This is a genomic window from Mesorhizobium sp. B2-3-13 (assembly GCF_006442195.1).
Classification (GTDB): domain Bacteria; phylum Pseudomonadota; class Alphaproteobacteria; order Rhizobiales; family Rhizobiaceae; genus Mesorhizobium; species Mesorhizobium salmacidum.
In genome coordinates, this window is sequence record NZ_VFVQ01000018.1 from 51981 (window position 1) to 107534 (window position 55554).

54 protein-coding genes (2 of these 54 running past the window's edge) are annotated in these 55554 nt (G+C 64.2%); 27 read left to right on the forward strand and 27 right to left on the reverse strand.

The window, feature by feature from the left end; all coding sequences use genetic code 11:
• Both FJ941_RS20955 and FJ941_RS20960 read left to right on the forward strand, forming a co-directional pair.
• A protein-coding gene (locus FJ941_RS20955) for a helix-turn-helix domain-containing protein (RefSeq protein WP_210242226.1) crosses the window boundary here: on the forward strand, positions 1-851 show its 3' portion. Its footprint begins 40 nt before the window's first position; the window shows 851 of its 891 coding nt (coding positions 41-891); its start codon lies off the left edge, out of view; its stop codon occupies positions 849-851.
• A 12-nt stretch (positions 852-863) separates the two neighbouring features.
• Positions 864-1061 (forward strand): hypothetical protein, encoded by a 198-nt coding sequence (locus tag FJ941_RS20960; protein WP_140508547.1) that lies wholly within the window; start codon positions 864-866, stop codon positions 1059-1061.
• 326 nt (positions 1062-1387) lie between these two features.
• On the opposite strand, the gene FJ941_RS20965 is transcribed toward FJ941_RS20960, so the two are convergent.
• The 6 genes from FJ941_RS20965 to FJ941_RS20990 all read right to left on the reverse strand — a co-directional run bounded on the left by FJ941_RS20965 (position 1388) and on the right by FJ941_RS20990 (position 6833).
• On the reverse strand, positions 1388-1765 hold the full coding sequence (locus FJ941_RS20965) for a hypothetical protein (RefSeq protein ID WP_140508549.1): 378 nt from the start codon (positions 1763-1765) through the stop codon (positions 1388-1390).
• A gap of 197 nt (positions 1766-1962) precedes the next feature.
• Entirely contained in the window at positions 1963-2994 is a 1032-nt protein-coding gene (locus FJ941_RS20970; RefSeq protein ID WP_140508551.1) for a hydroxyacid dehydrogenase, read from the reverse strand.
• A gap of 344 nt (positions 2995-3338) precedes the next feature.
• On the reverse strand, positions 3339-3533 hold the full coding sequence (locus FJ941_RS20975) for a hypothetical protein (protein ID WP_140508676.1): 195 nt from the start codon (positions 3531-3533) through the stop codon (positions 3339-3341).
• 66 nt (positions 3534-3599) lie between these two features.
• Positions 3600-3803 (reverse strand): hypothetical protein, encoded by a 204-nt coding sequence (locus tag FJ941_RS20980; protein ID WP_140508552.1) that lies wholly within the window; start codon positions 3801-3803, stop codon positions 3600-3602.
• Between the two features lie 199 nt (positions 3804-4002).
• Complete coding sequence (locus tag FJ941_RS20985) at positions 4003-5211, reverse strand: NAD(P)/FAD-dependent oxidoreductase (RefSeq protein WP_181169900.1); 1209 nt, start codon at positions 5209-5211, stop codon at positions 4003-4005.
• A 98-nt stretch (positions 5212-5309) separates the two neighbouring features.
• Complete coding sequence (locus FJ941_RS20990) at positions 5310-6833, reverse strand: formyl transferase (RefSeq protein WP_140508554.1); 1524 nt, start codon at positions 6831-6833, stop codon at positions 5310-5312.
• A gap of 282 nt (positions 6834-7115) precedes the next feature.
• Here FJ941_RS20990 and FJ941_RS20995 point away from each other — a divergent pair, with 282 nt between their 5' ends.
• Positions 7116-9263, forward strand: coding sequence for a Wzz/FepE/Etk N-terminal domain-containing protein (locus tag FJ941_RS20995; RefSeq protein ID WP_246673910.1), 2148 nt, complete (start codon positions 7116-7118; stop codon positions 9261-9263).
• A 1-nt stretch (position 9264) separates the two neighbouring features.
• On the forward strand, positions 9265-10611 hold the full coding sequence (locus FJ941_RS21000) for a VpsF family polysaccharide biosynthesis protein (RefSeq protein WP_140508556.1): 1347 nt from the start codon (positions 9265-9267) through the stop codon (positions 10609-10611).
• 8 nt (positions 10612-10619) lie between these two features.
• Here the strand turns inward: FJ941_RS21000 and FJ941_RS21005 are convergent, their stop codons facing one another.
• Positions 10620-11888, reverse strand: coding sequence for a cellulase family glycosylhydrolase (locus tag FJ941_RS21005; protein ID WP_140508558.1), 1269 nt, complete (start codon positions 11886-11888; stop codon positions 10620-10622).
• Entirely contained in the window at positions 11885-13054 is a 1170-nt protein-coding gene (locus FJ941_RS21010) for a DUF1972 domain-containing protein (protein WP_140508560.1), read from the reverse strand. The genes FJ941_RS21005 and FJ941_RS21010 overlap by 4 nt, the downstream gene beginning before the upstream one ends.
• Positions 13055-13494: 440 nt before the next feature.
• Here FJ941_RS21010 and FJ941_RS21015 point away from each other — a divergent pair, with 440 nt between their 5' ends.
• The 10 genes from FJ941_RS21015 to xth all read left to right on the forward strand — a co-directional run bounded on the left by FJ941_RS21015 (position 13495) and on the right by xth (position 24571).
• Complete coding sequence (locus FJ941_RS21015) at positions 13495-14664, forward strand: glycosyltransferase family 4 protein (protein ID WP_140508562.1); 1170 nt, start codon at positions 13495-13497, stop codon at positions 14662-14664.
• Complete coding sequence (locus FJ941_RS21020; RefSeq protein WP_181169902.1) at positions 14661-15962, forward strand: hypothetical protein; 1302 nt, start codon at positions 14661-14663, stop codon at positions 15960-15962. Before FJ941_RS21015 ends, FJ941_RS21020 begins: the two co-directional genes overlap by 4 nt.
• 9 nt (positions 15963-15971) lie before the next feature.
• Positions 15972-17192: a GNAT family N-acetyltransferase gene (locus FJ941_RS21025; protein ID WP_140508564.1), complete on the forward strand. Its 1221-nt coding sequence runs from the start codon at positions 15972-15974 to the stop codon at positions 17190-17192.
• 109 nt (positions 17193-17301) lie between these two features.
• Positions 17302-17526: a hypothetical protein gene (locus FJ941_RS21030; protein WP_027144223.1), complete on the forward strand. Its 225-nt coding sequence runs from the start codon at positions 17302-17304 to the stop codon at positions 17524-17526.
• A gap of 250 nt (positions 17527-17776) precedes the next feature.
• Positions 17777-20284, forward strand: a complete 2508-nt coding sequence (gene ligD / locus FJ941_RS21035) for a DNA ligase D (protein ID WP_140508566.1) — start codon at positions 17777-17779, stop codon at positions 20282-20284.
• Positions 20285-20406: 122 nt separating this feature from the next.
• Positions 20407-20694 carry a GIY-YIG nuclease family protein gene (locus tag FJ941_RS21040; protein WP_140508568.1) on the forward strand — a complete coding sequence of 96 codons (288 nt, stop codon included), beginning with the start codon at positions 20407-20409 and terminating at the stop codon, positions 20692-20694.
• 316 nt (positions 20695-21010) lie between these two features.
• A complete protein-coding gene (locus tag FJ941_RS21045) occupies positions 21011-21916 on the forward strand; it encodes a Ku protein (protein ID WP_140508570.1) in 906 nt (301 codons plus the stop codon).
• The gene (locus tag FJ941_RS21050; RefSeq protein ID WP_140508572.1) at positions 21913-23061 is read left to right on the forward strand and encodes a tetratricopeptide repeat protein; all 1149 of its coding nucleotides are present in this window, start codon (positions 21913-21915) and stop codon (positions 23059-23061) included. Before FJ941_RS21045 ends, FJ941_RS21050 begins: the two co-directional genes overlap by 4 nt.
• 88 nt (positions 23062-23149) lie before the next feature.
• Complete coding sequence (locus tag FJ941_RS21055; RefSeq protein ID WP_140508573.1) at positions 23150-23794, forward strand: alpha/beta family hydrolase; 645 nt, start codon at positions 23150-23152, stop codon at positions 23792-23794.
• A 6-nt stretch (positions 23795-23800) separates the two neighbouring features.
• A complete protein-coding gene (gene xth, locus FJ941_RS21060) occupies positions 23801-24571 on the forward strand; it encodes an exodeoxyribonuclease III (RefSeq protein ID WP_140508575.1) in 771 nt (256 codons plus the stop codon).
• 739 nt (positions 24572-25310) lie between these two features.
• On the opposite strand, the gene FJ941_RS21065 is transcribed toward xth, so the two are convergent.
• A complete protein-coding gene (locus FJ941_RS21065) occupies positions 25311-26051 on the reverse strand; it encodes a sulfotransferase family protein (RefSeq protein ID WP_140508577.1) in 741 nt (246 codons plus the stop codon).
• 216 nt (positions 26052-26267) lie between these two features.
• Between FJ941_RS21065 and FJ941_RS21070 the strand changes: the two genes are divergently transcribed.
• Together FJ941_RS21070 and FJ941_RS21075 are read left to right on the forward strand one after the other, a co-directional pair.
• Positions 26268-26513, forward strand: a complete 246-nt coding sequence (locus tag FJ941_RS21070; RefSeq protein ID WP_140508579.1) for an exopolysaccharide production repressor protein — start codon at positions 26268-26270, stop codon at positions 26511-26513.
• 519 nt (positions 26514-27032) lie between these two features.
• A complete protein-coding gene (locus FJ941_RS21075; protein ID WP_140508581.1) occupies positions 27033-27332 on the forward strand; it encodes a DUF1236 domain-containing protein in 300 nt (99 codons plus the stop codon).
• Between the two features lie 77 nt (positions 27333-27409).
• Here FJ941_RS21075 and yghU read toward each other — a convergent pair whose 3' ends face one another.
• Positions 27410-28276, reverse strand: coding sequence for a glutathione-dependent disulfide-bond oxidoreductase (gene yghU, locus FJ941_RS21080; RefSeq protein ID WP_140508583.1), 867 nt, complete (start codon positions 28274-28276; stop codon positions 27410-27412).
• Between the two features lie 246 nt (positions 28277-28522).
• Between yghU and FJ941_RS21085 the strand changes: the two genes are divergently transcribed.
• Together FJ941_RS21085 and FJ941_RS21090 are read left to right on the forward strand one after the other, a co-directional pair.
• Entirely contained in the window at positions 28523-29428 is a 906-nt protein-coding gene (locus FJ941_RS21085; RefSeq protein ID WP_140508585.1) for a S1C family serine protease, read from the forward strand.
• 22 nt (positions 29429-29450) lie between these two features.
• Entirely contained in the window at positions 29451-30437 is a 987-nt protein-coding gene (locus FJ941_RS21090; RefSeq protein ID WP_140508587.1) for a LysR family transcriptional regulator, read from the forward strand.
• On the opposite strand, the gene FJ941_RS21095 is transcribed toward FJ941_RS21090, so the two are convergent.
• Together FJ941_RS21095 and FJ941_RS21100 are read right to left on the reverse strand one after the other, a co-directional pair.
• The gene (locus FJ941_RS21095; protein WP_140508589.1) at positions 30434-31162 is read right to left on the reverse strand and encodes an SDR family oxidoreductase; all 729 of its coding nucleotides are present in this window, start codon (positions 31160-31162) and stop codon (positions 30434-30436) included. The two genes, FJ941_RS21090 and FJ941_RS21095, sit on opposite strands and share 4 nt — an antisense overlap.
• Positions 31163-31291: 129 nt before the next feature.
• The gene (locus FJ941_RS21100; protein WP_027144235.1) at positions 31292-31747 is read right to left on the reverse strand and encodes a MarR family winged helix-turn-helix transcriptional regulator; all 456 of its coding nucleotides are present in this window, start codon (positions 31745-31747) and stop codon (positions 31292-31294) included.
• 65 nt (positions 31748-31812) lie between these two features.
• Here FJ941_RS21100 and FJ941_RS21105 point away from each other — a divergent pair, with 65 nt between their 5' ends.
• Entirely contained in the window at positions 31813-32286 is a 474-nt protein-coding gene (locus FJ941_RS21105) for a cupin domain-containing protein (RefSeq protein ID WP_140508591.1), read from the forward strand.
• Between the two features lie 26 nt (positions 32287-32312).
• On the opposite strand, the gene FJ941_RS21110 is transcribed toward FJ941_RS21105, so the two are convergent.
• On the reverse strand, positions 32313-32657 hold the full coding sequence (locus tag FJ941_RS21110; RefSeq protein WP_140508593.1) for a VOC family protein: 345 nt from the start codon (positions 32655-32657) through the stop codon (positions 32313-32315).
• A 197-nt stretch (positions 32658-32854) separates the two neighbouring features.
• On the opposite strand from FJ941_RS21110, the gene FJ941_RS21115 reads away from it, so the two are divergent.
• Entirely contained in the window at positions 32855-33454 is a 600-nt protein-coding gene (locus tag FJ941_RS21115) for a YdeI/OmpD-associated family protein (protein WP_140508595.1), read from the forward strand.
• 5 nt (positions 33455-33459) lie between these two features.
• Here FJ941_RS21115 and FJ941_RS21120 read toward each other — a convergent pair whose 3' ends face one another.
• Positions 33460-34089: a glutathione S-transferase family protein gene (locus FJ941_RS21120; RefSeq protein WP_140508597.1), complete on the reverse strand. Its 630-nt coding sequence runs from the start codon at positions 34087-34089 to the stop codon at positions 33460-33462.
• A 172-nt stretch (positions 34090-34261) separates the two neighbouring features.
• Between FJ941_RS21120 and FJ941_RS21125 the strand changes: the two genes are divergently transcribed.
• Positions 34262-34987 carry an SDR family NAD(P)-dependent oxidoreductase gene (locus FJ941_RS21125; protein ID WP_246673912.1) on the forward strand — a complete coding sequence of 242 codons (726 nt, stop codon included), beginning with the start codon at positions 34262-34264 and terminating at the stop codon, positions 34985-34987.
• A gap of 159 nt (positions 34988-35146) precedes the next feature.
• On the forward strand, positions 35147-36271 hold the full coding sequence (locus FJ941_RS21130; RefSeq protein ID WP_246673915.1) for a transporter substrate-binding domain-containing protein: 1125 nt from the start codon (positions 35147-35149) through the stop codon (positions 36269-36271).
• Positions 36272-36367: 96 nt separating this feature from the next.
• Here FJ941_RS21130 and FJ941_RS21135 read toward each other — a convergent pair whose 3' ends face one another.
• Positions 36368-36679 carry a hypothetical protein gene (locus tag FJ941_RS21135; RefSeq protein WP_181169904.1) on the reverse strand — a complete coding sequence of 104 codons (312 nt, stop codon included), beginning with the start codon at positions 36677-36679 and terminating at the stop codon, positions 36368-36370.
• A gap of 132 nt (positions 36680-36811) precedes the next feature.
• Positions 36812-37126: an EthD family reductase gene (locus FJ941_RS21140; protein ID WP_015316871.1), complete on the reverse strand. Its 315-nt coding sequence runs from the start codon at positions 37124-37126 to the stop codon at positions 36812-36814.
• Positions 37127-37398: 272 nt separating this feature from the next.
• Between FJ941_RS21140 and FJ941_RS21145 the strand changes: the two genes are divergently transcribed.
• The gene (locus tag FJ941_RS21145) at positions 37399-39021 is read left to right on the forward strand and encodes an ABC-F family ATP-binding cassette domain-containing protein (RefSeq protein ID WP_140508599.1); all 1623 of its coding nucleotides are present in this window, start codon (positions 37399-37401) and stop codon (positions 39019-39021) included.
• Positions 39022-39053: 32 nt separating this feature from the next.
• Here the strand turns inward: FJ941_RS21145 and FJ941_RS21150 are convergent, their stop codons facing one another.
• Positions 39054-39491, reverse strand: coding sequence for a nuclear transport factor 2 family protein (locus tag FJ941_RS21150; RefSeq protein ID WP_140508601.1), 438 nt, complete (start codon positions 39489-39491; stop codon positions 39054-39056).
• A 74-nt stretch (positions 39492-39565) separates the two neighbouring features.
• On the reverse strand, positions 39566-40006 hold the full coding sequence (locus FJ941_RS21155; protein WP_140508603.1) for a hypothetical protein: 441 nt from the start codon (positions 40004-40006) through the stop codon (positions 39566-39568).
• A gap of 217 nt (positions 40007-40223) precedes the next feature.
• On the opposite strand from FJ941_RS21155, the gene FJ941_RS21160 reads away from it, so the two are divergent.
• Entirely contained in the window at positions 40224-40589 is a 366-nt protein-coding gene (locus tag FJ941_RS21160; RefSeq protein WP_140508687.1) for a hypothetical protein, read from the forward strand.
• 64 nt (positions 40590-40653) lie between these two features.
• On the opposite strand, the gene FJ941_RS21165 is transcribed toward FJ941_RS21160, so the two are convergent.
• A complete protein-coding gene (locus tag FJ941_RS21165) occupies positions 40654-41358 on the reverse strand; it encodes a hypothetical protein (protein WP_140508605.1) in 705 nt (234 codons plus the stop codon).
• A gap of 500 nt (positions 41359-41858) precedes the next feature.
• Here FJ941_RS21165 and FJ941_RS21170 point away from each other — a divergent pair, with 500 nt between their 5' ends.
• The gene (locus FJ941_RS21170; RefSeq protein WP_140508607.1) at positions 41859-42839 is read left to right on the forward strand and encodes a GlxA family transcriptional regulator; all 981 of its coding nucleotides are present in this window, start codon (positions 41859-41861) and stop codon (positions 42837-42839) included.
• 19 nt (positions 42840-42858) lie between these two features.
• On the opposite strand, the gene FJ941_RS21175 is transcribed toward FJ941_RS21170, so the two are convergent.
• The 5 genes from FJ941_RS21175 to FJ941_RS21195 form a co-directional block, all read right to left on the reverse strand.
• Complete coding sequence (locus FJ941_RS21175) at positions 42859-44013, reverse strand: ABC transporter ATP-binding protein (RefSeq protein ID WP_140508609.1); 1155 nt, start codon at positions 44011-44013, stop codon at positions 42859-42861.
• A complete protein-coding gene (locus FJ941_RS21180) occupies positions 44006-45148 on the reverse strand; it encodes an ABC transporter substrate-binding protein (RefSeq protein WP_140508611.1) in 1143 nt (380 codons plus the stop codon). The genes FJ941_RS21175 and FJ941_RS21180 overlap by 8 nt, the downstream gene beginning before the upstream one ends.
• Positions 45145-45987, reverse strand: a complete 843-nt coding sequence (locus tag FJ941_RS21185) for an ABC transporter permease (RefSeq protein WP_140508613.1) — start codon at positions 45985-45987, stop codon at positions 45145-45147. Before FJ941_RS21185 ends, FJ941_RS21180 begins: the two co-directional genes overlap by 4 nt.
• Positions 45988-46000: 13 nt before the next feature.
• Entirely contained in the window at positions 46001-46837 is an 837-nt protein-coding gene (locus FJ941_RS21190; RefSeq protein ID WP_246673916.1) for an ABC transporter permease, read from the reverse strand.
• 239 nt (positions 46838-47076) lie between these two features.
• Complete coding sequence (locus FJ941_RS21195) at positions 47077-48627, reverse strand: winged helix-turn-helix domain-containing protein (protein WP_140508617.1); 1551 nt, start codon at positions 48625-48627, stop codon at positions 47077-47079.
• A gap of 186 nt (positions 48628-48813) precedes the next feature.
• Here FJ941_RS21195 and FJ941_RS21200 point away from each other — a divergent pair, with 186 nt between their 5' ends.
• Positions 48814-49515, forward strand: a complete 702-nt coding sequence (locus FJ941_RS21200) for an alpha/beta hydrolase (protein WP_140508619.1) — start codon at positions 48814-48816, stop codon at positions 49513-49515.
• A 102-nt stretch (positions 49516-49617) separates the two neighbouring features.
• Here the strand turns inward: FJ941_RS21200 and htpG are convergent, their stop codons facing one another.
• The gene (htpG, locus tag FJ941_RS21205; RefSeq protein WP_140508621.1) at positions 49618-51510 is read right to left on the reverse strand and encodes a molecular chaperone HtpG; all 1893 of its coding nucleotides are present in this window, start codon (positions 51508-51510) and stop codon (positions 49618-49620) included.
• A gap of 214 nt (positions 51511-51724) precedes the next feature.
• Complete coding sequence (locus FJ941_RS21210; protein ID WP_140508623.1) at positions 51725-52609, reverse strand: hypothetical protein; 885 nt, start codon at positions 52607-52609, stop codon at positions 51725-51727.
• Positions 52610-52783: 174 nt separating this feature from the next.
• On the opposite strand from FJ941_RS21210, the gene FJ941_RS21215 reads away from it, so the two are divergent.
• The gene (locus FJ941_RS21215) at positions 52784-54793 is read left to right on the forward strand and encodes an ABC transporter ATP-binding protein/permease (RefSeq protein WP_140508688.1); all 2010 of its coding nucleotides are present in this window, start codon (positions 52784-52786) and stop codon (positions 54791-54793) included.
• A gap of 52 nt (positions 54794-54845) precedes the next feature.
• On the opposite strand, the gene FJ941_RS21220 is transcribed toward FJ941_RS21215, so the two are convergent.
• Positions 54846-55554, reverse strand: partial view of a haloacid dehalogenase type II gene (locus tag FJ941_RS21220; RefSeq protein ID WP_140508625.1) — the 3' portion only. 14 nt of this gene lie beyond the right edge of the window; 709 of the gene's 723 nt are visible here — the last part of the coding sequence; its start codon lies beyond the right edge, outside the window — the gene reads right to left on this strand; it ends in the stop codon at positions 54846-54848.

Here is a 55554-nt window from a genome sequence, read left to right on the forward strand (position 1 = left end):
ACATGCTTTGTGAAGGCCACTCGATCCGCGCCATAACGCGCGTCATGGGGATGAGCAAGAATACCATCGCCAAGCTCCTTTCGGATGCTGGCGCTGTATGTGCCGAGTATCAGGACCAAGCCCTTCGCAATCTGACCAGCAAGCGTATCCAGGTCGATGAAATCTGGTCGTTCACCTACGCCAAGCAGAAGAACGTCAAGATGGCCAAGGCCGCCCCGGAAGGCGCGGGCGACACTTGGACGTGGACGGCCATCGACGCCGACACCAAGCTTGTCATGTCGTGGCTGGTCGGCGGGCGCGACAGTGAATACGCTATGGCCTTCATGGACGATCTATCGCGCCGCCTTGCCAACCGCGTCCAGCTGACCAGCGACGGCCACAGGGCCTACCTTGAAGCCGTCGAAGGCACTTTCGGCGCGGACATCGATTACGCGATGCTGATCAAGATTTACGGCACGTCGCCGAATAGCGCCAAGGGCCGGTACAGCCCCGCCGAATGCACCGGCGCAAGGAAAGGGCGGATTGAAGGAAACCCCGATATCAAGCATGTCAGCACGTCGTTTGCCGAGCGCCAGAACCTGACCATGCGGATGCATATGCGCCGCTTCACCCGCCTGACCAACGGCTTCTCAAAGAAGGTGGAAGCCCACGCCAATGCGGTTGCCCTGCATTTCATGTATTACAATTTCGTGCGCATTCATGCATCGCTGCGCATGACCCCGGCAATGGCCGCTGGCGTGACTGACAAGCTTTGGGAGATCGGGGACATTGTGGCATTGATCGAGGCGAAGGAAGCTGAGAAGCCTAGGGCGCGCGGCCCTTACACAAAGCGCGACATGCCGTCACATTAAGGAGGGGTTCCGATGGGCTTTTTAGCACTAGTGGCCATGATGTTTGGGCTGGTGGCGCTGATATTTCTCGCTATGCGGATTATCCCCGGTCATGGGCCGCACCAAGGCGAGTTCGCACCAAAGTCGAAGTCGGGTGTAATTGTATCGTTGATCGCCGTGGCGATCCTGTTCGTCTTGATCGTAGCTTCGCTGTTGCGCACATTTAGATAATTTCAAACTGACCCACTACCCCGTTTGTTCGCTGCTTGCGGGCCGACAGGGAAAGGCCCGCCACCGACGCGACTCGTGACGGGCCTTCTGGAGTACGCCGGGCTTCCCACCGCCCGGCAATTTGCAAAACCTGCCGGAGGCGCGATCGTTCCATCACAACAGGAAGCTTACCCCCGGGGAACGGGCCTTGCGGATCGTCTAATCTTCCCTGCACCAGGTCGCAGCATCTCGTCCATCAAGCTTCAGCGCTTGGACATGCTTTCGATTCAGACAAGGTGCAGGTACCCCTGACCGCCGACAATTTCTCACGCTTCGAAAACGTCGGCTTATTTGTGAATGAGCCATTCTATCAAGCCGGTCTCGACCCGCTCGCAGCCGGTAAACTCGGACACCAGGTTTTTGGCCAGATCGCGCCATTGACACTCGGGCAGGTTCGCTTCCCTGACCAAATCTCGAAATACAGCGCGGAGAATGTCGGCATCGAACGCGGAGACGGCAACGGGAGCCGCGTCTTCCCAGGCTTGGGCGGTGTCATCGCGATGGCGTCGGCGAAGCCGTTCCAGAAGCGCGCGTGATTGCGCGATCGCGCGCCGGGAATGGTCCAAATCGCGGCGAAAGGCGGCTTTTCCAGCAATGGAACGATGCCGCAACAGGAAGCTGGCTTCGATAGCTGCCTGCGCCATGTCTATATGGCTTTCAACCATCGCTACCTCCCTCAGGACTAACTTACTCCTCCGAAGGGGTATCTCAAAGGGGATTCAACGTACGATTTGGTACGAGAGGGAAGCTCGGCGGAGTATTGAACGGACCGGCCAGAACAGCGCAGGCGTGCGCAACGGCGACGCCCGCTTTGGTCGGGTGTAATGTCGCGACGACCATGTCAGCCCCTGGGCGACATGCGTCAGTTCCTGTCCGACGGCTTCGAGCGCATCCTCGACACTGTCTCGCGCTCGGCGCGTTTGGAGCGCAGCGGCGGCAGGCCGCGATCGATCAGGTCCATGTCTTCCAGCACCATGTCACCCATGCGCTTGAAGGCGATGTCGAGGGCGCCGGCGCGGTGGGCGGAGCGCAGGAAGCCGGGCAGCGTGCGCACGGGATGGTCGCTCGCCAGCGGCTCTTCGGGGAAGACGTCGCTGGCAGCGAGGATGTGGCCGCTCTTCACCGCCGTCATCAAGGCGGGGAAGTCGACCACGCCGGCACGGCTGAGCAGGATGAAGGCAGCGCCATTGCGCATGCTGGCGAAAGCATCGGCGCCCAGAAAGCCCTGGTTCTCCGAGGTCACCGAGGCGACGACGAAAACGAAGTCGCTTTGCGACAGCACCTCGTCCAGCGAGGCCGGCTCGACGCCATTTTCCCTCAGTATCGACGGCGGCAGCCAGGGGTCGAACACCTTCGTGCGGGTGCGGAAGCCCGACAGCAGGCGGTTGAGCGCGCGGCCGAGATCGCCGAAGCCGATGATGCCGACATCGGCGCCCGAAAGCAGCCGCGCCGTCTGGTTGCCGTCGCCCCCCCATAGTTCCTGCCCCTGGCGGAAAGCGAGGTCGGCATCGACGATGCCGCGGGCAAGGTTGAGCGCCATGGCCAGGCCGAGTTCGGCCACCGGCTCGGCGAAGACCAGGCCCGTCGTGACGACATGGATGCCGCGCGAAAACAGCGTTTCATACGGCATGTTGTCGAGGAGATTGCTCTCGACATTGAAGACGCAGCGCAGCGCCTTCATCGCTTCAAGCGTCTCCGGCGAGATCGGCGGTTGGCCGACGATGTAGCGGGCCTCGGCCAGCACCTCGGCCGGCAGTCGCGCCACGCCGTCCGGCGTCGTCTCGACGATGCGGTAACGCGCCTTGAGCCGCGCCAGCTGCGGCGGCGTGAAGATCAGCTCGAGCGTGCGCGGCTCGGGCGCGCTGATGACCAGCGGCAAGGCGGTCTCTGACATGGCAAGCTCCTCCCGAAACGGCTTGTGGCGCTTTCTCGGTCCTAAATCTATCCCGGACTAGCGGATTTAAAAGCACGGTAGACCGATTTACTCGGCGCAGGAGCGTTTCGCTCAAAATCAGAGAGCCGTCCCGGCACGATTGACATTGCGGCAAAGCAGGTCTTCTCTGCGGTGTCCAACAAGGGGGAATAGCTGATGAAGAAATACGAGAAGCCAAGCTGGCGGAAGCGCGAACGGCTTTCGGCCGTCACTGCCGCCGTTGTAGTTTCGGTAACGCTGACCTGAAGGCATTCGCTTGCCGTCACAAAGGCGCGACCCGTCGCGCCGTTTGCTTTGGCACGCCATCACCCCCGCGGCTTCGGCGGTGCGGGCTTCTGTTCCTCGCCGCTTGGCTCGGCTGACAGCCGCTGCTTGCGAAGGCGGGCTGTCTTTGCGTCGCGGGCCTGCCGTTCGGCGTCGAGGATGATCCGCGACTCGCGATCCGCTCTCTCAAGCTTTTTCTTGTCGACCAATCGGGCCACTTCGTTCTCCGGCGGCATGTCGCATTCCATAAAACCAATCGTGTGCGGCAAGGTTCCGCCGGATGCCGGCTGCGAGCGATCGCGTCAGGATTTTGCCTGGCCTGATCGCTCGGCGCGATGACCGGTCTGCCAGCTGGTGAGTTGGCGCTCGGCCTCGGATATGGTCACGCTCATCAAGCCGTCAAATTCGGCCATGGCTTCCATGTGCCCATGATCAATGATGGATTTGCGAAGGATGCGCATCGCCAGAATGGCATCCTGCAACGCTCGGTCGATGTTCTTGACCATGACAGGATCTCCTGCGGGCATAACCTGTCTGCGCGCCGCTGGTTCCGGCTGAACGGCACTGGATTTGCCTTTTTTCAGCGCTATGTGATTGCCCTGGGGAAGCGCTCCGGCGCTCCCCTTCCCCCGGGACAAGGTAGAGGTGCTGTCCTTGGGACAGCACCAGGGAAGCGCCTTCTGGACGATAGAGGGCGGGAGGCCCTCACGCCATGCCCGGCTCCCGCCGCAGTCCCAAATGGCGCACCTTGCGGCCGATGATCAGCAGCCGGCGTGCCATGTTGTTGCGCAGGCGCCGCGCGCGCCATTCCAGTCCGGTTTCGGTGGTGATCCGCTTGGCATATACGCTCACACGCATGCCTGCCTCATCGGAAGCTACCTTGACCGGATCGTCATAGAAGGTGCCGATCTTGTCAGCCGCCATGCCTGGTGTTTCCAGCCAGCGTGGAATGTGGACGGAATGGAGCTGATCGACGTCGATCATGACCCGCCCTATACCGACGCCCGGCGTCGGGCATGTCGTACAGAACGCATCGCCAATGAAGACGACCCCGTCGCGACGGTGGCCTTGCGTCGTGGTCAGGTTGACCTGCCGGACCTCGACGGGACTTGCGACAGCGAAGTTGCCGCATTGCGCCGATATTTCGGGCATCAGCTCGCAAAGCATCTTTTGCGGATCGGCCCGGAAATCCCTCGTCCATTGATCGGCCACGGTGCGATAGACGAACATGTTGGCCCGCATCTTGTCGCCGAGAGGGAAGATGGTGATGTAGGCCACGCGGTCGCTGGCCCGCCTGCCGTAGCAGGTGACGGCCCGAAAGCCGCAGTCGAGCTGGGAGACGGCGAGGTCGAAACCCATCGACAGCGAATGGGCTTTCGATTGCTCGATGCGTTCGACGCCGATGGCGCGCCGCACCGCTTCGCCGTAGCCGGTGGCGACCACCAGCAGGCGGGCAATGATGACGCTGCCGTCGCTCAGCACCAGGCGCTGCCGGTCCGGTCCGGTCGAGACCTCGACGACCTTGCCGATCGTTAGCGGCACTTGCGGGGGAAGGGCGTCACGAAGCCCGTTGATCAGCGCGCCATAGGAAAATGCGTATTCCGGCCTGCGCTCACGCGCGAACAGCTGGCCGAGGCGGAAGACGTGAATGTCGTCAAACGGTGTGACGAGATGCATGATCGTTTTGTCTAGGCCGAGCTTCTCGAACAGCCGTATCTGGTCGGTACCGATTTTCTCGGCCCGGAACTCGTCGTGATGGATCCGGTGCGGATCGATCAGCGCCACCTTGCGGCCGGCTTTTCCCAAGGCGGTGGCCAGCGTGGTGCCGGCCATTCCGGCGCCAACGATCGCCACGTCGACTTCGGCCGGGACAGCCTCGACGGTGGTCATCTCGCTGCCCTTCATGCCAGTCATCTTCTGTCTCCACAAAGTGTGGTGGAAAATATCTTCCGGGCCGTATCAACCTCAAGCAACCAGCGCGGGTGGCTGGTAGTAGCAAATGTTTAGGTTAACTACGGTCGCCGCTTCTGTTTCCAGCGCGGCGCGATCGCCGAGCCATCGATGAACTCCAGGCCGCCTGCCTCGTTGAGCGTGTGCAGCTTACGCCCGCTCCATAGCGCGCCAGAGGTTAAGATCGTCTCGACACGCTGGTCCATGCCGTTCAAATCAAGGTGAGTGACGCGTGCGATGCCAAGGGCGCCGCCGTAGCTCCTGCGGCAGTCCTGCACCGGGCGCAGCAACTGGCCGCCGCGCTCCACCATGCGTCCAGCCGGCCGCGCCGAGGCGATATCGATCAGCACCGGATTCTTGGGATGCGGCGTCCAGGGGCCGCGAAAGTCCGGCGCCGACCACAGATGCAGCGCGTCGGAGAAAGCGCCGCCTCCGTCCCGGGCGGTGCCTTCATCGTCCCGGACGGTGGCAAACATCCACCACGAGCCGCCATGCTCGACCAAGGTGGCGTCGCTGGCGACGATATCGGACAGCAGCGTCGCTTCCTTGACCCATCCGCCGGGGAAGGCGGTGGCGCGGTAGAGATCCACCGTGCGGTTGGCGCAGCTTTCCGGCACCATCCAGACCTCGCCGTCACGCTCGAAGACGAAGGGGTAGGACAGGTGGTAGGGCAGGTCGAGCACCGGCTCCGGGCGGCCGATCGGCCCCGACGGGCCGAACGGCACGGCGGAGATGATGGCTCGGCCCAGACGGTGGATATAGTCCTCGACGAACAGGGTTACCTGTCCCTGGTAAAGGATCGGGAACGGATCGGCGTAGAAGCGGCTGCCGTCGTCGGGCAGCTCTTGCCAACCCGATGCCGGATGCACGCGCAGGTCGAACAGATCCCGCCCTCCGGTCTCGCGCCAGCCGACCTTCCAGTGCGGAGCATTGTAGCAGAGATGGTAGATCTTCTGGACGACGCGCCGCGCCAGCGCCTTGCCCGCCCTGACGCCGAGCTTGCCGGCCGAGGGCAGCGGCGGCGCACCCCTACCGTCCATCGGCTCGGGCAGGACGGGCAGGGCGCCGCGTGCGGCACCCGTCACCGCCGCCAGGACCAGGCTTGCCGTGCGCGCCAGCATGTCCTGGAAGGCGGCAAGCGTGATGCCGCCATATTCGGTGCCCAGGCGTCCTTCCGCGACGACGGCACCATTCTCCTCGACGCGGGCCAGCGGGGTCCGGCCATCGAGGATCGCCGCCAGCAGGGCGGCTTCGCCGCCGGCACCGTCATAGGTCACACGCCAGACGCGTGTTCCCTCCACTTGCACGTCGCCGCAGAGGTCGAGCACGAGGTCCAACGAGACGGGCGTCCGCGTTTGGAAGGGTGCCAGCGCCGACAGCGGCAGGCGCTTGGCCAACCCATCCGCGGGCAAGCCGTGGATGACCGTTTCAAGCTGGAACAGCGCGGCTATGCTGCCTGGAATGCCGCTCGCGGCCGGGCGTGCGTCGACGCTGACCTCGACATCGGCGAGCGCGGCCAGGCGCTGCAGCAGCAGCAGGTGAAAAGCACGGAGGCAGTCGCTGTCCAGGCGCAGGCTGACCTGCATGTCGCACCCCTAGAATTCTGATGTTCGGTAACGGCCGGTGTTCGATTTTTGGGCACGATAGGTGGGCGACGGTCGGACTGAGGGAGATGTTGCTCCATTTCCATTCGTTTCCCGCTCGCTTGCGCCCTGTCAACACGGCCCGCGCCTTTGCTACGCAAACTCCGTGCCAAAAATCAGAAGAGCTCCCAACATAATTAATAGTGTTTTAACAGTTGGAGTAATAGCTAGGCTGAAGCCGCAATTTAGTCTTTTGAGGCATATGGAGTGTTGTCGGAGCGACCTTTGCAATCATCCCTGCTCTCGTTGCCGCAACAACAAGCTCCGCAGGCGATGCAATATGCGCCGGAGCCACCTCCGGCCGCGTCGTATCCGTCCTCGTCCGTCGAGCTGGGTGACCTGAAGCGCATATTGGTGCGCCGCCGTTTCCTGATCCTCGCCACAGCCGCACTGCTGACCCTTGCAGCGCTGCTCTATGGACTGTTCACGCCGGCGCTCTACAGCTCGGTGGCGGAGATCATCGTCGATCCGCAAGACCTGCAGGTGGTCACCAACGACGTCAATCCGAGCCGGGTTCCGCCCGATGGCGGCATCACCATGGTGGAAAGCCAGGTTGCCGTCGTCCAGTCGAGCGGCGTGCTGCTCAGGGCTATCGCGGCGACCAACCTGACCGAGGATCCGGAATTCAACGGACAAGGTGGGTTGTTGAGCCGTTTGCTCGGCGGCGTGCTAGGCTCGGAGTCGACCGAGACGGACAAGACGGGCGAAACCGACAAGACGGGGACGACGCTCGATGCACTGCGCCGGCGGCTGGCGGTCAAGCGGGCCGACAAGGTGCTGGTGCTCGACGTGATCGTCACCGCCAAGAGCGCCGACAAGGCGGCGAAGCTCGCCAATGCCATCGCGCAGGCCTACCTGGCCGACCAGGCCGCGGCGCGCGCGAAGATGGCCACGGACGCTTCCGACTCGATCACCGCGCGGCTGGAAGAGCAGCGCAAGCGCGTCCAGCGGGCCGAGAATGCGGTCGAGGCCTACAAGTCCGCCAACAACATGGTGATGGCCGCGGGCAATCTGGTCAGCGACCAGGAACTGACCGAGATCAATACGCAGCTAGCGGCCGCCCAGAGCCGCACCGCGACGCTGAAGGCGCAGGTCGACCAGTTGCGCCGGTCCGGCGGCGCACCGGACGCGACCTCGGAAGCGATGCGATCGGCGGTGATTTCGAGCCTGCGGGCACAGGAGGCGACGCTTGTCGACCAGGTCTCGCAGCTCGGCACGGAACTCGGGCCGCGCCATCCCTCGATGATGGCGGCCCAGCAGCAATTGCGCGACACGCGCGCGCTCATCGCGCGCGAACTCGGCCGCATCGGCGCCGCCGCCGAAACCGACTATGAGCGGGCACTGGCCAACCAGCAGGCGCTGGAGGCCAAGGTCGCGGGCATGAAGAGCAAGTCGCTCGACACCGACCAGGCCTCGGTCAAGCTGCGCGAACTGCAGCGCGATCTCGAGGCGGTGCGCTCGGTCTACGCCACCTACCTGCAGCGGGCGCAGGAAACGCGCGAGCAGGTCAATGTCGACAGCACCAATGCGCGCATCATCTCCGACGCCATGCCGGCCCTGAAGAAGAGCTGGCCGCCGCTGTTGCTGCTAGTATTCGGCGCGTTCTTCGGCGGGCTGGGGCTCGGCACCGGCATGGCGCTGATCGCGGAATATTCATCGCCGACGGTGCTTTCCAGCGCGCAGATGCAATCGGCGATCGACGCGCCCGTGGTGGGCGTGCTGCCGGCAAAATCGGCGCGCCGCCGCTGGTGGCCTTTCGGCGGCGCCCCCGCGCAGGCCGGACAGAAGATGGACGCCGTCGCCGGCCTGGCGTTGAGGCGCCTGTTCTCCTCCAGCCGGCGTCCGCCGGACTGGCCGCTGGTGCCGTCCATCCTGCTGACGTCGGCACCGGACGACGCAGCGCAACGGGGCCGGGTGGCGCGCCTGCTGGCCAACGCTGCGGCTGCCAGGGGCAGCCGTGTCCTGTTCATCGACACCAATGCCGGCAAGGGCCACAAGGAACCGCAGCCCGGCCTGCTCGACGTGCTGCGCGGCGAATATGCCTTCGAGGCGCTGAGCCAATACGTGCCCGGCAGCAACGTCGCGGTTCTCGGCAAGGGGCGGCCAAAGGCTGCCTTCTCCGAGGCGCAGGGCGTCTATTACACGCAGCACATGCTGGCCCAGGCCAGCCGCAATTTCGAACTCGTCATCGTCGACGGCGGCGCGCTGGCCGACAATCTCAACGCCTCGCCGCTGGTCGCCATGGTCGACGAGATCGTGCTTGTCGCCACGCTGAACGCGACGCCGATGCGCGATGTCACGGCGGCCTCGCAAGCCATTTCCGTCATGGGGCGGTTGCCGACCGGCGCCTTGCTGGTCGACGAGGCGGCCTGACATGTCTGCCATTCGGGGTGCCGCCCGCTCCGCCACTCCGGCAGCCGGCTGGGCCAGCCAGGGTCATGCAGCGACCGCGCGCCGCACCGGCAATTCACTCGACTGGGTGACCGGCTATGGCCTGGTTGCGGTGGTGGCGTTGCTGTTCAGCATCTCGGGCGGCATGCTGTGGCTGGTGGGCTATAATTACGACGGGCTGACCGGCAATCCGGCGACCAAGATCCACCCTTCCACCTATCTGCTCGTGCTGATGTTTGCCTGGCGCGCCTGCACGTTCGGCAACCCGGTCGGCTACACGCTGGCCATCGCCGACAGGCGGCCGGCGAGCGCGCTGCTGGCCGTCATGTCGATCATGCTGCTGGTCATCGTCATCATCAGGCAGCGCCCCGGCATGGCCGGCATGATCGACACGTTCGTGGCGCCGGCGCTGCTGGTGATGATGCTGGCCGAGGCCGATGAAAAGATATTCGCCCGCATGCAAACGGTGGTGCACGCGGTGATGACGGTGAACGCGCTGCTGGCGCTGTTCGAGTTCGCCACCAAGACGCTGGTCTTTCCCTACCGGCTCGACGGCGTGGTGTTCATGAGCGACCTGCGCTCGACGGCGCTTCAGGGGCATCCGCTGTCCAACGCCACGATCACCGCGGTATACGTGCTAGCGCTGCTTTCGGGTTCGCGATCGCTGTCCATGCCGCCGCGGCTAGGGCTGATCGGCCTGCAATGCGCGGCGCTGGTCGTGTTCGGCGGGCGCTCGGCGATGGTGACGACGATCGCGCTCGGCGGCATCTATCTGCTTTTCAGCGGCGTCGCTTATCTGCGGCGAGGACGCATCAGCCTGCCGGGTGCCGCCCTTGCGGTCATGCTCGCCTCGCTGCTGCCACTCGTGCTCGCCATGCTGTTCTCCTACGGCTTCTTCGACGCGCTGCTGGAACGCTTCGTGTCGGACAGCGGCAGCGCCAATGCCCGCGTCGAAATGTTCGAGCTCTTCAAGCATTTCGAACTGCGCGACCTGATCATCGGGCCCGATATCGATCTCATCGAAAACCTGCGCCGCATCAACGGCCTCGAACAGGGCATCGAGAACCCGATCATCCGCCTGCTCCTCTATCAGGGCGCCTTCTTCACCCTGCTGTTGTTTCTGGGCTTCGCACTGTTCATGCACGAAGTGGCGCGCCGCTGCCATCCCGGCATCTGGTTGACGATGCTGGGCTGGCTGATCCTGCTCAACACCTCCGAAAGCCTGGCGTCCAAGACGACGCTGATGACCAAGTTCGTGGTGATCGCGCTGGCGCTGTACCGGCCGGTGAGGGTGGGGGTACGACGCCCGGCGCAAGCGCCGCGAGCGTAGCGCTCTCTCTACTCCGGCATCCTCAGCCCCAGCGCATCCACCATCGCAGGGTCGAGCGCCCGCGTCGTGTCGTCCATCATGCCCATGCCGTCGAAGAGGTCCCAGAAGGCCCAGGGAAAGCCTGATGCCTCGGCGCTCTGCCTGACATCTGATATGTAGCGGGCGCGGTCGGGGTTCGGGGCGGCGACGTAGCGGGCGTCGGTGCGCAGCGCGCCGAATTCGCCCATGATGACGCGCTGCGGCGCGATGCCGTGGCTGTCGGCCCAATCGCGCGCCTGGCTCAGATATCTGTCGATGAACCAGCGGTCGGGCCTGGCGTCGAAATAGACCTTCAGCACGCGTTCGGTCTCGGCATAGGCGGCCTGCTTGTCCGCTTCGGAGGTCTTGGTGTCCTGAGCCATGCGCGCCCTGACCGAGGCCAGCGTCTGTTCCAACGAGCCGGCGGAGGCCGGCCATGGCACGTTGTTGAGCGCGCGGTAGACGGGCTCGCGCATCCAGGGCGCGCCCTGATGGCTGAACAGATAGGGTTCGTAGAAATGGAAGGTGAAGAGGATCGGCTCGAAGGCCGCCAGCGGTTCCGGATCGAGCGCGGCGAGCCCGCTCACCATCGAGCCGCAGCCGCCGGTGACGACAAGCGGCAAGATCGGGGATGACGCCCTGGCCGCCGTCAAAAGGGCCGCCTGAACGTTCGACCAGACATTGGAGGAGCAGGATTGCGGCGGCTCGTTGACGGGTTCCAGCGCCACCATGCCCTGTGCGAACCGCTGCAGCCTGCCGGCAAGCGTGCCGACCAGCGCGCGATAGGCTTCGAATTCCGGCGCGGCGGTGCTGGAGACCATGCGTTCGGGAGTCCAGTAATGGGTGGCGCCGTTGGCCTGCACGTTGACGATGATGCCCAAACCGGCAGCGATGACGGCCGCCACGGCATCGTCCAGCATCGTCAGCAATTTTGCACGCGTGGCGGCGTCGGCGGCCAGGAACGGGCCGGGATCGACGGGCAGGCGGATGAAATCGACCCCGGTCTGACGCAGCCGGCGAAGGTCGTCCGGTGTAGGCACCGGCCGCTGCGACTGGAAGGGCGGCCAGTCATAATCGGTGCGCGGCGCCGGAAATTCGCGTGTCAGCGCGAACCAGGGCCAGGCATTGACGCCGCGGCGAAAGCGCCATTCGCCAGTGGCGGCCGGCGCGGGCGATGCGGTCGAAAGTGCCGCCGTGGCGGGCACCAGCGCCGTCGACAGCGCGGTCCTCAGCAGCCGCCGTCGCGACCAACCCGTCATACGGCGCCGGGCGAGGGGCGATCGACCGGCATGGCCGCAGCGGCGGGCACGCCCAGAAGCCGATAGGCTTCGCTTTCATAGGCAAGCAGGACGTCGTCCCAGCGAAAGGCTTCGTTGGCGCGGGCCCTCGCGGCCTCGCCACAGGTCCTGACCAGGGCGTCATCCTCCATCGCCTGCCGCATCCGCTCAGCGCAGCTCCGCGCGTCGGTGAAATAGATGGCGGCCGCACCCGCGGTCCATCGGTTGTAGCGATTGTCGTGGGCGATCACCATGTTGCCGGCGGCCAGCGCCTCGACCAGCGACGGGTTGGTGCCGCCGACCGTGTGGCCATGCAAATAGGCGCGCGCGTGAAAACGCAGCGCCTTCACCGCCGCCTGATCGTAGATGGCGCCGGGCAGCACCACCGAGGCGTTCGCCGCCTTGCGAACGGCGACATGATAAGGGATCTGGTCCGAAAGCGTGCCCAGAACCACCAGCTTCATGTCGCGCTTCTGGCTGCAGAAGGCCTCGACGATGGGCAGGATGTTGTTGTCGGGCTCGATGCGCGCGATCGAGATCAGATATTTGCCGGGCTCGAGGCCGAGCGCGCGCACCGGCGCCGCCGGTGCCGATGTCACGGGGTCGGCGCCATAGGTGATGGTGGCTATGGCGCTGCGCGGCCGGCGCGTCGCTAGGTGTTCCGCGATCACGGGGTGGTCGGCGACCAGACGGTGCGAGGCCCAGGCGCCGATCCACTCGTTGAGCCAGAACCATGTGCGCGCCGCCACACCCCATTTGGGCCGGCGCCACTCGATGCCGTCCATGTTGGTGATGATCTTGCGCCGCATCAGCCTCAGCCAGGTCAGGAAGACCGCGCCATTATAGCCGAGCACCAGGCAGACACCGGGCCGACGGGCAGCGTCGAGCACGCATTGCCAGTCGAATTCCAGCGTCGCGCGCGGGCCCTTCGAGGCGACCTGGACATGGATGAGCTCGATGCCTTTCCAGGTGTCGACGCGCACCCTCTGGTCGACCCGCTCGACTTCATCCTGGCAGTAGACGCCGACCTTCCAGCCGCGCCCGGCAAGAAACAGCGCCACCTTCTCGGCGAATGTTTCAAAGCCGCCATGGGCAGCGGGAATGCCGCGCGTCCCGAGGATCAGGATGGTGGGCGTTTCCGGTTTCATGGCTGGTGGCGCTTTCAAATCCGCTCGCTCCGCAATGCGCGGGCCGTCTCGTCTGGAAACCACAGTCCAGCGATATCCATGCCAGACTCAGTTCCGCCCATTATGGCCCCGGGATGTAAAATATTTCTTCCAGCGGCCGGAGTTGTTTCACTATCGGTCAACTATCCCGGCGTATGTGTATCGAAACAAGGCAATGCCGCGACCTGGCGACCAGCAGACGGTCAAGTCAGGGCCGGCATGATCCTTGCTCGTGGACTTCTGTGCGCCACATCGGCGGAGGACGTGCAGCATTGGCATGGTGATCCGGGTTCCACATCCGCTCGTCACCATGCCGGCTATAGGTGAAGTCCAAAGGGGTGTTGGGTTTGAATTTTCCAGTCGCCTGATCCGTCCGGTGGCGGGATCATCAAACTACCCCTGGCAGAAAGATGCATGGGAATATGCGGATTGCATGCGTCCATCAGGGCTATGAACTCTATGGTTCCGACCGCAGCTTCGCGGAGAGCGTGGCCGCGCTGCGCGCCGCGTTTCCGTCAGCCGACATCGAAGTGGTGCTGCCGCGCGGCGGACCGATCGTACGGATTCTCGAACCGCATGCGACCCGGATCGTCTTCGAGCCGCTCTGGGTGCTGAGGCGCCAGGCCATTGCGCGCCTTGCCACGGTCGAGATGGCGCGGCTGCCGGTCGCGGTGCTGAGGGCCTGGCGGCGGCTCAGGGATTGCGATCTCACCTATGTCAACACCTCGATCGTGGCCGACTACGCGCTGGCCGCGCGCCTTCTGCCGCACAAGGCCGTGCTGCACGTCCACGAAATTCCCGAAGGCGCCATGCGCAGGATCCTTGTCGGCCTGATGCACTGGAGCCATGCCGATCTCATCTTCAACTCGCGCGCCACCCGCGCCGCGTTCGGCGAGCCCAGATCCGCGCGCTCCCAGGTGATCTATAACGGCGTCGCCGGCCCGGCCGCGGCCGAAGCGACGACCTATGACGGCAAGCGCCCGCTCAAGGTGCTGCTGCTTGGCCGCATCAACAGGATCAAGGGCCAGGAAGTGCTTTTGGAGGCGATCGCCTCGCTGCCGGCGGAACTCAAGTCGAGGATCGAGGTGCGGCTGGTCGGCGGGGCCTTCGAAAGCGTCGAACGCGAACGCGCGCTCGCCGAACTGGTCGGGAGCATGGGACTCACCGGACGCGTCAGCGTGCTGCCCTTCATCCCCGACCCGTCCGAGCATTATCGCTGGGCCGATATCGTCACCGTGCCGTCGCGGCGTCCCGAATCGCTCGGCCGTGTCGCCATCGAGGCGATGGCCTATGGCCGGCCGCCGCTGGTGTCGGCGATCGGCGGGCTGGTCGAGGTGGTCGCCGACGGCGAAACCGGCTGGCATGTTCCGCCCGGCGATGCCGCCGCCCTTGCCGGCAAACTCGAGGAAATCATCCTGCGGCCGGAGGCATGGCGCTCCTTTGTCGCCGCCGGGCGGGCGCGCTACGAGGCGGTCTTCAGCGAGCCGGTCGCGGCGGCGGCGATTGCGGCAATAGCCGCGGACAAGCTGAAGGCGGCCATCGCCAAGCCGGGCCGGACAGCAACCGCCCGCCAGGCGGAGACACGGCCGTGAAACTGCCTGGCCATCTGGTGCGGCGCCTCGTGCTGATGATCGGCGGCGAGGCGATGCAGAGCGGCTTCCACTTTGCCCTCAACATCGCGCTGCTGCACATGCTGTCGGCGCAAGGCTACGGTCTCTTCGCCATCGGCATGGTGATGGGCGGCGTCGGCCTATCCTACATCAGGTCGCTCACCGCCGTTCCCGCCTCGATATGGATGAGCAAGAGCACCAACAGCGCCGGCGTCAATGCCTATGACGTGGCCTTCGGGACGGCGGCGCTGGTCGTTGCGTTGTTGATGGCCATCGGCACGGCGATCGTGATGCGTCTTTTGGGCGATCCCAGCGGAATAGCCGCCGGCTGGTTCGTCGGCGCATGGTCGCTGCGCAGCCACATGCGCACGGCCTTCTTCGCACGCCGCCAGCAGGTGATCGTCTCCATCAGCGATGCTGCCTTCACGATCGCCGGCACCGTCATGGCCGGCCTTGCGATCTGGCTGGCCAGGGACGCACTGCAGAGCGTGTTCTATGCACTTGCGGCGGCCAACCTGTTTGGCATCTTCGTCCTGGTTCGGCTGGCGCGCCGCACGATGCGCATCAGCTTCCGCATGCCGACGCGGCGGCGCTATGCAAAGCTCTGGTCGCAGCTCTGCTGGTCGGCTTTCAGCGCCACCACCGCCAACATCCAGGGCCAATGCCTGGCGCTGCTGGTCGCGGGCATTGCCGGACCGGCCGCCTATGCGCCGCTGGCGGCGGTGCTCGTGCTGTTCGCGCCGCTGCGCATCATCAGCCTCGCCTTCGTGAACATGACGCAGCCGGAACTGGCCAAGCTGATGCGCAGCAACGAAACGCGCCGTGTCTGGGCGCAGGCAAAGCTGTGGGCTGTCGTCATGGGGCTCGGCGCGGTGGCCTATGGATGCGCCATCATGTTTGTCCTGCCGATGATAAAATCCCAGGCTCTCCAGGATGCCTCGGTGGGATTCATCGGGCTTTTCGTGATCGCGAATTTCGTCCCGATCATGCTCTACATCATGCCCCGCATCGTGCTCGAGATACTGGGTGACTTCCGCATCGTGGCGTTCATCACCTTGGGCGGCGCCATTGTCGGACTGGCGTTGATCGCGATCCTGCTGGCGGTCGCGTCTCCGCCCTGGTCGCTGGCGGGTTCCGCGGTCTCCGAGATCTTCGTGCTCGTGGCATCATGGTACTTCGTGCATCACCGAATGTGGAACATCGAACACCCGGACCAGCAGCACGACAGCCGGCTGGGCTCGTGGCGGCGGGCGGTTTCGTTCGCCGCGGCAAGACGATAGGAGAGAGATGTGTCAGGCCAGGCAGTGCAAATTGCTGCGGTGACGGACTTTCCCGGCGGGCAGGTTCGGCATCCCGCCGCGATCGCGGCGAACGGCACCTATACGGCGAAACTGCATACCAGCCTGGAAGCGGTCAGGCCGCTCTGGCTGCGCCTCCAGGCGGATGGCATGTGCACCGGCCACCAGAATTTCGCCTGGGCAGAAGGGATCGTGGCGCGGCTGTTGCCGGAAAGTGCGGAACTCCTCATCGTGGAGGTGGGCGACGCCGCGACCGGCGAACCCAGAATGCTGGTGCCGCTGATGCGGCGTAGGGCGTTCCACCATTGGGTGGTCGAATGGTTGAGCGGTGGCGTCTGCGACTACGCGGCGCCGCTGCTGGCCGATGCCACCCCGTGGACTAGGCAATCCGCGCAGGCTGCGTGGGCGGCGGTCCGCTCGGCGTTGCCGCCGTCGGACCGCGTCCACATCGTGGGAATTCCGCGACAGATCCACGGCGTCGCCAATCCGCTGGCCTTGCTCCCGGACACGCGCGATTCCATCCAGACCGCCTTCGGCCTCGCCATCGACGGCGACCCGGAAACAGTCCTCAAGCGTCATTGCAGGCCCTCCTTTGTCAAGGAATTCGGCAAGGACTGGCGTCGCCTCGAACGGCTTGGCAGCGTGGAACTGGTCGAGGCCGACGCGCCGGCCGAGGTTGAGCGTATCTTCGATGAATTGGTGCGGATGCGGCTCGATCGCTTTCGCGAGCTTGGTCGCTTCGACTTGCTGACGCAGGAGAAGATCGTCGATTTCTACCGGAGCGCGGCCATTCAGGGCCTGTCGGATGGTTCCGTGCGGCTTTTCGGGCTGCGCGTCGGCGAGGCGCTGATCGCGGTTCAATATCTGCTGGTTCATCAAGGGACCGTTCACGCTCTCCTGATAGCGATGGACCAGAGCGTCGCGCCCAATGTCTCACCAGGGCTTACAATCATGGGCAGGTTAATCGGCTGGGGGCGCGAACAGGGCTTTGGGTATTTCGACCTGTCCGTCGGCAACCAGGGCTACAAGGAACATATGGGCGCAAAGGGCTCGGAATTGGTCGAACTCTGCCATGGGTTCACGATGCGGGGCAGCGTGGCCAATGCCGTCATCGAGTTCCGCAGGCGGGCCGAGGCTTTCGTGCGCACCAAGCCGGGACTTTACAAGGCCGTACAGGGCGTGATGCGCCGTTTGCGGCGGTTGAAGACCTGAAGGACGCCCGCGAAATTGACAGGGCCGCGCGTCTCCGCCATCCTTGGGGGCAGTCGCCGAGCCGCCAAGAGCGGCCGAGTTCCGTGTCAGGCGACCGAGGGCGAAGCGCATGTCCACTGCCGTGAACAGCCAGAACTCCAAGCGCGCCGCGGTGCGCAAGGCGCTCGACCGCCACAAGGTCTACATTACCGCGCAGCGTTTCTCCGATGGCACCTACAGTGCGCGCGTGCTGGTCGACGGCGAGGCCTACTGGGTCGACGAATTCCGCTTGAGCCAGTTGCAGCAGGGGCTGTCGCCGGCCGAGCTGGAACTGACGCCGGCGATTGACGATTGAGACCAAGTGAAAAATCGCGAATGGTGCAAACGTAGCGCCCTACGGCGCCCCCCTCTGTCCTGCCGGACATCTCCCCCTCTAGTGGGGAGATCGGCAATTTCGCCTGCCGCGCTATTCTTTCAACGTCCGATATTCGCGAAGGCCGCCGTGAAGTTCGATCTCCCCCCAAGAGGGGAAGATGCCCGGCAGGGCAGAGGGGGGCGCGAAGGAACGAGGCGGTTGTTGATTTCCGCCAGGCTCGGCTTTTGACATGCCGCCCGCCAAGCTCCAGACCTATCGCGCCAAGCGCGAATTCTCGAAGACGCCGGAGCCGGCCGGCGGGTCGATGGCCGGCGACGGCAACCGCTTCGTCATCCATAAGCACCATGCGACGGCGGACCATTACGATCTGCGCCTGCAAGTCGGCGATGTCTTGAAAAGCTGGGCGGTGCCGCGCGGGCCCTCGCTCAACCCTGCCGACAAAAGGCTGGCCGTGGAGACCGAGGACCACCCGCTCGAATATATCGATTTCGAGGGCGTCATCCCCGAAGGCGAATATGGCGGCGGGCCGATGATCGTCTGGGACGCCGGCATCTGGGCGCCGATGGGGGATGTCGAGAAGAGCCTCAGGACCGGCGCCTTCAAGTTCCGGCTGGCCGGCGAAAAGCTCAATGGCGGCTGGATGCTGACGCGCCTGAAGCCCAAGCCCGGCGAGGACGAGAACAAGAAGAACTGGCTGCTGTTCAAGGAGCGCGACCTCGCCGCCGACACGGCGCTGAACATCCTCGAAGCGCGGCCGGAAAGCGTAAAATCCGGCCTGCGCATCGAGGAGCTGGTGGCGCCGCCGAAGCCGGCCGCGAAGTCCGCGCCAAAGCCTGGGTCGTTGAAGCCGGGCGACCTGCCCGGCGCGGCCAAGGCGCCGGCACTGAGCCGTATCGAACCGCAACTGGCCACCCAGGTGCCGAAGCCGCCGGGTGGCGAAAGCCTTGCCGACAATACCAACGAGCTCTGGCTGCATGAGATCAAGTTCGACGGCTACCGCACCATGGCGCATGTCTCCAACGGGGAGGTCCGGCTGATCACCCGTGGCGGCATCGACTGGACGAAGCGCTATGGCGACCTTCCCCATGCGTTCGCCAAGCTGCCGTGCCGCGAGGCGATCATCGACGGCGAGATCGTCGTGCTCGACGCCAAGGGCATTTCCCGCTTTGCGCTGCTGCAGGACGCGCTGGCGGAGGGCGCCGGCAGCAAGCTGCACTTCTACGCCTTCGATCTCCTGCAACTCGATGGCTGGGACCTGATGAAGGTGCCGCTCATCCGGCGCAAGGCGCTGCTGGCCGAACTGCTTGGCGGGCTTGGCGCCAACTCCGCCATCCAGTTCTCCGACCATGTCGAAGGTTCGGGGCAGGGGCTCTACGACCAGGTGACGGAACTCGGCCTGGAGGGCGTGGTTTCCAAGCGCGCCACCGCCATCTATCAGAGCGGCCGCACCAAGAGCTGGACCAAGACCAAGGCGCTCGAAAAGGGCGATTTCGTCATCGCCGGCTACACCACTTCGGACGCGGCCGAGGGGCTGGCCGCGCTCGGCATGGCCGAGTGGGTGGACGGCGAACTGCACTATCGCGGCAAGGTTGGCTCCGGCTTCGATGCCGCGACCGCGGCCGACCTGCTGGCCCGGCTGGAGCCGCTCACGTCAGGCGCAACGCCGCCGGAAGGCGTGCCGCGCGAAATCATGCGCGAGATGCACTGGGTCAAGCCGCTGTTTTCGGCGCGCATTCATTTTGCCAACCGAACCGCGGACAATGCGCTGCGCCATGGTGTGTTTCGCGGTCTGCGTGACGTCGGCCTGTCGACGCCGGTGTCGGCAAAACGCAAGCGGCTGATCGCTGAAGCCGACCTTGCCACGATCTGGGTGACAAACCCGACGCGGCGGCTGTTCGGCAGGAACGGCCCGACCAAGCTCGACATCGCCGTCTATTACGCGCTGGTCGGCGACTTCATGCTGCCGCACATCCTTGGCCGCCCGGTGTCGCTGGTGCGCTGCCCGACCGGCCTGCCCAAGGATTGCTTCTTCCAGCGCCACGCCTTCACCGGCATGCCGCCTTCGGTGGTGACGTTCCAGGCGACCAATTCCGAGGGCGAGACCAAGTCCTATCTCTCCGTCGAGGGCGCCAAGGGCTATCTGGCGCTGGCGCAGTTCGGCGTCGTCGAGTTCCACACCTGGGGCACCCATCGCACCAGCCTCGACAAGCCCGACCAGATCGTCTTCGACCTCGACCCGGGCGAGGGGATTTCCTGGCGCGAGGTGGTCGAGGCCGCCGTCCACATCAAGGGCGAGCTGGAGGGGCTGGGGCTGGTGCCATTCGCAAAGACTTCGGGCGGCAGCGGCATCCACATCACGGTTCCGGTGACCGGCAAGCAGAACTGGAAGAAGCTGCACCAGGCGACCAGCGCGATATCGACGCATGTTACGGCCACCGCGCCAGACACCTTCACCACCACCATGGGCAAGGAAAACCGCAAGCGGCGCATCTTCATCGACTATCACCGCAACGCGCGCGGCCACACCTCCGCCGCCCCCTATTCGCTGCGCGCCCGCACCAACCTGCCGGCCTCGACACCGGTGAGCTGGGGCGATCTGGAGGCGATCGATGCGCCGCAGGATTTAAATTACGCGTCGCTGCCGGGGTTGCTGGAGACATCGGGTGATCCGTGGGCTGACATTGACGAGTTCGCGCGGGATTTGCCGGTGGTCCCGGGAAAGGTAAACGGGCTTTGAGGCGCCCTTCGACGAACAGGGCTCCTGAACTTCGTCATCCTAGGGCGAAGCAGGAGCGAAGCTCCGTCGCGAAGACCCTAGGATCCATGCCGCGACCATTGTTGTAGAATGCACCTGTTCAGATGACCGGATACGTCTACATGACCGCGAGCCAGAAGCGCGGCACAATCTATATCGGTGTCATCAATGACCTCGGTCGCCGTATGCCAGAACACAAGTCGGGCCAAGGCTCGCGTTTCACCGGCCGATACGGCGTGCAACGGCTGGTCTGGTATGAGGAATATTTCGACATTACCGATGCGATCCAGCGCGAGAAGTCACTGAAGCGCTGGCCGCGCCTATGGAAGGTTGAACTGATCGAGAAGGCCAATCCAGACTGGTTCGAACTCTTTCGCGGAACAGGGTGGTGAGCTTTCCTTCACTGCAGCAACGCTTGTAAGTCACGGCATGGATCCTAGGGTCTGCGCGCGTCGCTTCGCTCCTTGCTTCGCCCTAGGATGACGAAGGGATGAGCGGGTCGGCCAATCACCGGCGTCCCGCACGCCATCGACGCTTCCGAAAATTTGAATTATTCTCCGCCCGTGACCCCCGAAAACCGGCGGGAAGATTTCGTCAGGGATTTGCCGCTATTGTGCCGGGTCGGTGTAGGATTTGCGCAGCCTTGTTCGTCCTTCGGACGAAGCGCTGCGAAGTAACTGTCAGCGCGCGGCCGCGTAGGAGTTCATCATGGCGCCCAGGGCAAGTTGGAAAGGTTACCTCAAACTCAGTCTGGTCAGCTGTCCGGTGCGGCTATACCCCGCCACCAGCGCCAGCGAACGCATCTCGTTCAACCAGCTGCACAAGAAGACCCACAACCGCATCAACATGAAGCCGGTCGACCCTGAACTGGGGCTCGTCGAACGCGCGGATCTGGTCAAGGGCTATGAGTACGAGGACAAGCAGTACATCATCATCGACGATGCCGACCTTGACGCGGTGCGCATCGAATCCAATCACACGATGAACATCGAGGCCTTCGTCGACGAGGACGAGGTCGACGTCATCTACCAGGACGCGCCCTATTACATGGCGCCGGACGGGGCGATGGCGGAAGAGACCTTCGCGGTGCTGCGCGAGGCGATGCGCAAATCCGGCAAGCTCGCCATCGCCCGGCTGGTGCTGTCCAGCCGCGAGCGCGTGGTGACGATCGGCGCGCGCGAGAACGGCATGTTCGTGTGTACGTTGAGGAACCCGAACGAAGTGCGTGGCACGGCTGAATATTTCGGCAACATTCCGGCCATGAAGCCTGACCCGGAAATGCTGCAGCTTGCCGAAGCGCTGATCAAGCAGAAGGAAACCACCTTCGATCCGAAGAATTACGAGGACCGCTACGAAATCGCGCTGATGTCGATGATCCGCGAGAAGCTGAAGGGCCATAAGCCGATCATCGCGGCGGCACCGGAACGCGGCAATGTCATCAACCTGATGGATGCGCTGAAGGCCAGCCTGTCGCAGTCGAAGCCGCCGGCCAAGTCGAAGAGCAAGGCCGACGAGGCCGCCAAGCCCGCCGCCAAGAAGGCGGCAGCGGGTGGTGCGCCTGAAAATCCGCTCAAGGCCAACCTGCTCAAGGCGGTCGGCAAGAGCAAGAAATGACGGCACCGGCCGTTCCGGGGGCTGTCTTTGGTACGATCGGCGCGCTGGCGGCGTTTCCGCTCAGGCTCGCCGCGCGCGAGGTGGAGCGCCAGCACGGCCAGCTCAGGCGCGGCGTCACCAGGCGTACCACCCATGTCGTGTTCGGACGGACCTTGCTGGCCAAGACTGGGCTGGCCAAGACTGGGCTGACCAAGGCCGGACTGACTAAAAATAGCGACGGCGAGATCGAACGCCGCCTCGGCGCCGAGCGTGCGGCCGGGCGCATTCTCTTGAGCGAGAACGGTTTCCTGCGGCTGCTCGGGCTGATGAAGGCGCCCGAGGCGCCCTCACTGTCGCGCCAATCGCTGATCGACCAGTCCAGGCTGTCCGGCGCCGATCTCGACCGGCTCAGCCTGTTCGATGCCTTCGAGCATGATGGCGAGCCCTATTCCTTCCGCGACCTGATCCTGGCACGCAAATATGCCGGGCTGATCGCCGGCGGCGCCACATGGGGCGCGATCGCGCGCTCAGTCCACCGCTCCGGCCCCGTCGCTTCGCTCACCGCCAAGTCGCTCAATGTCGGCTCGCAGCATGGCCGTCCCGACGCCATCTATCTCGAAGGCGGCCAGAGCGAACTCGACGGGCAATTGCTGTTCGATCTGGGAGCTGCGGCACAAGGCGACGACACGCTGGAAGATCTGTTCGCCGAGGCGGAAGCCGCGGAGGAGGGCGGCGACCATGACGGTGCCGCCGCACTCTACCAGCGCTGCCTCGCCATCGACCCCACCGACGCCATCGCCGCCTTCAACCGCGCCAACTGTTTGCGCGGGTCCGGGCGCGTGGCGGAAGCCGCGCACGATTATGCCAGGGCGATAAAGCTCGATCCGGCGTTCGTCGAAGCCTGGTTCAATCTGGCCGGGCTGATGAGCGAGCAGGGCCGCGACGCTTCGGCGCGAAGGCATTTGCAGAAGGCGATCGCGCTCGACAAGACTTATGCCGACCCGGTGTTCAATCTGGCGCGGCTGGAGTTCGACGCCGGCAATCTGCTCGAGGCGCGGCGGCTGTGGATGCGGTACCTGGAACTCGACGCGGAGTCGGAATGGGCAGGGGTGGCGGCCAGGGGTGTGCAGTTCGTGGACATGCAGCTGGCGAAGTCGGCGGGGTGACGATGGTTGGCCAAGACCGCGACGACAGCCGGTCTCCCCCCTTGTGGGGCAAGATTGGCGGCTTCGCCGTCGCGCGGGGTGTCACATCATGACCACCTTCCTCTTCGATGGCCACGACACCGCTCCCGTCACCATCCTGCTTGCGCATGGTGCCGGCGCGTCGATGGATTCCCCCTCCATGACAGCCACCGCCAAGGCACTCGCCGCCGCGGGCTTCCAGGTCGCGCGCTTCGAGTTCCACTATATGGCGGCGCGCCGCTACGGGCAGCGCAAGCCGCCGCCGCGCGCCGAGACGGTGAACCCGGAATACATCAAGGCGATCGCCGACCTTAGGGGCAAGGGCGTGACGGGCAAGCTCATCATCGGCGGCAAGTCGATGGGCGGGCGCGTCGCCTCCATGGTCGCCGACGAGATGTTTTCCAAGGGCGAGATATCGGGGCTGGTCTGCTTGGGCTATCCCTTCCATCCGCTTGGCAAGCCCGAGCAATTGCGGACAAAACATCTCGCCGGGCTGAAGACGCCGACGCTGATTTTTCAAGGGACGCGCGACGAGTTCGGCACAAAGGACGAGGTCGCGACCTACGGCCTTTCCGATGCGATCGAAGTGATCTGGCTGGAGGACGGCGACCATGATCTCAAGCCGCGCAAGAGCATTTCGGGCTTCTCCACGGCGGATCATCTGACGACGCTGGCGCAAACGGTGAAGGCGTGGGTGGGCAGGATCGCCCCCTGATCCCCGATGAAGATTGCCAGCTTCAATATCAACAACATCAACAGCCGGCTGGACAAGCTGCTGGCGTGGCTCGCCACCGCAAAACCCGATGTCGTCTGCCTGCAGGAATTGAAGGCGCGCGACACGCAGTTTCCGCGTACCGCGCTTGCCGATGCCGGCTATGGCGCGGTGTGGAAGGGTGAGCCGACCTGGAACGGCGTCGCCATACTCGCGCGCGGTGCCGAGCCGGTGCTGACCCGCGATGCGTTGCCCGGCGACGATGCCGACCGGCAGAGCCGCTATATCGAGGCGGCGGTGAACGGCATCGTTATCGCCTGTCTCTATGCGCCGAACGGCAATCCGCAGCCGGGGCCGAAATTCACCTACAAGCTCGCCTGGCACGCGCGGCTGGAGGCGCATGCCGAACAGCTTCTCGAAACCGGTCTGCCTGTGGTGCTGGCCGGCGACTACAACATCGTGCCCGAGCCGCGCGACATCTACGCCACCCGCTCCTATGACGACAACGCGCTGGTGCAGCCGCAAAGCCGCGCTGCCTTCGCCGCGCTGCTGGAACAAGGCTGGACCGATGCGTTACGGAAGAAATATCCGAAGGAGACGCTCTACACCTTCTGGGATTATCGCCGGAACCGCTGGGAGCGTGACGCCGGCCTGCGGCTCGATCATATCCTGCTGTCGAAGACGCTCGTGCGCCGGCTGAAGGGAGCGGGCATAGACCGCGACGTGCGCGGGCAGGATGGCGCCAGCGACCATGCGCCGGTCTGGGTGGAACTGGGGTGAGCATCGCGCGACGATCGTCGCATAAGCACGCGACGGCAATGCGTGGTGCTGTTTGCAGGGGCGCCGGAGTGAATGCCTGGAGGGGTCGCGCCGGCGCATGGACGCTGGTCAAGGTGACAGGGCGCTTGCCATGGTCGACGCGGACGGGGGGCGCATTGTTGGGGTGTGCTCGGCGCCCGCGCCAACCAGGGCGGCTCGTACCGCCGCAACAACCTTATCGCACATCCCCTAGACGTCCGAAACTTCCGCGAAAGCGGAATAGGCAGGGGCTGCAAGGCCCTGCATTCTAGCCGGGCACAATCGGCCAATCATCAGGCGGCATTGCGGGCATGGCGATGACGCGAGATGGCAAAGTGCCGGCGCCTCTGGACCGACCGGCGCGCGTTGCCTGCGCGTCGCGGATCGAACCATCCGGTTTCCCTTGTAGGACCAAGGTCTTGGGTGGTGCGCGCAAAAGTCCGGGGGGCCCTGTTCGGTTCCGGCAATGTCCATTGGATGTTCCGCTATTTCATCCAATCGAGATATAATCATGCGGCTTTGCAGCGGGGTTGAGAAGGGGCAAAAGCCTGGTCGAACGGCCATGAACTGGTGACCCGTCCGGGAAGGCAAGCGCAAAATTCCAGCGAGAGCAGTTGCTAGTCAGCCTGCCCGACCGAAAGCTGGCAGTCGGTGAGGTCGTTTGTTTCGGGAGCGAAAAACTCGGCCCGCTCCAAGCAGGCAGGCGCGCCTGGGCTTGCGGTCAGCCCAGCCACCACCACAATGCCGCGATCACCGCAGCGATGGCAGCCACCGTCAGTCCCAGCATGATGTAGGAGCCCGTGATGATGTCGCGGATGATCTTCTTGATCGTTTCGCGGTCGTTCAGGTTTGGGAAGGGTTCGTTCGGCTGCGCCACGTCGAGAAAATGGCAGAGCGGGGCCCAGCCGTCACTGACCTTGAACACCAGCAGCTTTTCCGGCGGCACGGCTGCCTTCAGTTCGTCGACATAGGCATTGTAGCGGGCAACCGCCCTATCCCGGTCGCCCATGACACCGGCCAATGTGCGGCCCCAGATGAGCTTGCGCGACATGTCGCCGAACTTCCGGCCGAACGGGGTGAGCCATTCCAGGATCTTGAACTGCCACAGGTTCTCGGTGAAGTAGATGGTGTCGATCGTGCTTTCGTACCACGCCTCGGCGCCGCGTGGGTGCAATGTCAGCAGCACCTTGGCGTCGGGGTAGGCCACCATCAGTTCGCGCCACACGCAGCAGCCTGGATTGTCGACCGTGGCGGTGTAATTGGCGAACACCTTGCCCCAGTCCTGCTGCGAACCGGGCGGGCTGTTGGCCACCTTGCGCCAGAAATCGAGATGGCCTGTGTTGGCCTTGTTCATGATCACTTCCTGCATGTGATAGCAGGGCAGGCCGAGCTTGTTCAATGCGGCAAAGGTCGACCATGTGCCGGTGCGGCCGAAACCGGCCCCGATCAATTTAAGCGTCATTCCCCAATCTCCCCGGACTTCTTTTCCCGATTACCGCGGTCCGTGAGCATCAAACTGCTCCTGCCAGCGCCACCGTGCAACAAATTTCTAAGGGGATGTCGAGCGGGACACCGCATACTTGCGTAGTTGCTAAAATAATGAAAACCTGTGCGCGGATGCGGAGATTTGGGCAGGGAGTCGCCCGGACCGGGACGGGTTGGGGGATCTTAAAGGTTGATGTATTTTGGGCCATTTCTCGTCGGAATGTCGGCGACCACGATCCTTGTCGCGGTGTGGACCTATATTGCTACCGGTTCGTTCTGGGTGGCGCTTGCCTGGACAGCGGTGGTCCTGGTCGTCCTGCAGGTCGGCTACTTCGTGCTCGTCCTGGGGCTAATCTACAGGCGCGCACAAGACACCGCGATGGGCCAGGATGCAGTCAACCCGGTGCCGCCGTTACACCGGGACGGCGTCCGGCATTAACGGCGCCACCCGCGGCTGCTATCCCTCCGCCCCCGGGAGAATCTCTCAGGGCCTTGCTGGCCAGCGTATTCAGCATCGCGCAGAATTCGCCCGCGGCGCACTTCCGGTAAATCGCGGCGGCCACGGTGGAACGAAGCCGCGGTGCGTGCGTTTTCCTACCTCGATCGGTGAGGCGCCACCTCCACCGGTGCGTTGGAGGCCCGCTCCTGCTCCCGGCAGGGCGGGCCTTTTTTGGAGGCGAGGCAAAGCATGGGAACGACACCCCTCGCTATACGTTAGATAGCTCCAGCGTAATTTCTTGCCTTTGCAAGCCGATATGTCTTGATTGTCCCGCAATCCAGAAGAAGTTTTATTAGACCTGCAAAGCATGCTAGTGTGGATATCTTCACTTATATTTGTAACAAAATGTGGCATATTGTTGGTTAAGCGCCTCATTTATTTCACAAGCAGATATGGAACCTCCGACTTGCGTGAGAGTTTCCCTTCAGGCGGAGCGAATAGCCAATCATGGAGGTTGTGATGAAACATTATCTTACGAGTGCTGCGGCTGCGATCGTCCTGCTGGGCGGCGTCGGCGCGGCTCTGGCGGACACCATCGTGGTCCAGCCGGAACAGGAGACGGTCGTTCGCGAATATATCAAGAGGGAACCACTGGCGTCGGTGAACCTTCTGGGCGTCGAACTCAAGCTCGGCTCCTCTGTGCCGGACAAGGTCGAACTGCGTGAAGTTCCCAACGTCAGGTATCGTGTCGCGGTGATTAATGATCAGACCGTGCTGGTGGATCCCGACACCCGTCAGATCGTGGAAGTTCTTCACTGATCCGTCTCATGCATCAAGCAAAAAGCCCATCACCGGTTTAACGCCGGTGATGGGCTTTTGACGGAGCTTTCCTGAATCTACTCGGCGGCGAGCCTATCCTGCGTCCTGGTGTCGAAATCGCTGGCGTCATGGCGTTCGTGCAGCTGCATGGCCGGTTCGCCGAAGGCGCGGTTGACCATGCGGCCACGCTTTACCGCGGGTCGTTCGTCGATCATCTTCGCCCAGCGCTGCACGTTTTTATACTCGTGCACCGACAGGAACGTGGCGGAATCATTATACTGCCGGCCGAGCGCCAGCCCGCCATACCAGGGCCAGACCGCCATGTCGGCGATGGTGTAATCCTTGCCGCCAAGATATTCCGTTTCGGCCAGACGGCGGTCGAGAACGTCCATCTGGCGCTTCACCTCCATCGAGAAGCGGTCGATGGCATATTCGATCTTTTCCGGTGCATAGGCGTAAAAATGGCCAAAGCCGCCGCCGAGATAAGGGGCCGAGCCCATCTGCCAGAACAGCCAGGATAGCACTTCCGCCCGCGCCGGCTGCTCGGCCGGCAGGAATTCGCCGAATTTCTCGGCGAGATAGACCAGGATCGAGCCGGATTCGAAGACGCGCACCGGGGACTTGCCGCTATGGTCCATCAGCGCCGGGATTTTGGAATTGGGATTGACCTCGACAAAGCCGCTGCCAAACTGGTCGCCATCGTTGATGCGGATCAGCCATGCATCGTATTCGGCGCCCTTGTGGCCAAGCGCCAGGAGCTCTTCGAGCATCACCGTCACCTTGACGCCGTTTGGCGTCGCCAGCGAATAAAGCTGCAGCGGGTGCTTGCCGACCGGCAGTTCCTTGTCGTGCGTCGGTCCGGCGATCGGCCGGTTGATACTGGCAAAGGCGCCACCATTGCCCTTGTTCCAGGTCCATACTTTCGGCGGGGTGTATTCGGTCATGTCGGCTCTCGTATCGTGGGAGGATGGCAGGTCACCCATAGCTAGGGCTGCGGAGAGGGAAGTTCAACTTGTGTTGAACTATTGTCAATGCGGGCCGCGCATCGCCTGCCGGGCGTTCGAAATTGGAAAAGCCGAGCAGTTGGCTTTTCCTGCCCTATGGCCACCGTTTCTCACCCCCTTGCAGCATCTCCCCCGTGGCATACCTATAGAAGAAGCCGCCAGGCATTCGCATCGCAGGACAAAATCATGACCATAAATCCCAATCCGCGTTCCGTCGTTGCCGTGCGGGCGACCGTTCCGGAGGATGCCTTCACGGCCGGGGCACTGGGCACGCTCAGGGAAGGCAGCGGCGTCGTCATCCGCAGTGACGGGCTGGTGCTGACCATCGGCTATCTCATCACAGAGGCGGAGGAGGTCTGGCTGACCTCGCATGACGGCCGCGTCATCCCCGCTCACGCGCTCGCCTACGACCAGGAATCGGGCTTCGGCCTCGTTCAGGCGCTGGCGCCGACCGGTCTGCCGGCCGTGGCGCTGGGTGATGCCGGTAAGGCCAGGGTCGGCGACGCGGTGGTGCTTGCCGACGGCATCGGTCGGGCGATCGAGGCCAAGATCGTCACCAAGCAGGAATTCGCCGGCTATTGGGAGTATCTGCTGGACGAAGCGATCTTCATCGCGCCGGCGCATCCGTCCTGGGGCGGCGCGCCATTGTTCAACGCCGAGGGCGCGCTGCTCGGCATCGGTTCGCTGCGCTTGCAGATGAGCCGCGCCGGCGAGGTTGCCGATATCAACATGGTGGTTCCGATCGACCTGTTGCCGCCCATCCTCGACGACCTGCTGACGCGTGGCCACGTGGCCAAGCCGCCGCGCCCGTGGCTCGGCGCGCTGTCGGCCGAAAGCGACGGCAAGGTGGTGGTGATGAGCGTGACCGAGGGCGGCCCGTCGGCCAAGGCCGGCCTGCGCGAAGGCGACGTCATTTCCGAGGTCCGCGACGGTGAGGTCGACGGGCTCGCCGATTTCTATCGCAAGCTTTGGGAAAGCGGCTCGGCCGGTGCCGAGATCCCGATGCGGGTGGTGCGCGACGGCCGCGAGACCTGGCTGCGCGTCAAATCCGCCGACCGCGGCAGTTTCCTGAAAAAGCCGCAGCTGCAGTAGGCCCGGCGATTTCGGCCAGCCGATGCATCCAAGACTGCTCAAGACCTTCCTCGCGGTGGCGCGCAGCCGCAACATCACGCGCGCCGCCGAGATGGTTCATCTCGCCCAGTCGAGCGTCAGCGACCAGGTCCAGTCGTTGGAGGCCGAGCTGGGCGCTGCCTTGTTCACACGCTCGAAATCAGGGCTGGAGCTGACGCCGGCGGGGCTGGCGCTGAGGCCCATCGCCGAAGAGCTGCTGCGGCTGGACGGCGAGGCGCGTGCCGCCGTTCAGGCGGCGTCTGGCCAGACCAGCGGCGTTCTGACCATCGGTGCGCTGGAGACGATCGCCTCGGCCCGCCTGGCGCCCTGGCTGCCGGGGTTCCAGGCCAGCCACCCCGACATCGCCGTCCGGATGAAGGTGACCGACAGCGGCACGCTGCTGCGCCAGCTGGAGGACGGCGACATCGATGTCGCCTTCTGCTTCAGTCGCCGCGATGTTCCAAATGGCGGCGTCGATCAACGCTTCGCCAGGCATTCAATAGCGGCCGAGCCGCTGGTGCTGATCGCCGCGCCGGGGCAGAATCTGGTTCCGTGCGATCTGGCCGCCCTTGCCGCAAAACGTTTCGTGGCAACGGAGCCTGGATGCATCTACCGGCACATGTTCGACACCGCCTTCGCCGAGGCGGGCATCGGAGCCTCGGGATTTGCCGCCGAAGTCGGCAGCATCGGCGCCATTGCCCGGCTGGTCGCGGCCGGCGCGGGGCTGGGCCTCGTTCCACGTCTGGCCGTCAGCGACGCGCTTCAGCGTGGTGAGCTGATCGAACTGCCATGGCCTGGCCGAGCGCAAGTGGCGCCGCTGACGATGATCTGGCGGCGCCGGCGCGTCCAGCCGCCGGCACTCCGGCACCTGCTTGCCGCCGCGCGCGACACACTGGCGCCGCCGCCCTCCGGAACCGGCTCAGGATCTGAATCGGCGAACCGCTCCAAGGCCTTGTTTCTAAACAATTCCGGGAAAGCCGTCGTCAGCTAGACCAAGCGATGCCCGCCCTCGACATGCAGCGTCGTGCCAGTCGTAAAACCATTGCCCATGAGGAAGAAAATTGCGTCGGCGATGTCGTCGGGCTGGCCGATCCTGCCGACCGGCAGCCGCTCGGCCATCGCCGCAAGTGTCTCTGCTTTCCTGTCGCCGGCCACCTGCGCCCAAATCTCGGTATCGACCCAGCCGGGCGACACGGCGTTGACGCGGATCGGCGCGAGTTCCACCGCCAGCGCCCGCACCATCCCTTCGAGCGCGGCATTGACGGCGGCGACGACCGAACCGCGCGCGGCCGGCCGGTAGGCGGCGATGCCGGAAACGAAGGTCATCGAGCCGGGCACTGCCAGCCGTTGCGCGCCGTGCTTGGCCAGCAGCAGCGGCCCGAAGATCTTGCTGTCTACCACGCGTTGCGCCGCCGCGAGATCGAGTTCCGGCAGCAGCCGGTAGGCGCCTTCGATGTCGGCGGCGGTGCTGACGATATGGTCGAGGCCGCCGATCCGGGCGAACAACGCCGCGACCTGATCTTCCCGCGTGATGTCGACAGTGGTTGTTTCGAGGGCGGCGCTATTGCCCAGCGCCTCACGAGCCTGCCGCAGCCTGTCTTCGCCGCGCCCGGCGATGATGACTTCGGCCCCGGCTTCGAGGCAGCGCCTTGCAAGCGCTAGGCCCATGCCGGATCCTCCGCCGACGATCAGGATCTTTTGGTTCGAAATGCTCATATCCGCTCTGCCTTCGTTTGGTTGGACAAGGGCAGGGAATTGGCAGCTCGATGCGGAAAGCGAAAACGGAAGAAACCGATGGTGTCATCGGACGGGCCGATTATGCCAGCCCATATGAGCCTCGTCCCGTCAGCGTACCAGCGGGCTATCCCAAACGACGAACAACAGTGCCTTTAACTGGGCGAAGCGCTGCGGTCCGAGTTCGGTGCGCCACTCCTCCTCGATGTCGCGCAATATGTCGACCATTTTCCAGAAAGCGGCGTGGCCGCGCTCGGTGGACCGAACCACGCGCGCGCTGCCTTCACCGTCGGAGCGGACGAGGTAGCCGTAGCCTTCCAGACTGCTGAGCAACTGGTTGATGGCTTGCTTGCTCATGCCGGCCCGCTCGGCGATCGTGCCGGGCCGCGCCCCGTCCGGGCCGGGAAACTGCAGCACGGCCATGTGCGGCAGGCGCAATTCGTCGAAACCCGCGTCGTTGAGCTCCTTGATCAGCCGGCGCTGGATCGCCTGCGCCGGCACGCGCAACAGGGCGCCGATCAAAAGGTCCTCGGTCTTGGTCTGCAGAACTTCGGTGGACGTGGCCATTGACGATCCGGTAAATTGAGTTTACTGATTGCTAGTAAATGTAATTTACCGGAGGGGTTTGCGCAATGTCGTCCATGAATCTTCAGGTCAATCCAGCCGAAGAGGCCATCGGCGACAAGATGCTATCGATTCGCTTCCTGGTGACGGGCGACAGTTCGAACGGCAGCGTCGCCGCCTTCGAGTTGAAAGTGGCTGGCGGATCGCGGTTGCTGGCGCCGGCGCACAGCCACGATCATTATGAGGAGACGATCTACGGCGTTGACGGGGTGCTGACCTGGACCGTAGACGGCAAGGCGATCGATGTCGGAGCGGGAGAGGCGCTATGCATTCCACGCGGCGCCGTCCACCGGTTCGACAACAAGGGCGTCAACGACGCGACGGTACTATGTATCGTGACCCCGGCGGCGATCGGTCCGGACTATTTCCGCGAGATTTTCGCAATGTTCCATGCCGCCGTCGGTGGCCCGCCGGACAAGGCCAGCATGATGGAGATCATGCGTCGCCACGGGCTGACGCCGGCGGCACCGACACCGGTGTAGAACACGAGCGCTGGGCTGCGGCGGCTCTATTCCCGCTCCGCACTCGCAAACACCACCAGATTGCCATCGGGATCGCGCATGCGCATGATCCAGGAACGGCCGGCCTTCTCGATCGGGCCGGGTTCGAGGCCCGCATCCACCAGTCTCTGCCGTTCTGGCGCCAGGGGCAGCACGCCGAGCGTCACCGTCGAGGTGCCGGCTTTTTCCTTGTCCTCGAAGAGCTGCACCTCGGCGCTTTCCGTGAACTGCCATTCGGCAAGGCCAGGCATCGGCCGGCGCAGCGGCGGCTTGCCGAACAGTTTTCCATACCAGTCGATGCTGGGCTCGAGGTCGGAGCAGCTGACATGGGCGAAAACGGTCTGCACGGCCATCGCGATCCTCCATGGCGGTTGCACTCTTGTCGGAACGCGGTCATGGATGGTGTGTTCCGTTGCCCGGCGGCAGCGTGCCCCACTGCTGACGAAAATTGGCAGTGAAACATGCCATCATGATGCGGGGAATCGCACGATGCCGGAGGCAGGATGAGGGCGACGCCAGCGACAACGACACTGATCGGGCAGGTGCACTGATGGCACCCGTCAAGGTCGACCCCGACAAGGTGCGGGAATTTCCCCACGCGGCGAGCTTTTACGCCTGGCTCAGCGAACACCACGCCACGGAAACCGAAGTGTGGATCAAGGTGCATAAGGTGGGGTCGGGACTGAAGTCGATCACACCGAAGGAGGCCATCGATGTCGTGCTGTGCTTCGGCTGGATCGATGCCGTGCGCAAGGGGCTGGACGAGAACAGTTTCCTGCAGCGCTACACGCCGCGCGGCAAAAAAAGCATCTGGAGCAAGATCAACGTCGACAATGTGGCGCGCCTCGTCGAGGAGGGCCGCATGACCGGGCATGGACTGAGAGAGGTCGAGGCGGCCAAGGCCGACGGGCGCTGGGCGCGCGCCTATGGCAGCGGCAAGGAGATGAAGATCCCCGATGATCTGCAGGCGGCGATCGACGCCGAGCCGGCGGCGAAGGCGATGCTGGAAAAGCTCAGCGCGCAGAACCGCTTCGCGCTCGCCTTCCGCACCCACAACATGAAGACCGAGGCTGGCCGCAAGAAGAAGATCGAAGCCTTCGTCGCGATGCTGAAGCGCGGCGAGACGATCCATCGACAGGGGAAGAAGTAGGCCCTTCAGGCGCCCGAATGCGGGTCGCTGCCGTAGGGATGGACGGGGTAGCCGGGTCCGATGGCATCGCGTACGCGGTTGATCCATGCTGCGAACCCCGGATAGTCCGCGAGCGAAAAGCCGCAATCCCCGGCGCGGTGGCTGTAGGCATAGACGGCGATGTCGGCGATGGTGAGGTCGCTGCCGGCGAGAAACGGTGCCTCGCCAAGGCTGCGGTTCAAGGCGGCGAGCGTACGGGCTCCGGCTTCGCGCTTGCCGGCAACCATGGCCTGGTTACGGTCGAGCCGTCCGGTCAGGGTCCAGAAGCGCAGCGAACCGATGACGGGCTCGACGTTATATTGTTCGAAGAACAGCCACTGCATGACCTTGGCACGCCGGTAGCGGTCCGACGGCAGGAAGGGCGTGCCCTCGGCAAGGTAGGTGAGGATCGCATTGGATTCGGCGATGGCGCTGCCGTCCTCGAGTTGAAGGACCGGGACCGCGCCTGCCGGGTTGAGCGCCAGGAAGGCGTCGGTATGGCTCTCGCCCTCGAAAATCGAGACGGGGTGCGTGACGTGAGGGATCTTCAGCAGCCCTAGCAGGACCCGGACCTTCCAGCCGTTCTGCGACGGCAGATAATCGTGAAGCGTGAGCATGACCGGTCCTCTTGATGGGTGAACGATCGCATATAGCTGCGCCCGCCGACACCCGATTCCTGCGCAACCAACTCATGCGCGTCATCGCATGATGACTGCTATCTCCTCCCTCTAATAAAACAGGTCCACCCGTGCCATTTTTGCCCCGAGATGACCGACAAGGAGGCTTCCCATGAACACCCACAAAGTCGCCCTCGTCACCGGCGCAAATCGCGGCATCGGGCTTGAAACCGGGCGGCAACTCGCGGCGCTCGGCTTCACCGTTCTGCTCGGCGTGCGCGATCTCGCCAAGGGGGAGGCGGCGGCGAAAGGGCTCGATGGCGCTGTCGAGGCCATTGCGCTCGATGTCGCCGCGCCCGACGCTGCGGCGAGAGCAGCCGACGACGTGCAGCACCGGTTCGGCCGGCTCGACGTGCTGATCAACAACGCCGCCATCCACTACGACACCGGCTCGCGCGCCTTGCGGCCCGACTGGACTCTCATCCGCGAGGCGTTCGAGACCAATGTCTTCGGCGCCTGGCGGGTGGCCGCCGCCTTCGCGCCGCTGCTCGGGGCGGGCGGCCATGGCAGGCTGGTCAACGTCTCCTCCGAAGGCGGTTCGCTGACCTCGATGGGCGCGGGCGTGCCAGCCTATTCGACGTCGAAGGCGACGCTCAACGCACTGACCCGCGTGCTGGCGGCCGAACTGCGCGGCTCAGGCGTGCTTGTCAACGCGATCTGCCCGGCCCGCCCATGTCGGTGGCGCAAGGGGCGGCGGGCATCGTGTGGGCCGCGACCTTGCCCGACGACGGCCCGACTGGCGGCTTTTTTCGCGATGGCAAAAGGCTGCCGTGGTGACGGCGAGACGCGGGCAAGTTCGGGCGGCGCCCGGCATTGCGTAACGGCGTTCAGCATCTGAATCGGGAAATTGTGCCAAACGATTGTTTTCGCATCAATCTCGCCGGACATCCGTGCATCACCTCCTCCATGGCGGGTGGACGAAGGCCGGCATGGCGGCTATTTTTTCGAGCCCGCGACCAGATCGCGCGGCGCAATCGGTCGCCGGGAGCTGTTGCCGTTGAGAAGAATTGCTTCGTGGACGATGGCGCTGATCCTCGTTGCTGTCGCCGCGTGCGTCGGGGCTGGCGCCGCCGTCGGCCAGACACAAACGCCTGCCGAGCTGCCTTTGCCGCCGGACGTGTCGTCAAAGGACATATCGGTCGGGGTAAAGGCCGCGCCGCCCTTCGCCTTCAAGCTGCAGGACGGCACCTGGTCGGGATTGAGCATCGACCTCTGGCAGAAGATGGCCGGGCGGCTCAACCTTCGCTTCCACTATGTCGAAGTGCCTGGCGTGCAGGACCAGATCGACGGCGTCGTCAGCGGCAAATTCGACGTGGCGACGGCCGCGATCACGGTCACGGCAGACCGCGAAAAGGCCGTCGACTTCACGCAGCCCTTTTTCACGACCGGGCTCGGCATCGCTACACCGCTCAACAGCCAGCCGTCATGGCGGCCGATTTTGCACGCGCTGACCTCGTTCGGCTTCCTGCAGGCCGTGCTGGCGCTGATCGTCATCTCGGTCGTGGTCGGCGTCCTGATCTGGATGTTCGAACGCCGCCACAATGAGGATTTCGGCGGCGGCGTCGCCAAGGGCCTGTTTTCAAGTATGTGGTGGTCGACGATTGCCGCGACCCAGGCCAGCACCGGCGATTTCGGTCCGCGAACCGTGCCGGGACGTGTGCTGGCCGCGCTGTGGATGATGGGATCGATCATCGCCATCGCGGTGTTCACCGCCGGCGTCACATCGGTGCTGACCGTGACGCAGATGGAAGGCATGGTGCAGGGCGAAAGCGACCTCGCCACGGTCCGGGTCGGCGCCGTGCAGAATTCCTCGACCGCGTCCTACCTGGATGCCACCCATATCCGCCATCAGGACTTTGCCACCGTCCAGCAGGGCCTGGACACGCTGCGCGCCGGCAAGATCGATGCGCTGGTCCACGACAAGCCGCTGCTTGGCTGGCTGGTCGGACAGAACTACGGCGCGGGCCTGCGGGTCCTCGACGCGACCTTCGACCAGCAGCAATATGCCATCGCCCTGCCGCTCGGCAGTAGGCTTCGCAAGCCGCTTGACGTCGCCCTGCTGCAAACCATGGAAAGCGACTGGTGGAAACAGGCGGCCTTCCAGTATCTTGGCGAGAAATAGGCTATCGGCATGAGAGCGGGGGACGGACAGCTCGCGGCATTGCGCGCAAGAAAAAGCCGCCCTCTTTCAGGACGGGTCTTCGGGTGATGGCTGTCGTCACTGATCGAGGTCGACCGGGGTCACCCCGAGAAGCTTCAGGGCGTTGGCGTAGATCCGGATGCCTTGCGCCTGCTTGCTCCCGGCGCAGAACCGGTTCGCCTTGTCCTGCAGTGCCGTTACCTCGGCGATCTGGCTCGCACCGGCACCCGGTTTGGCCTTGGCCCGGATGGCCCCGTCGAGTTGAAGGCCGAGCCGGCTGCAATATTCGGTCCGGGTGACCGCCGCCTCCGCGTCCGACTGTACGACCGCAAGCATGGCGAGCGAAATGCCTGTCAGGGCACTCATCCATCCGGTCGAACGTCGTTGCATTGCAGGCACTATCCCTTGGCGTGTCTGGCGGCCGCTGCCCGGCTGCCACGGGGATGGTTATCGCAGACGATCTTTTCGCCAGTTTTTCCCGGATGTTGAATCTTGTTTCTGGAGTGTGTCTGGAGGCCGGGTTCACACTTCGTCGGCGTCGAACAGCAGCATCGTCAGATCGTCGTCGCCCGGGGCCAATATCCGCCGGTCGGCGGCGCAGGCAACGCCGACTTCGCTGGCGAACGCGGCGCGGATGTCGTCGAGGCTGTCGAAATACAATGTCCCCACAAGGTAAGGCATCTCGCCCGCCGAGAGTTTGACGATGGGCCGCCTGCTGACATCGTAGCGCCGCAGGCCGGGAAGCTTCTTGGCGAGCGGTATATGAACATCGAAATAGTGACGGTCGAACGCGGCCGGATCGGCCGGGGTTTTGTAGATCACAAGCATCTTGGCCATTGCCCGTATTCCTGTCCCGTTGATGTCGATGGTCAAGCCGTGCAGGCCGCCGAACCGAAGTCGTTTGACATTGTCGGATTTCGACCGCCGGTCGATTTTTATGTGCGCGGGCCGGGGGGCGAGGCTATGCGACAGCCGATTTCCGACTTGAGGAGATCGGCGCCTCGCGCTCCCGCGGGCATCTGCGGCGCTTCTGCCTCTTCCCCCGGCACCGTCATTCGCGTAAGGGCGCGGGAAAATTCCAATTCCGCATCGATACCCCCCGGAACATCATGATCAGACTTGAAAGCATAGGCAAGCAGAACGGCCGTCAGCTTGTCTTCATCGAGGCGTCGGCCTCCCTGCAGAGGGGCGAGAAGGTCGGCCTCGTCGGACCCAACGGTGCCGGCAAGACGACGCTGTTTCGCATGATCACCGGGCAGGAACAGCCCGATGAGGGCCAGGTGCAGGTCGATCGTGGCGTCACCATCGGCTATTTCAGCCAGGATGTCGGCGACATGGCGGGCCACAGCGCGGTCGCGGAAGTGATGAACGGTGCCGGACCGGTCAGCGACGTGGCGGCCGAGATGGCGGAACTCGAGGCGGCCATGGCCGATCCCGACCAGGCCGACCGGATGGACGAGATCATCGAACGATATGGCGAGGCGCAGCACCGCTTCGAGGAGCTCGACGGCTATGCGCTGGACGGCCGCGCGCGCGAAGTGCTGGACGGTCTCGGCTTCAGCCAGGAGATGATGGACGGCGATGTCGGCAAGCTGTCGGGCGGCTGGAAGATGCGCGTAGCGCTGGCCCGCATCCTGCTGATGCGCCCCGACGCCATGCTGCTCGACGAACCGTCGAACCATCTCGACCTCGAAAGCCTGATCTGGCTTGAGCAGTTCCTGAAGGGCTATGAAGGCGCGCTGCTGATGACCTCGCACGACCGCGAGTTCATGAACCGCATCGTCAACAAGATCGTCGAGATCGATGCGGGATCGCTCACCGCCTATTCCGGCAATTATGAATTCTACCAGCAGCAGCGGGCGATCGCCGACAAGCAGCAGCAGGCGCAGTTCGAGCGTCAGCAGGCGATGCTGGCCAAGGAGATCGCCTTCATCGAGCGCTTCAAGGCGCGTGCCTCGCATGCCGCGCAGGTGCAGAGCCGGGTGAAGAAGCTAGACAAAATCGACCGCGTCGAGCCGCCAAAGCGCCGCCAGGTGGTGAATTTCGAGTTCCAGCCGGCGCCGCGCTGCGGCGAGGACGTCGTCACCTTGAAGAACGTGCACAAGGCCTATGGCAGCCGCACCATCTACGAAGGGCTCGACTTCCAGGTCCGCCGCCGCGAGCGCTGGTGCATCATGGGCGTCAACGGCGCGGGTAAGTCGACGCTCCTGAAGCTGGTGGCCGGCGCCTCCGATCCCGATACCGGCACGGTGGCGCGGGGACCGAGCGTGAAAATGGGCTATTTCGCCCAGCACGCCATGGAGCTCCTGGAAGGCGAGCGCACCGTGTTCCAGACGCTGGAAGACAATTTCCCGCAGGCCGGCCAGGCGCCGCTTCGGGCACTTGCCGGCTGTTTCGGCTTTTCCGGCGACGAGATCGAGAAGAAATGCCGGGTGCTGTCAGGCGGCGAGAAGGCGCGGCTGGTGATGGCGCTGATGCTGTTCGACCCGCCCAACCTGCTGGTGCTGGACGAGCCGACCAACCACCTCGACATCACCACCAAGCAGATGCTGATCGAGGCGCTGTCGCAATATGAAGGCACGATGCTGTTCGTCTCGCACGACCGGCATTTCCTAGCCGCGCTGTCGAACCGCGTGCTCGAATTGACGCCCGAAGGCATCCACACCTATGGCGGCGGCTATTCGGAATATGTCGAGCGCACGGGACAGGAAGCGCCGGGGCTAAGGAGCTGAGCGGGTGGGGGCGCCGTTCGCCGAAGCGAGACCTAAAGCAGGCCGTGTTTCCTGAATTCGGCCTGCTCGTCCCCGCTGATCCAGCCGAACACCTTCAGCTTCCCGTCTCGCCTCTCGAGGAGATAGCTGACCTCGAAATCAAAAGTAATGAGCGCCGCCTTCTTGTTCTGGTACTCCCCGGACCATTGCACCTTTGCCACGCAGTGGTCTTGATCGATCGGCGTCACGGATACATCCCTGCACGTCATCTTCCCGGCGCCCATCGCCCTGTAGCCCTCGAAGCCCCTCTTCATGATTTCGATCAATTGCTTGCCGTTTTCGCCGGCCATTACCGCGCCAGGGGTGACTGAGATGAAAGCGGACGAATAGATGTCGGCGACATCCTCCAAACCGGCATCCGACAAGAGCGCGTCATTGTAGAATTTCGCATAGGCCTCGAAGAATTTCGCGACCTCGGCTTTGGCGATCATCGTCTTCCTCTCCCCCGAACGGGACGGGAAACCGCTTCACACTTCTCCGGGAACCGCTCCGAGGGGTAAGGCGCCTACCTCAGCGAGATGCTCATGCCGCTGAGATCCGCGTTCACTTGCAGACCCACCTGTCTGCCCGTGAGTTGGAGTTGGGCGCCCTTGTCGTTGGTCATCACGATCACCTGAGCGCCTCTGCCGAGCGTGCCGCCGCCGCCGGCCGCGCCATATACGCCAGCCACGTCCCGGGCGCGCCTGATGTGGCGCACGGTGCCCTGGAAATAGGTCTTGGAGACGCCGAAGGCGAGGCCGCCCGAGACGCCGCCGATCGAGATCGGATATTTCCGGCCATGGAAGGTCAGCGTGCCCTCGCCACCGGAGCCGCCGACGAAGAAAGCCGCCTTGTAGACGGAGAAGCGGATCGTGCCGCTGTCGGCATGCGCGGCGCTGGCAAGGCTGACGCCTGCCGTTGCGATCGCGGCTACGGCGATTGAACGAAATCCGGACGAAATAGTCATGATGGGAACTCCTGAAGGTGGCCGTCGGGAAGAATGGTCGGCGTGGCATCAAAGTTACAACTGAACAGTCTCGCCCATCATTGGTTCCAAGCGGCGGTCTGAATCTGGCAGCGGGAAGCCCGCCACGAAAAGAGGCCAGGCTCTCTGGTCGCGGCGGTCTTCTTGTGGGATGGAGACGTCGGTGTCCGCTCCACGGCGGTTGGCAAAGGGGTTCGGTATGAGAATTGCGACGGGGCTTGTAATGTCCGCATTGGCCGCGACAATGGCTGGATGCGCGACGTCTCCGGTCGACTATGGAGCCTCGCTTTCGCAGCAGGACCAGAAATGGGCGAAGCCGCAATGCCAGCAAGCCCGGGCGGCGGCTTCGGACTACGCGGTCCGCGAAAAACAGCACCCGGGTTGGGAATTCGTCGCACTTGGCCCCTACGGGTTGGGGATCATAGCGGCGACCAAGGAGCACGAGCAGAAGCAACGAAAGCTGCTCGCCCGCGACGTGCATCTGCAGTGTTCGAGCCTACCCCTTCCGAAGGAATTGCAAGGTGATTTGAGCCCTGCCAGTCCAACCCCGGCGAAATATCCATAGCCGGGAACGGTTGCGGATGCGACCCTCGACGAAAAACCGTTACACGCTTTTCCTGGGAGTTGCTCTAACGTAGCAATCCGTCCGCCTCGAATGTGTCCCAACCTTCGAGCTTTGGCGCATCGTCCTTTCCCGCATTTCTGGTCTTGCGGGCGTTGCCCGTCCGCTTGCCTGCCCGCGTCAGTGCGGCCTTGCCGGCCCCGCGCCGTCTGTTCTCGGACACTTCCAGCGCATCCTCCTCCCGCCAGGCGGTCGCCAGGTCACGATCGAGAACGTCCTCGATGTGGCGTGGATCGAAGACGTGGAAGGTCACAGCCTTGGATCGCCCGCGCATCTTCACGGTACGCGTGCCAATGCTTTTCAGGCGACCATCCCTGAGCCATTTGTGCCGCTCTCGGGAGGAGATGGTGAGGATGTCCTCTGCCTCCCGCGGAAGCACGGGCAGTGCCTCGATTCCCTCCAGCGTCCTGGAGATGGTTGCCGAGGCGGTCTTGAACGCATCCGCGTCGGTTCGCATCATGCGCAAGACGACGCGGCCCGTCTCGGCCTTGGCAAATTTCCGCACCGTCCACGGCAGGCGGGCCCGAACTTCGCGTTCGATCCCCTTCAGGCGCAAGGAAGACCCAAGCGTCGCCGCTGGCGGCAGCAGCCATTCGGCGACCATTGACGCGGTGCCCGTGCCTTCCTCGGCCGTGCGATCAGGGGCGGTGGCAATTTTCGCCGCGATGCCGCTCAGGATCTTCCGAATGGAGCCGCGCTTCTTGTCCGCCATGTTTCGTTTTCGCTCATCGAGTGCTTTCGTGGAAGCACAGTTCGCACAGCGGACAACCGAAATCAGGGTCGAACAGTTCCCTAGGCATGCGCAGGCGGAGGACTATTGACTTCATCTGGGCAACCCTCCATGCAAGCGGCCCTGGACAGGTGGTCCAACGAACCGCAGGGTGGTTCCAATATTGCGTCACGGATTTCGCAAGGAGCGCTTGCCCACAACGACAGGTCAGATCGTTGCGAAATTGAAATTCCCGAGGCGCTGACCACAGCTCTCTTCGTCCCATCGACGCCTGATCGACCGTTGGAATTGCACTTGGTCCGAGTCGGCGGGCGATCCTATTACCCTCGAGGCCGTGATGGCATGTGTTGGGCGAGGGCGCCCTGGACTGGGCCGCCGTCGATAAGCAAGAAGTCCGGTGCCGCTTTTGGCAAACACATCGTCCGGTGTTCCAGCATATTGTGCTGGCGAATAAGCTTGAGACAAGGCGGTTCCGAACAACAATGGCTAGGCGGTTTGCGTTTCTCCTGGTGCGCGACTTCACGCTGTCGCCGCTGTCGCTGTTCATCGACACGCTGCGGCTGGCGGGCGATGAGGGCGATCGCAGCCGCAGGATAGAGTTCGACTGGGAGATCGTCGGCGAACGCGGTCTGCCGATCCGGGCAAGTTGCGGCGTCGAACTGCTGCCGACCGGGGGGATCGGCAATCCCGAGGATTTCGATAATGTCGTCGTGGTCGGCGGCCTGCTCGACACCAACCGCAGCCTGAGTTCCGAAAAGGAGGCCTTCCTGTTGCGGGCCGCAGGGAAGGGCGTGCCGCTGACGGCGCTCTGCACGGGCAGCTTCGTGCTGGCGCGCTACGGCCTGCTCGATGGCTATAGCGCCGCCGTCAGCTGGTTCCACATCAAGGATTTCCGCAGCCGGTTCCCGGAGGTCAACGCCCATGCCGACAGCCTGTTTACCGTCGACCGTGGCCGCTCGACATGCGCGGGCGGCACGGGTGCCGCCGACCTTGCAGGCCATTTCGTGTCCGAGTTCATCGGCCGGAAGGCGGCGGAAAAGGCCGCCAAGATCCTGGTGCTCGACCGGATCAGAAGCAGCAGGGATGTGCAGCCCGTCGGCGACCTGTTTCCGGAGGCGTCGAGCCGGGCGGTGAAGCGCGCTTTGCTGTTGATGGAGAGCAACCTCCAGGAGACGCTGTCGGTCGCCGAGATCGCGACCCGCCTGAACTGCTCGCGGCGCCAGCTCGAACGGCTTTTCGGGCTGGAACTGGGCATCGGCCCGATGGCGGCATATCTCGCGTTACGAGTGCACCATGCGAAGTCGCTGCTCGAAGGCAGCGACCTGCAGATCGGCGAAATCGCCTACCGCTGCGGCTTTACCAATGCCGGCCATTTCAGCCGCGTGTTCCGCCAGCAGACCGGGACCACGCCAACCTATCTCAGGCATCCCAACCGCAGGCCCGGCGGCGCGACGATACAATGAAGTCCGCTACGTGCGGCGCCTATGAAATCCGCTGGCCGTCCTCGTCGAGCAGAACGCAGCCCTCGGGATCGAATCCGAGGTCGGCCGTCTCGCCTTCGCGAAGGACGCGGCCATTGATCGGCGCGTTGGCGCGGAGGCTGGTCTTGCCGCCGATGTCGATCTCGTAGATTGCGCTGCCGCCCAGATACGAGGCCGAGACGACACGACCAGTGAGCCGGTTGACGCTCGTTCCAGCACCGACCGAAAATTTCTGCGGCCGCACCACGACGGTGACCTTGCTGCCGTCGCCAAGCGGCCTTGGACAAGCCACGGTGATGGTCTGGCCGGTGGCAAGCACCACCGCTTGGCCGGACCTGCTCACGGTCCCGGCAAGCATGTTGGCCTTGCCGAGGAAGTCGGCGACGAAGGCCGTGGCCGGCGTCTCATAGACCTCCTCCGGAGTGCCGATCTGTTCCACCGCGCCGGCGTTCATCACCACGATGCGATCCGACATGGAGAGCGCTTCTTCCTGGTCGTGCGTGACGAAGATGGCGGTGATGCCCGTTTCCTTCTGGATCTTCTTGATCTCGACGCGCATCTCCTCGCGCATGTTGGCGTCCAGCGCCGATAGCGGTTCGTCCAGCAGCAGCACCTGCGGCTCGAAGACGATGGCGCGGGCAAGCGCGATGCGCTGCTGCTGCCCGCCCGACAGCTGCGACGGCAGCTTCTTCTCGCTGCCCGGCAGCCGCACCATTTCGAGCGCCTTGCCGACCCTGCGGGCGATCTCTGGCTTTGGCACGTTGCGGTACTTCAGGCCGAAGGCGACGTTGTCGAACACGTTCTTGTGCGGGAACAGCGCGTAGCTCTGGAAGACCAGCCCGATGTTGCGCTTATAGATCGGGACGTCGTCGACCCGCCGCCCGTCGATCATGATCTGGCCGCCCGAAATATCGACCAGGCCGGCGATGGAGCGCAGGATCGTGGTCTTGCCGCAACCCGAGGGGCCGAGCAGGGTGACGAAGCTGCCCTTGCGGATCGAGAGCGAGAAATCGCGCACCGCGACGAACTTGCCGTAGGCGATGTCGATGTCGCGGAACTCGACCGCCGGGCTGTTCGCCTCGGCGGCCGCGCTCGCGCCGGCTGCCCCGGCCTGGACAGGCCGGGGATGGAGTGTCGTTTCCTGGCTGTCAGGCACCCTTCGAGATCCTGTTCCACTGCTTGGTCCAGGCGTCCTCGTTGGTCGCCCAGTAGGTTGGATCGGCGAAGGTCAGCGATTTCATGGTGCCGGTCTTGTCGAACGCCGGCAGTTTCTCGATCTTCTCGGTCAGCTTGACCTTGTTCGGGTCGAGCGACGGCGGATAGCTCTGGCCCTCGGCCACCGCGATCGAGGTCGCCGGGTCGAGCATGAAGTTGATCAGCTCCTCGCACTCGGCCATGGGCGAGCCCTTCAGGATCAGCATGTCCTCCATCCAGGCGTAGGAGCCGGCCGGATCGAGATAGCCGATCGGATGGCCCTGGTCCTGCAGCGCGGCGACCCGTCCCGACCACGCATCGGTCACCACGATCTCGCCCTTGGAAAGCAGGTCCATCAGCTCCGCGCCGGAGCTCCAGAACTTCTTGGCGAGGTCGCGCGTCTCGCGCACCTTGGCCCAGATGGCATCCATGTCCTTGAGGTTATTGGGATCCTGCCCGGTGGCAAGCGCCGCATACCAGACGCGCGTCGTCATGTCGGAATAGCCGCCGACCTTGCCGGCATATTTCTTGTCGAGAAGCAGGGCCGCGCCTTTTTCCTTGGCTTCCTCCGGCGAGATCACCTTGGTGTTGTAGGCGATACCCGTCGTGCCATAGTCGTAGGGTATGGCCGAAAGCTTTGGCGTCAGCTTGCGGAACGGCTCGATCATCGGCTGCAGCACATTCGCCATGTTGGGAATGTTGGCCTCGTTGATCTCCGAGGTCAGGCCGGCGTTCACATATTTGATGTAGTAGTTGACGCCCGAGGAATGGATGACCTGGTAGTCGCCGGGCTTGGCGGTCTTGATCTTGGTGATGATCTCGTCCTCGTCGCCGAACGTGCCCTGGACCACCTTGATCTTGGTCTTGGTCGTGTAGGGCTGGAAGGCGAACTTGTCGATCGCGTCCTGCACCGTGCCGCCCCAGCCGTCGAAGCGAACCTCCTGGACCGCGGCGAGCGCCCGGCCCATCCACGGTATGGAAAGGCCCGCCGATGCCGCCGCGGCGGCGGTCAGTGTCAGGAAAGTGCGGCGGCTCAGGTCGCCGTTGGCGTATCGGTCGTGCAGCCGTTCCAGCCGCTTCGTGGTGGTGAGTTTCATTGTGTTTCCTCCTTTGGTTCGCCACGTCTTCTCAGTTTTGTCAGGCTTTGCAGGATCAGGCCGCCAATCAGCGGGATGCCGACGGTCACAAGGATCATCACGGTGCCGAGTGCGTTGATTTCCGGACTGATCGAGATCTTGAGCATGGAAAGGATCTGGGTGGGCATGGTCTCGACGCCGGCCGGCCGCCAGAACAGGCTGGCCGAGGTGTTGTCGAACGAGATGGTGAAGGCGAGCAGCGCGCCGCCCACCACGGCCGGAATGAGCAGCGGCAGCGTGATCTCGCGGAACGACGAAAAGCGCGAGGCGCCGAGCGACAGCGCCGCCTCCTCATAGACGCGCCGGATGCCGATCATGCGCGCCTGCGCGATCAGCACTACATAGGGCACGGCAAGCAGGATATGACCGAGCACCAGGAGCAGCATGGTCCTCGGCTGGTCGACCGCCTTGATCAGCACCAGCAGGCCGACGCCGAGGATGGTTTCGGGCACCAGCGCCGGCAGGATCACCAGCGTGCTCAGCGCCTGCTTGCCGCGAAAATCGAAGCGCACCAAGGCAAATGCCGTGGTGACGCCGACGGCGGTGGTGACGATCGCGGTGACCAAGGCGATCCACAAGGACGTGCGAAAGGCGGCCAGCACCGCCTCGTTGGCCATCAGCTTGCCGTACCATTGCAGGCTGAAGCCGGTCATCGGGAAGCCGCCGAACATCGAGGCGTTGAACGACAGGATCACCGTCGCCACGATCGGCGCGAACATGAAGATGTAGACGCAGACCGTGACGAAGCCGGTCAGCCGCCAGGCCCATCTGCCTTCCTGCTTGCGCCTTGTTCCTCTCATCCGCCAAGCCCCATCATCCGCCAAGCCCTTTGAGGATCTGCGACATGCCCATGTAGCGCGTGTAGACGGCGGCGAAGAAGCCGAGCACGACGAACAGCACGATCGAAAGCGTGGCGCCCATCGGCCAGTTCAGCTCGCCCATGATGGTGTCGTAGATCAGGTTGCCGAACAGCGCGTCGCGGCCCGAGCCGAGAAGCTGCGGCGTCACATAGCTGCCGGCGGCCAGCACGAAGCAGAGCAGCAGGCCCGCCGCAAGGCCTGGCAGCGACAGCGGCAGCGTGACCTCTCGGAACGCCTGCGCGCTCGTGCAGCCCATCGAGCGGGCCGCCGAAATCAACGTGCGATCAATGCTCTCCAGGCTGACATAGACGTTGAGGATCATGTAGGGCAGCAGAAAATGCAGCATGCCCAGGATGACCGCGCCCTCGTTATAGAGCATCGGCAACGGCTCGTTGATGATGCCCATTTTGAGCAGCGCGACATTGATGACGCCCTGTTCGCCCAGGATGTTGATCCAGGAGAAGGTGCGGATGGTGAAGCTGATCCAGAACGGCACGATCAGCAAAAGCAACAGCAGCCATTTGTGCTTGAAGGTCGTGGCCCAGATGAAATAGGCGGGAAAATAGCCGAGCACACCGCAAAGCAGCGCCGTCATGGCCCCGACTCTCAAGGTCTTCAGAAGGAAGCCGTGATAGTAGCTGTCGGTGAGGAATTCATGCCAGTTCGCGGTCGTCAACGCGCTCGTTTCCACGCCGGCGGTGACGAAGGTGAAGAAGGTGTAGGCGCCCATCACGGCGATCGGCAGCACCAGGAAGAAGATCAGCAGCAGGAGCACCGGTGCGACGAGCATCCAGGCCAGCCGTGGATCATACAATGTCCATCGTCGTTTCATGAGCACCCGGAGCGCTTTCTTTGAAGCGCCTGTTTTGTTCCCGGGCCAAGATTGAGGGATTGGAGGCGCGATGTCCACAGTCGGCGATTGAGCCAGTGGACTTCAGCGTGTCGGCCCGATGGACCAGAATAATTATCGGCGAACGCAATACCGCGGCTGGGCATCTATCCGATGCGTTTGCCGGCGGCAGCCGTCTTCTAAGCCGGCAGGCCTGCGACGCGCAGGGCGTCGGTGACATCGTCGATTATGCCAGGCGCGATTCCGACGGCGGTGGCCCAGCGGCCGATGGTGAAATGCGGATCGAGCGCCATGAGCCGTGCGGCCGACGCTCTTGCCTCCTCGATCCGTCCGAGCCTCGCCAGCGGCGCGGCCAGCCAGCCATGCAGGATGCTGAAACCGGGGTTCAGCTCCACCGCCCGCCGGCCGGCCGCGATGGCCCGTTCGTGCCGGCCGGACAGAAAATTGCCGAAGCCGATGATGCCTTGCGGCACGCAGCTCATGGCGTCGAGCGGGGAGAGCCGCATCGCCTGCTCGCACCAGTCGATGGCGCGCGCCGCATCGCCGCCATAGGCCACCGGCACGCAGCCAAAAGTGTAGACGAAGGCACAGGAGGCGCTGAGCGACAGGGCCTGCGCGAACATCTCGTTGGCCAGCCCGCGGTCATGCTCGACCAGGCCGATTGTGAAGCCGGCCAAGGCCAGCGCCATCGCGTCGCCCGAGCCGTGCTCGATCGCCGCATGGGCATGGTGCGACGCCTTCTGGCGATGCTCCGCCAGCATGCCGCCGCGGATGAAAAGGGTTTGATGCGCCCAGGCGGCAAAGCCATGGGCGAGCGCATAACTCGGCTCGATGGCCAATGCCTGGTCGAGCAGAGGCAGTCCCTTGGCCGCGCCCTGGGGCATGAAGGTGTAGACATCGGGCAGGGCGCGCAGAAAAAGGTCGTAAGCGTCGAGACTGTCGGGCCGCTGGCGCTTGACACGTTCGATCTCGGCCCGGCGCAAATTGGGCTCAATGGCCGCGACCACGCTGATGGTGATCTCGTCCTGCAGCGCGAACACGTCGGTCAACTCGCGATCGTAGCGTTCGGCCCACAGATGGCTGCCATCCTCGGCGTCGATCAGCTGCCCTGTGATGCGCACGCGGCTGCCGACCTTGCGGACCGAGCCTTCCAGCACATAGCGCACGCCGAGTTCGCGCCCGACCTGCTTCACGTCGACGGTGCGGCCCTTGTAGGTGAAGCTCGAATTCCGCGCGATGACGAACAGCCAGCGGATGCGCGACAGGCCGGTGACGATGTCCTCGACCATGCCGTCGGCAAAATAGTCCTGATCCGCGTCGCCGCTCATGTTCACGAAAGGCAGAACGGCGATTGAGGGGCGGGCGGGAATGCCGAGGCCAGGCTTGGGTGTCCCCACCGGCGCTGCCGCCTCGGCGCCGGCTTCCTCGCGTACGGTGCCGACGAAACGAAAGCCCCGGCGCAGGATGGTACGGACGAGGCGCTGCTGCTCGCCATTGTCCTGAAGTGCGCCGCGGGCGGCATTGACACGGCTGGCAAGCGTGGCGTCGGAGACGATTCGTCCCCGCCAGACCGCATCGACCAGATCGTCCTTGCTGACCACCCGCTCGCGATTGCGGATCAGATATTGCAGGAGGTCGAACACCTGCGGCTCGACGGGGACCAGCTCGTTGCCCCTGCGTAGTTCGCGCCGGTCGCCGTCCAGAGCGAAGTCCTCGAAAAGATACGGCAAATTGCTGGCTCCAGATGGGGCGGAAACGCTGACCTGGACACTGTAGACGTGTCGTGGGCGCAAAATCAAAGCCCTCTCAAGACAAAATCAAGAGGTCCTGAAGGTCACCTCAAAGCGAGCGCGGCGGACCCGGCGCATAGTCCTCCCGCAACCAACGCAAACAACAATTTGAAAAGGAGAACTCAAATGTCCAACACCGCGGCAAATTCGGTCGTCCTCGTCCATGGCGGCTTTGTCGACGGCTCCGGCTGGGAAGGGGTCCATAACCAGCTCAAGGAGGACGGCTACGACGTCACCATCGTCCAGAACCCGACCACCTCGCTCGCCGACGACGTCGCTTTCACCAAGCGCGCCATCGCCGCCGCTCCCGGCAACGTCATCCTGGTCGGCCACTCCTATGGCGGCGTCGTGGTGTCGGAAGCCGGCACCGATCCCAAGGTTTCAGCCGTCGTCTACATCGCGGCCTTCGCCGCCGATGCCGGCGAGTCGGTCTCGACCCTCATCGCCAACCCGCCTCCCGGCGCCGCGGTGCCGCCGATCCTGCCGCCCGTCGACGGCTTCCTGATGCTCGACAAGGCCAAGTTCGCCGCCTCGTTCGCCGCCGACGTCCGTCCTTCGCTCGCCTCCTTCATGGCGGACTCGCAGGTGCCGTGGGCCGTGGCCGCACTCGAAGGCAAGGTCACCAAGCCGGCCTGGAGGGTGAAGCCGAGCTGGTATCTCGTCGCTACCGACGACCATATGATCCCGCCGCCAGCACAGCGCCAAATGGCAAATCGGGCCGGCGCGACGACGGTGGAAGTGCCCGGCAGCCACGCGGTCTACGTTTCCGATCCCGCATCCGTCGCCAAGCTGATCAAGGACGCAGCCGCCAGCGTCGGCGGGAACTGAACCGGCCTCCCTCCCAACAAAAGGCCTGGCCTCCCAACAAAAGGCCTGGGCGCCCGGCGGCGCCCAGGTCTTTGCCTGTTCCGGCCGAGGCGCCGACTGGCCTCAGCCCTTCGAGATACCGCGCGCAATCAGCCGGGCAAGGCGCTCGGAAAACGCCCTGGCATCGGCAGGCTTGTCGCCGTCGAGCACGCGCGCCTCGTCATAGAGAAGGTGGGCGGCATCGTCCTTGAAGGCCTGTTCGTCGTCGCCGAGGCCGGCGAGCGCCAGGACGCGCTTGTGGCGGGGATTGATTTCGAGGATCGGTTTGGCCGTCTTGTCGAGGCGGCCGGCGGCGTTGAGCAGCCGCTCGAACTGCCGGTCCGGACCATGTTCGGGCGCCACCAGGCACACCGCGCTTTCGGTCAGGCGGTCGGAAGGCTTCACATCCGACACGGCATCGCCAAGCGCCGCCTTGACGAAGGCCAGGAAGCCATCGACTTCGGGCGTCGCCGCCCTGTCCGGCTTCTTCGCATCATCGAGCAAGGAGATGTCGGAAAGCTCCGCCCCGCCCTGCGTCACCGACTTGAACGGCTTGCCGTCGAACTCCGGCGCCATCGACGTCCAGAAACTGTCGACGGGGTCGGTGAGCAGCAGCACCTCTATGCCGCGTGCCCTAAAACCTTCGAGCTGCGGCGAGGCTTCGAGCCGCGCACGGTCGTCGCCGGCCATGAAGAAAATCGCCTTCTGGCCTTCCTTCATCGCCGAGACATAATCGGCAAGGCCGCGCCAATTTTCGCCCGAGGTGGTCGAACGGAAGCGGGCGAGCTTCAAGAGCTGCTCGCGCCGCTCATGGTCCTCGTAGAGCCCTTCCTTGAGGACGACGCCGAAATTCTCCCAGATTTTGGCAAAAGCCTCGGCCTCGTTCTCCGCCAGCTTGGCGAGATCGCCGAGCACGCGGTTGGTCAGGCCCTTGCGGATCGCGGCCAGCAGCGGGCTTTCCTGGATCATCTCGCGCGAGACGTTGAGCGGCAGGTCGGCGGAATCGACCAGCCCGCGCATGAAGCGCAGGTAGCGCGGCAACAAATCGGCCTCGTCGGTGATGAAGACGCGGCGCACATAGAGTTTCATACGGCCCTTGCGGCCCTGGTCGAAGAGATCGAAGGGACGCGAGCCGGGCACGAAGGCCAGTACGCTGTATTCCTGCCGGCCTTCGGCGCGGAAATGGATGGTGGCGGCCGGCTCGTCATACTGGCCGGAGAGGCCGCGGTAGAAATCGGTGTATTCCTCGGGCTTGATCTCGCTTTTCGGCCTGACCCAAAGGGCCGTGCCATCGGCAATGTCGCGCGCCTCGGCGCCGGGTTTCTCGATGAGCGTGATCGGCACCGGCACGTGGCCCGACTGCGATTTCGCCAGTTGCTCGAGCCGGTAGGATCCGGTGTAGGACACGGCATCGTCCATCAGATGCAGCACGACGCGGGTGCCGCGTTTGGGTGCCGCTTCGAGCGGGGCGGGCGCGATCTCGTAGGAACCCTTGCCGTCGGACGACCAGCGCCAGGCCTCGGCGCTCCCCGCCAGGCGGCTGATGACATCGACGCGGGTCGCCACCATGAAGGCGGAGTAGAAGCCGACGCCGAACTGGCCGATGAGCTGCGTGTCTTCGCTGGCATTGCCCGCACCGACGCGCTCGATGAAGGCGCGCGTGCCCGAGCGCGCGATCGTGCCCAGCGCCTCCGTCATGTCGTCGCGGCTCATGCCGATGCCGTTGTCCTCGACGGTGATCAGCTTGTTGTCGGCGTCGGCCGATATCGAGATGCGGGGTTTCGGATCGTCGGCCAGCAATTCCGGATGACTGACGGCCTCGAAGCGCAACTTCTCGCAGGCGTCAGCGGCGTTGGAAATCAGTTCACGCAGGAAGACGTCCTTATCGGAATAGACCGAGTGCACCATCATGTGCAGCAGCCGCGAAACATCCGCCTCGAATGCCTTGGTTTCCGTCGCTTTTGTGTCTGTCGTCATTGCCGAGTTTCCCACGCTGTTCATCCGCCCGCCGCGCCATGGCGCGTTCAGGACTTCCTTTCAACCATTTTCAACCGTGCTGGCAACCGCGTTCAGCAAGGCCAGCGCGCCGACAATATCGTCATGGGGTGCGGGGGCCGCAAGGGGGCGGAAACGGCGCTGACAGCGAAATAGCCGATCTCCCCCCGTGGGGGAGATTGGCAGCTTCCGCGCCCTACTTGCCCGCCATGTGGTCGGCAAGCGTCTGCGCCTGGGCAAGCAGCGCGGGGAAGACGGGGTTGTCGGGCAGGTTCTTGGCCATGCAAGCGCGGAAGTCGCTGTCGCCTTTTGCCCAGGCGGCATCGGCGGCATCGGATGTATTGTCGTCGCCGTCGCCGGTGGCTTGCTTGACCAGTTTCTGGGCGGCGGCGTCGGCGGCGGTCCAGACCGCGTCGCAGGCCGCGATCTTCGGGACGGGGGGCGTCGCGGGCGCCTCGGCGATCATGACGCTGTTGCCCCTAACGAGCGTGACGACGACCTCCTGGTCGTAGTTCGGCCCGACATCCTGTGCCCAGCCGCCGAGGCGGGCAATCGCCATGTCGGCGCCATCGGGCGTCTTCAGGGTGAAGTCGAGCGTGCCTGTGAAAGCGGCGTCGCTGCCGATGGCCTGGGTGTAGAAGGCATCGAGCTTCAGCGCCGCGTCGAAGCTGGTGGGCAGTTTGAGATCGGCGTCCGTCTCGGCGGCGCGCGATTGGAGCCAGCGCTCGACCAGCCCGCGCGTCGATACCACGATGCTGGGGCCGTCCTCAGTGCCGTGGCGCAGCCCGTCCAGCATGCCAAAGCCGACATCGGAGGAACTGAGGCTTTCGATGTTGATCGTGCCGGCCGCCGGAAAACCCTTGACCGTGAAAGGTCCGAGAAGCGCCGAAAGGCGCTGCTCGAGATCGGCGCGGGCCTTTTCACTGGCAGCATCGAGTGTCTCGACGGGAGCGTTCGCGCTTTCCATCGCGGCGATGGCTGATATCGCCTTGTCGCGCGCGGCGATGTAGTCGTCCTCCGGCGAAGCGGCACAGGCCGCACCGCTCGCCAGCGCGAACACCAAAGTCCAGAACAGACGCATCGTGGAACCTCCGTTTTTACAAGCTCTTCGCGTGGCTTGGTGGCGATTGTGCGGCGGTGAAGTCTGGCGAGGCGTTGCAGATATCGGAGCACCAGGACAGCCTTCGCACGGTGGGAGGCCGTCATATGGAGACGGACAATGAAACCTTCCGATTTCCACGCCGTTATGGCCGTTGTGGCAGACATCAAACCCAAACCGAAGCCGGCCGGCGGCGCCAAGCCAAACGGTGCCAGCAAGCCCCGCCGGGAGAAGGCACCCGATGTCGAGGCCGCCTCCGAGGTCGTGGGCGAGGCCGCACCGCCGCCAGCGGCGGGGGAACCCGATCCGCAACTGAGCCCCGAACAGGCCGAGCAGGCGCGCAAGAAGTATCTGCTGAAGCGTTTCTGGATCAGCGCGCGCAGTTATTGGAGCCGGCGCGGCGACAAGCTCGCCTGGCCATTCACGATCGGACTCCTGATTATGATCTGCGTCAATGTCGGCTTCCAGTACGGGATCAATGTCTGGAACCGCTCGATCTTCGACGCCATCGAACAGCGCAATGCACCGACCGTCTATTTCCTGAGCGCCGTGTTCGTGCCGCTGGTGCTTGGAAGCGTCAGCCTCGTCGTCGCGCAGGTTTATCTGCGCATGACCATCCAGCGCCGCTGGCGCTCCTGGCTCACCACATCGGTCATCGGCCGCTGGCTCACCAATGGCCGCTACTACCAGCTCAATCTCGTCAGCGGCGATCACCAGAACCCGGAGGCCCGCATCGCCGACGATCTGCGGATCGCCACCGAATCGCCCGTCGATTTCGTCTCCGGCGTGCTCAACGCCTTCCTGGCGGCCTCGACCTTCATCGTCGTGCTGTGGACGATCGGCGGCGCGCTGACGCTGCCGATCGGCGGAGCCAACATCACCATTCCAGGCTTCCTCGTCGTCACCGCGGTCATCTATGCGGCCATCACTTCTACCTCGATGGTGGTCATCGGCCGGCATTTCGTTGAACTCTCCGAGCAGAAGAACCAGGCGGAAGCGGAATTTCGCTACACGCTGATGCGTGTGCGCGAAAATGGTGAGAGCATCGCCCTGCTCGGCGGCGAGCAGGAGGAACGCAGCGGCATCGACAGGACCTTCGCCGGCGTGCTGAAGCGGTGGGCGATGCTTGCGGGCCAGCACATGCGCACGGCGCTGGTCTCGCAGGGATCGAGCCTGTTCGCGCCCGTGGTGCCGGTGCTTTTGTGCGCGCCAAAATTCCTCGAGGGCTCGATGTCGCTCGGGCAGGTCATGCAGGCGGCATCGGCCTTTGCAATCGTGCAGGGCGCGTTCGGATGGCTGGTCGACAACTACCCGCGTCTCGCCGACTGGAACGCCTCGGCACGGCGCATTGCCTCGCTGATGATGTCGCTCGACGGGCTCGAGCGCGCGGAAGAGAGCGACGCGCTCGGGCGCATCACTCGCGGCCAGACCAAGGACGATACTATGCTCAGCCTCAACAATCTCTCCGTGTCGCTCGATGACGGCACCGCCGTGGTCAAGGAAACCGAGGTCGTGATCCAACCGGGCGAGCGGCTGCTGGTGGCCGGCGAATCCGGTACGGGCAAGAGCACGCTGGTGCGGGCGATAGCGGGGCTGTGGCCGTGGGGTGGCGGCAGCGTCGATTTCCACCCCGGCAAGCGCTTGTTCATGCTGCCGCAGCGCCCCTACATTCCCTCGGGCACGCTGCGCCGGGCGGCCGCCTATCCAGGTGCCGCCGATGACTGGACGGTTCCACAGATCAGGGCCGCCCTCGACAAGGTGGGGCTCGCTTATCTCGGCGACCGGATCGACGAAGAGGCGCCATGGGACCAGACCCTGTCGGGCGGCGAGAAGCAGCGGCTGGCTTTCGCGCGGCTCCTCCTGCACGCGCCCGACATCATCGTGCTGGATGAGGCAACGGCGGCACTCGACGAGAAGAGCCAGGACAGGATGATGGAGACCATCATCCAGGAATTGCCAAATGTGACCATCTTGAGCGTGGCGCACCGGGCCGAGCTGGAGGCGTTCCACAGCCGCAAGATCACGCTCGAGCGGCGCAAAGGCGGCGCCAAGCTCGTCAGCGATATCGATCTTGTCCCGCGCCGGCGCAGGGGCTTGCTCGGCCGCGCCTTGTGGGGTTCCGGTGGGCGGGCCGACAAGCGCGGCGCCGCCCGTAAAAAGACTTGAAGGCCGTCAGGCGAGTTGGGCTTCCGCTGGGATGGCCCCGGCAGCCCTTCCATCAGGCGCGCAATTCCTCCCTATGCGCCTCCACGAGGTCGGCCATGCTGTCGAAGCGGAAGTCCACCTTCGGCATGTCGCCGGGATGCATCGTGGCGCCAAAACCCTGATCGGCGTGCCGGCGGTGGATCCAGCACGATGCGAGGCCCAACTGGTTGGCGACGGTGTGGTCGTGGAACAGGCTTTCGGCCGTGTGCAGGACCTCCTTGTCGCCAATCCCGAGCGTCGCAAGCTTTTCAAGCATATAGTCGAAATTCCGGGGCGACGGCTTGTAGGAGCCGATGTCCTCCGCCGTGTAGATCGCATCGAAATCGACGCCGAGCTTCCTGTTGCTGAAGGAGAAGCTCGTATTGTCGACGTTGGAGAGGATGATCAGCCTGTAGTGCTTCTTGAGGTATTGCAGGGCGGCGGCTGTATCGGCAAAGGCCGGCCAGTCCTTCACGCTTAGGCCATAGGCGATGCATTCCTCCGGCGTGGCCACGACGCCCCATTCCTCGGCGAGCCTTTTGTAGACGACAGCCAGAAGGTTTCGGTAGCGTTTCTGCGGCGTCCAGTTCTGCTGGCTGGATTCGTGCCTTGCGTGCGCCTGCAGGATCTCGTCGCGGCCAAGACCGCGGCCAACCCGTCCGGTCAGCGGCTTCAGGGCTTCGATCATGCCGGATTCCCAATCTATGAGGGTGCCGTAGCAGTCGAAGGTCAGCGCCTTGAAA

What these genes read in the sequence shown, in the direction of transcription:
- FJ941_RS21120 (WP_140508597.1), bottom strand. Translation starts at nt 34,089, where the DNA reads ATGCTCACGCTTCACGATTATCTGCCGTCGCAGAACGGCTGGAAGGTC.
- FJ941_RS21040 (WP_140508568.1), top strand. Translation starts at nt 20,407, where the DNA reads ATGACCGGATACGTCTACATGACCGCGAGCCAGAAGCGCGGCACAATC.
- FJ941_RS21085 (WP_140508585.1), top strand. Translation starts at nt 28,523, where the DNA reads ATGACCATAAATCCCAATCCGCGTTCCGTCGTTGCCGTGCGGGCGACC.
- FJ941_RS21125 (WP_246673912.1), top strand. Translation starts at nt 34,262, where the DNA reads ATGAACACCCACAAAGTCGCCCTCGTCACCGGCGCAAATCGCGGCATC.
- FJ941_RS21200 (WP_140508619.1), top strand. Translation starts at nt 48,814, where the DNA reads ATGTCCAACACCGCGGCAAATTCGGTCGTCCTCGTCCATGGCGGCTTT.
- FJ941_RS21160 (WP_140508687.1), top strand. Translation starts at nt 40,224, where the DNA reads ATGAGAATTGCGACGGGGCTTGTAATGTCCGCATTGGCCGCGACAATG.
- FJ941_RS21030 (WP_027144223.1), top strand. Translation starts at nt 17,302, where the DNA reads ATGTCCACTGCCGTGAACAGCCAGAACTCCAAGCGCGCCGCGGTGCGC.
- FJ941_RS21015 (WP_140508562.1), top strand. Translation starts at nt 13,495, where the DNA reads ATGCGGATTGCATGCGTCCATCAGGGCTATGAACTCTATGGTTCCGAC.
- FJ941_RS20975 (WP_140508676.1), bottom strand. Translation starts at nt 3,533, where the DNA reads ATGCCGCCGGAGAACGAAGTGGCCCGATTGGTCGACAAGAAAAAGCTT.
- FJ941_RS21210 (WP_140508623.1), bottom strand. Translation starts at nt 52,609, where the DNA reads ATGCGTCTGTTCTGGACTTTGGTGTTCGCGCTGGCGAGCGGTGCGGCC.
- FJ941_RS21170 (WP_140508607.1), top strand. Translation starts at nt 41,859, where the DNA reads ATGGCTAGGCGGTTTGCGTTTCTCCTGGTGCGCGACTTCACGCTGTCG.
- FJ941_RS21070 (WP_140508579.1), top strand. Translation starts at nt 26,268, where the DNA reads ATGTATTTTGGGCCATTTCTCGTCGGAATGTCGGCGACCACGATCCTT.
- FJ941_RS21135 (WP_181169904.1), bottom strand. Translation starts at nt 36,679, where the DNA reads ATGCAACGACGTTCGACCGGATGGATGAGTGCCCTGACAGGCATTTCG.
- FJ941_RS21155 (WP_140508603.1), bottom strand. Translation starts at nt 40,006, where the DNA reads ATGACTATTTCGTCCGGATTTCGTTCAATCGCCGTAGCCGCGATCGCA.
- FJ941_RS21045 (WP_140508570.1), top strand. Translation starts at nt 21,011, where the DNA reads ATGGCGCCCAGGGCAAGTTGGAAAGGTTACCTCAAACTCAGTCTGGTC.
- FJ941_RS21005 (WP_140508558.1), bottom strand. Translation starts at nt 11,888, where the DNA reads ATGACGGGTTGGTCGCGACGGCGGCTGCTGAGGACCGCGCTGTCGACG.
- FJ941_RS21090 (WP_140508587.1), top strand. Translation starts at nt 29,451, where the DNA reads ATGCATCCAAGACTGCTCAAGACCTTCCTCGCGGTGGCGCGCAGCCGC.
- FJ941_RS21065 (WP_140508577.1), bottom strand. Translation starts at nt 26,051, where the DNA reads ATGACGCTTAAATTGATCGGGGCCGGTTTCGGCCGCACCGGCACATGG.
- FJ941_RS21095 (WP_140508589.1), bottom strand. Translation starts at nt 31,162, where the DNA reads ATGAGCATTTCGAACCAAAAGATCCTGATCGTCGGCGGAGGATCCGGC.
- FJ941_RS21010 (WP_140508560.1), bottom strand. Translation starts at nt 13,054, where the DNA reads ATGAAACCGGAAACGCCCACCATCCTGATCCTCGGGACGCGCGGCATT.
- FJ941_RS21000 (WP_140508556.1), top strand. Translation starts at nt 9,265, where the DNA reads ATGTCTGCCATTCGGGGTGCCGCCCGCTCCGCCACTCCGGCAGCCGGC.
- FJ941_RS20960 (WP_140508547.1), top strand. Translation starts at nt 864, where the DNA reads ATGGGCTTTTTAGCACTAGTGGCCATGATGTTTGGGCTGGTGGCGCTG.
- FJ941_RS21185 (WP_140508613.1), bottom strand. Translation starts at nt 45,987, where the DNA reads ATGAGAGGAACAAGGCGCAAGCAGGAAGGCAGATGGGCCTGGCGGCTG.
- FJ941_RS20990 (WP_140508554.1), bottom strand. Translation starts at nt 6,833, where the DNA reads ATGCAGGTCAGCCTGCGCCTGGACAGCGACTGCCTCCGTGCTTTTCAC.
- FJ941_RS21110 (WP_140508593.1), bottom strand. Translation starts at nt 32,657, where the DNA reads ATGGCCGTGCAGACCGTTTTCGCCCATGTCAGCTGCTCCGACCTCGAG.
- FJ941_RS21145 (WP_140508599.1), top strand. Translation starts at nt 37,399, where the DNA reads ATGATCAGACTTGAAAGCATAGGCAAGCAGAACGGCCGTCAGCTTGTC.
- FJ941_RS21165 (WP_140508605.1), bottom strand. Translation starts at nt 41,358, where the DNA reads ATGGCGGACAAGAAGCGCGGCTCCATTCGGAAGATCCTGAGCGGCATC.
- FJ941_RS21050 (WP_140508572.1), top strand. Translation starts at nt 21,913, where the DNA reads ATGACGGCACCGGCCGTTCCGGGGGCTGTCTTTGGTACGATCGGCGCG.
- FJ941_RS21140 (WP_015316871.1), bottom strand. Translation starts at nt 37,126, where the DNA reads ATGGCCAAGATGCTTGTGATCTACAAAACCCCGGCCGATCCGGCCGCG.
- FJ941_RS21150 (WP_140508601.1), bottom strand. Translation starts at nt 39,491, where the DNA reads ATGATCGCCAAAGCCGAGGTCGCGAAATTCTTCGAGGCCTATGCGAAA.
- FJ941_RS20980 (WP_140508552.1), bottom strand. Translation starts at nt 3,803, where the DNA reads ATGGTCAAGAACATCGACCGAGCGTTGCAGGATGCCATTCTGGCGATG.
- FJ941_RS21100 (WP_027144235.1), bottom strand. Translation starts at nt 31,747, where the DNA reads ATGGCCACGTCCACCGAAGTTCTGCAGACCAAGACCGAGGACCTTTTG.
- FJ941_RS21180 (WP_140508611.1), bottom strand. Translation starts at nt 45,148, where the DNA reads ATGAAACTCACCACCACGAAGCGGCTGGAACGGCTGCACGACCGATAC.
- FJ941_RS21105 (WP_140508591.1), top strand. Translation starts at nt 31,813, where the DNA reads ATGTCGTCCATGAATCTTCAGGTCAATCCAGCCGAAGAGGCCATCGGC.
- FJ941_RS20970 (WP_140508551.1), bottom strand. Translation starts at nt 2,994, where the DNA reads ATGTCAGAGACCGCCTTGCCGCTGGTCATCAGCGCGCCCGAGCCGCGC.
- FJ941_RS21055 (WP_140508573.1), top strand. Translation starts at nt 23,150, where the DNA reads ATGACCACCTTCCTCTTCGATGGCCACGACACCGCTCCCGTCACCATC.
- FJ941_RS21115 (WP_140508595.1), top strand. Translation starts at nt 32,855, where the DNA reads ATGGCACCCGTCAAGGTCGACCCCGACAAGGTGCGGGAATTTCCCCAC.
- FJ941_RS20965 (WP_140508549.1), bottom strand. Translation starts at nt 1,765, where the DNA reads ATGGTTGAAAGCCATATAGACATGGCGCAGGCAGCTATCGAAGCCAGC.
- xth (WP_140508575.1), top strand. Translation starts at nt 23,801, where the DNA reads ATGAAGATTGCCAGCTTCAATATCAACAACATCAACAGCCGGCTGGAC.
- htpG (WP_140508621.1), bottom strand. Translation starts at nt 51,510, where the DNA reads ATGACGACAGACACAAAAGCGACGGAAACCAAGGCATTCGAGGCGGAT.
- yghU (WP_140508583.1), bottom strand. Translation starts at nt 28,276, where the DNA reads ATGACCGAATACACCCCGCCGAAAGTATGGACCTGGAACAAGGGCAAT.
- ligD (WP_140508566.1), top strand. Translation starts at nt 17,777, where the DNA reads ATGCCGCCCGCCAAGCTCCAGACCTATCGCGCCAAGCGCGAATTCTCG.
- FJ941_RS21190 (WP_246673916.1), bottom strand. Translation starts at nt 46,837, where the DNA reads ATGCTCGTCGCACCGGTGCTCCTGCTGCTGATCTTCTTCCTGGTGCTG.
- FJ941_RS21075 (WP_140508581.1), top strand. Translation starts at nt 27,033, where the DNA reads ATGAAACATTATCTTACGAGTGCTGCGGCTGCGATCGTCCTGCTGGGC.
- FJ941_RS20985 (WP_181169900.1), bottom strand. Translation starts at nt 5,211, where the DNA reads ATGACTGGCATGAAGGGCAGCGAGATGACCACCGTCGAGGCTGTCCCG.